The sequence below is a fragment of the Stenotrophomonas sp. 115C5 genome, from assembly GCF_056861055.1.
Window position 1 is genome coordinate 1 of the sequence record NZ_JBSPUQ010000013.1, and the last position, 57,671, is coordinate 57,671.

45 protein-coding genes (1 of these 45 running past the window's edge) are annotated in these 57,671 nt (G+C 66.5%); 8 read left to right on the plus strand and 37 right to left on the minus strand.

Going from position 1 to position 57,671, the window contains the following annotated elements; all coding sequences use genetic code 11:
* Window positions 1-105: 105 nt before the first annotated feature.
* From AC13FN_RS14860 to gap, 3 genes are all read right to left on the minus strand, one after another.
* Entirely contained in the window at window positions 106-1,482 is a 1,377-nt protein-coding gene (locus AC13FN_RS14860; protein ID WP_197646897.1) for a DUF3999 domain-containing protein, read from the minus strand.
* Complete coding sequence (locus AC13FN_RS14865) at window positions 1,479-4,154, minus strand: DUF2339 domain-containing protein (RefSeq protein ID WP_482984706.1); 2,676 nt, start codon at window positions 4,152-4,154, stop codon at window positions 1,479-1,481. The genes AC13FN_RS14860 and AC13FN_RS14865 overlap by 4 nt, the downstream gene beginning before the upstream one ends.
* Before the next feature lie 125 nt (window positions 4,155-4,279).
* Entirely contained in the window at window positions 4,280-5,284 is a 1,005-nt protein-coding gene (gene gap / locus AC13FN_RS14870; RefSeq protein WP_010484083.1) for a type I glyceraldehyde-3-phosphate dehydrogenase, read from the minus strand.
* Window positions 5,285-5,477: 193 nt separating this feature from the next.
* Between gap and AC13FN_RS14875 the strand changes: the two genes are divergently transcribed.
* From AC13FN_RS14875 to AC13FN_RS14885, 3 genes are all read left to right on the plus strand, one after another.
* Entirely contained in the window at window positions 5,478-6,107 is a 630-nt protein-coding gene (locus tag AC13FN_RS14875; RefSeq protein ID WP_125873918.1) for an OmpW/AlkL family protein, read from the plus strand.
* A gap of 420 nt (window positions 6,108-6,527) precedes the next feature.
* Window positions 6,528-7,346, plus strand: coding sequence for a S1/P1 nuclease (locus AC13FN_RS14880; protein ID WP_180836360.1), 819 nt, complete (start codon window positions 6,528-6,530; stop codon window positions 7,344-7,346).
* A gap of 11 nt (window positions 7,347-7,357) precedes the next feature.
* Window positions 7,358-8,158: an MBL fold metallo-hydrolase gene (locus tag AC13FN_RS14885; protein ID WP_049437099.1), complete on the plus strand. Its 801-nt coding sequence runs from the start codon at window positions 7,358-7,360 to the stop codon at window positions 8,156-8,158.
* Between the two features lie 57 nt (window positions 8,159-8,215).
* Here AC13FN_RS14885 and AC13FN_RS14890 read toward each other — a convergent pair whose 3' ends face one another.
* From AC13FN_RS14890 to AC13FN_RS14900, 3 genes are read right to left on the minus strand one after another with little or no spacing between them, the layout of a single operon-like run.
* On the minus strand, window positions 8,216-8,779 hold the full coding sequence (locus AC13FN_RS14890; RefSeq protein WP_010484079.1) for a hypothetical protein: 564 nt from the start codon (window positions 8,777-8,779) through the stop codon (window positions 8,216-8,218).
* Window positions 8,776-9,975 (minus strand): M56 family metallopeptidase, encoded by a 1,200-nt coding sequence (locus tag AC13FN_RS14895; protein ID WP_482984707.1) that lies wholly within the window; start codon window positions 9,973-9,975, stop codon window positions 8,776-8,778. Before AC13FN_RS14895 ends, AC13FN_RS14890 begins: the two co-directional genes overlap by 4 nt.
* Window positions 9,968-10,333 carry a BlaI/MecI/CopY family transcriptional regulator gene (locus AC13FN_RS14900; protein WP_049437105.1) on the minus strand — a complete coding sequence of 122 codons (366 nt, stop codon included), beginning with the start codon at window positions 10,331-10,333 and terminating at the stop codon, window positions 9,968-9,970. Before AC13FN_RS14900 ends, AC13FN_RS14895 begins: the two co-directional genes overlap by 8 nt.
* 118 nt (window positions 10,334-10,451) lie before the next feature.
* On the opposite strand from AC13FN_RS14900, the gene AC13FN_RS14905 reads away from it, so the two are divergent.
* Window positions 10,452-11,009: a flavin reductase family protein gene (locus tag AC13FN_RS14905; protein WP_482984708.1), complete on the plus strand. Its 558-nt coding sequence runs from the start codon at window positions 10,452-10,454 to the stop codon at window positions 11,007-11,009.
* A 34-nt stretch (window positions 11,010-11,043) separates the two neighbouring features.
* Entirely contained in the window at window positions 11,044-12,996 is a 1,953-nt protein-coding gene (locus tag AC13FN_RS14910; RefSeq protein WP_482984709.1) for an acetyl-CoA hydrolase/transferase C-terminal domain-containing protein, read from the plus strand.
* An 86-nt stretch (window positions 12,997-13,082) separates the two neighbouring features.
* Here the strand turns inward: AC13FN_RS14910 and AC13FN_RS14915 are convergent, their stop codons facing one another.
* The 15 genes from AC13FN_RS14915 to AC13FN_RS14985 all read right to left on the minus strand — a co-directional run bounded on the left by AC13FN_RS14915 (window position 13,083) and on the right by AC13FN_RS14985 (window position 29,800).
* On the minus strand, window positions 13,083-13,388 hold the full coding sequence (locus tag AC13FN_RS14915) for a HigA family addiction module antitoxin (RefSeq protein WP_010484074.1): 306 nt from the start codon (window positions 13,386-13,388) through the stop codon (window positions 13,083-13,085).
* A gap of 11 nt (window positions 13,389-13,399) precedes the next feature.
* Window positions 13,400-13,678, minus strand: coding sequence for a type II toxin-antitoxin system RelE/ParE family toxin (locus AC13FN_RS14920; protein ID WP_482984710.1), 279 nt, complete (start codon window positions 13,676-13,678; stop codon window positions 13,400-13,402).
* 271 nt (window positions 13,679-13,949) lie between these two features.
* A complete protein-coding gene (gene tkt, locus AC13FN_RS14925) occupies window positions 13,950-15,947 on the minus strand; it encodes a transketolase (RefSeq protein WP_049437110.1) in 1,998 nt (665 codons plus the stop codon).
* A 215-nt stretch (window positions 15,948-16,162) separates the two neighbouring features.
* On the minus strand, window positions 16,163-17,482 hold the full coding sequence (locus tag AC13FN_RS14930; protein WP_482984711.1) for a dicarboxylate/amino acid:cation symporter: 1,320 nt from the start codon (window positions 17,480-17,482) through the stop codon (window positions 16,163-16,165).
* A 57-nt stretch (window positions 17,483-17,539) separates the two neighbouring features.
* On the minus strand, window positions 17,540-19,255 hold the full coding sequence (locus AC13FN_RS14935; RefSeq protein WP_482984712.1) for a BatD family protein: 1,716 nt from the start codon (window positions 19,253-19,255) through the stop codon (window positions 17,540-17,542).
* Window positions 19,252-21,090, minus strand: a complete 1,839-nt coding sequence (locus AC13FN_RS14940) for a tetratricopeptide repeat protein (RefSeq protein ID WP_478415244.1) — start codon at window positions 21,088-21,090, stop codon at window positions 19,252-19,254. Before AC13FN_RS14940 ends, AC13FN_RS14935 begins: the two co-directional genes overlap by 4 nt.
* Window positions 21,087-22,091: a vWA domain-containing protein gene (locus AC13FN_RS14945; RefSeq protein WP_019338744.1), complete on the minus strand. Its 1,005-nt coding sequence runs from the start codon at window positions 22,089-22,091 to the stop codon at window positions 21,087-21,089. The genes AC13FN_RS14940 and AC13FN_RS14945 overlap by 4 nt, the downstream gene beginning before the upstream one ends.
* Window positions 22,088-22,537, minus strand: a complete 450-nt coding sequence (locus tag AC13FN_RS14950) for a DUF4381 family protein (RefSeq protein ID WP_049481677.1) — start codon at window positions 22,535-22,537, stop codon at window positions 22,088-22,090. Before AC13FN_RS14950 ends, AC13FN_RS14945 begins: the two co-directional genes overlap by 4 nt.
* On the minus strand, window positions 22,534-23,463 hold the full coding sequence (locus tag AC13FN_RS14955) for a DUF58 domain-containing protein (protein WP_049461750.1): 930 nt from the start codon (window positions 23,461-23,463) through the stop codon (window positions 22,534-22,536). Before AC13FN_RS14955 ends, AC13FN_RS14950 begins: the two co-directional genes overlap by 4 nt.
* Window positions 23,464-23,471: 8 nt before the next feature.
* The gene (locus tag AC13FN_RS14960) at window positions 23,472-24,497 is read right to left on the minus strand and encodes an AAA family ATPase (RefSeq protein ID WP_019659996.1); all 1,026 of its coding nucleotides are present in this window, start codon (window positions 24,495-24,497) and stop codon (window positions 23,472-23,474) included.
* Between the two features lie 173 nt (window positions 24,498-24,670).
* Window positions 24,671-26,644 carry a type IV pilus secretin PilQ gene (locus AC13FN_RS14965; protein WP_197579276.1) on the minus strand — a complete coding sequence of 658 codons (1,974 nt, stop codon included), beginning with the start codon at window positions 26,642-26,644 and terminating at the stop codon, window positions 24,671-24,673.
* A gap of 21 nt (window positions 26,645-26,665) precedes the next feature.
* Window positions 26,666-27,172, minus strand: a complete 507-nt coding sequence (locus AC13FN_RS14970) for a pilus assembly protein PilP (protein ID WP_010484064.1) — start codon at window positions 27,170-27,172, stop codon at window positions 26,666-26,668.
* Between the two features lie 26 nt (window positions 27,173-27,198).
* Window positions 27,199-27,855 (minus strand): type IV pilus inner membrane component PilO, encoded by a 657-nt coding sequence (locus AC13FN_RS14975; RefSeq protein WP_010484063.1) that lies wholly within the window; start codon window positions 27,853-27,855, stop codon window positions 27,199-27,201.
* Entirely contained in the window at window positions 27,852-28,742 is an 891-nt protein-coding gene (locus AC13FN_RS14980; protein ID WP_010484062.1) for a PilN domain-containing protein, read from the minus strand. Before AC13FN_RS14980 ends, AC13FN_RS14975 begins: the two co-directional genes overlap by 4 nt.
* The gene (locus AC13FN_RS14985) at window positions 28,742-29,800 is read right to left on the minus strand and encodes a pilus assembly protein PilM (RefSeq protein ID WP_010484061.1); all 1,059 of its coding nucleotides are present in this window, start codon (window positions 29,798-29,800) and stop codon (window positions 28,742-28,744) included. The genes AC13FN_RS14980 and AC13FN_RS14985 overlap by 1 nt, the downstream gene beginning before the upstream one ends.
* Before the next feature lie 219 nt (window positions 29,801-30,019).
* Here AC13FN_RS14985 and AC13FN_RS14990 point away from each other — a divergent pair, with 219 nt between their 5' ends.
* Window positions 30,020-32,443, plus strand: coding sequence for a penicillin-binding protein 1A (locus tag AC13FN_RS14990; protein ID WP_482984713.1), 2,424 nt, complete (start codon window positions 30,020-30,022; stop codon window positions 32,441-32,443).
* A 237-nt stretch (window positions 32,444-32,680) separates the two neighbouring features.
* On the plus strand, window positions 32,681-33,325 hold the full coding sequence (locus AC13FN_RS14995) for a hypothetical protein (RefSeq protein WP_012511978.1): 645 nt from the start codon (window positions 32,681-32,683) through the stop codon (window positions 33,323-33,325).
* Window positions 33,326-33,501: 176 nt separating this feature from the next.
* Here the strand turns inward: AC13FN_RS14995 and AC13FN_RS15000 are convergent, their stop codons facing one another.
* The 16 genes from AC13FN_RS15000 to gmk form a co-directional block, all read right to left on the minus strand.
* Window positions 33,502-34,245: a hypothetical protein gene (locus AC13FN_RS15000; protein WP_482984714.1), complete on the minus strand. Its 744-nt coding sequence runs from the start codon at window positions 34,243-34,245 to the stop codon at window positions 33,502-33,504.
* Window positions 34,246-34,314: 69 nt separating this feature from the next.
* Window positions 34,315-39,639, minus strand: a complete 5,325-nt coding sequence (locus AC13FN_RS15005) for an ESPR-type extended signal peptide-containing protein (RefSeq protein ID WP_482984715.1) — start codon at window positions 39,637-39,639, stop codon at window positions 34,315-34,317.
* A 63-nt stretch (window positions 39,640-39,702) separates the two neighbouring features.
* Window positions 39,703-40,410 carry a pilus assembly protein gene (locus AC13FN_RS15010; RefSeq protein ID WP_482984716.1) on the minus strand — a complete coding sequence of 236 codons (708 nt, stop codon included), beginning with the start codon at window positions 40,408-40,410 and terminating at the stop codon, window positions 39,703-39,705.
* A 17-nt stretch (window positions 40,411-40,427) separates the two neighbouring features.
* Complete coding sequence (locus tag AC13FN_RS15015) at window positions 40,428-41,558, minus strand: CfaE/CblD family pilus tip adhesin (protein WP_482984717.1); 1,131 nt, start codon at window positions 41,556-41,558, stop codon at window positions 40,428-40,430.
* On the minus strand, window positions 41,555-44,278 hold the full coding sequence (locus AC13FN_RS15020; RefSeq protein WP_482984718.1) for a TcfC E-set like domain-containing protein: 2,724 nt from the start codon (window positions 44,276-44,278) through the stop codon (window positions 41,555-41,557). The genes AC13FN_RS15015 and AC13FN_RS15020 overlap by 4 nt, the downstream gene beginning before the upstream one ends.
* A gap of 54 nt (window positions 44,279-44,332) precedes the next feature.
* Complete coding sequence (locus AC13FN_RS15025) at window positions 44,333-44,830, minus strand: CS1 type fimbrial major subunit (protein WP_482984719.1); 498 nt, start codon at window positions 44,828-44,830, stop codon at window positions 44,333-44,335.
* Window positions 44,831-45,170: 340 nt separating this feature from the next.
* Window positions 45,171-45,536, minus strand: a complete 366-nt coding sequence (locus AC13FN_RS15030) for a NirD/YgiW/YdeI family stress tolerance protein (RefSeq protein WP_197646902.1) — start codon at window positions 45,534-45,536, stop codon at window positions 45,171-45,173.
* Between the two features lie 480 nt (window positions 45,537-46,016).
* Window positions 46,017-47,081 (minus strand): hypothetical protein, encoded by a 1,065-nt coding sequence (locus AC13FN_RS15035; protein ID WP_478413788.1) that lies wholly within the window; start codon window positions 47,079-47,081, stop codon window positions 46,017-46,019.
* A 291-nt stretch (window positions 47,082-47,372) separates the two neighbouring features.
* On the minus strand, window positions 47,373-48,650 hold the full coding sequence (locus tag AC13FN_RS15040) for a citrate synthase (protein ID WP_019338763.1): 1,278 nt from the start codon (window positions 48,648-48,650) through the stop codon (window positions 47,373-47,375).
* Between the two features lie 296 nt (window positions 48,651-48,946).
* A complete protein-coding gene (locus AC13FN_RS15045; protein ID WP_010484049.1) occupies window positions 48,947-49,189 on the minus strand; it encodes a type B 50S ribosomal protein L31 in 243 nt (80 codons plus the stop codon).
* An 88-nt stretch (window positions 49,190-49,277) separates the two neighbouring features.
* Complete coding sequence (locus AC13FN_RS15050) at window positions 49,278-50,216, minus strand: nucleoside hydrolase (RefSeq protein ID WP_043400344.1); 939 nt, start codon at window positions 50,214-50,216, stop codon at window positions 49,278-49,280.
* A gap of 329 nt (window positions 50,217-50,545) precedes the next feature.
* Window positions 50,546-52,657 (minus strand): ATP-dependent DNA helicase RecG, encoded by a 2,112-nt coding sequence (gene recG, locus AC13FN_RS15055; RefSeq protein WP_217014137.1) that lies wholly within the window; start codon window positions 52,655-52,657, stop codon window positions 50,546-50,548.
* Between the two features lie 7 nt (window positions 52,658-52,664).
* On the minus strand, window positions 52,665-53,051 hold the full coding sequence (locus AC13FN_RS15060) for a RidA family protein (protein WP_005410875.1): 387 nt from the start codon (window positions 53,049-53,051) through the stop codon (window positions 52,665-52,667).
* A gap of 196 nt (window positions 53,052-53,247) precedes the next feature.
* On the minus strand, window positions 53,248-55,410 hold the full coding sequence (locus AC13FN_RS15065; protein WP_010484045.1) for a RelA/SpoT family protein: 2,163 nt from the start codon (window positions 55,408-55,410) through the stop codon (window positions 53,248-53,250).
* A gap of 105 nt (window positions 55,411-55,515) precedes the next feature.
* Window positions 55,516-55,815, minus strand: a complete 300-nt coding sequence (gene rpoZ, locus AC13FN_RS15070) for a DNA-directed RNA polymerase subunit omega (protein WP_005410877.1) — start codon at window positions 55,813-55,815, stop codon at window positions 55,516-55,518.
* A 110-nt stretch (window positions 55,816-55,925) separates the two neighbouring features.
* Complete coding sequence (gmk, locus tag AC13FN_RS15075; RefSeq protein ID WP_049437157.1) at window positions 55,926-56,591, minus strand: guanylate kinase; 666 nt, start codon at window positions 56,589-56,591, stop codon at window positions 55,926-55,928.
* A 290-nt stretch (window positions 56,592-56,881) separates the two neighbouring features.
* Between gmk and fdnG the strand changes: the two genes are divergently transcribed.
* Window positions 56,882-57,671, plus strand: the 5' portion of a protein-coding gene (gene fdnG, locus AC13FN_RS15080) for a formate dehydrogenase-N subunit alpha (RefSeq protein ID WP_152906277.1). Its footprint extends 2,279 nt past the window's final position; 790 of the gene's 3,069 nt are visible here — the first part of the coding sequence; the start codon lies at window positions 56,882-56,884; the stop codon falls past the right edge of the window.

The window sequence follows — 57,671 nt, forward strand, 5'->3', positions numbered from 1 at the left end:
CTTGCGGCGTCCCCCGCGAACCCACCCCGCCCGGCCAAGCGCGGCTTTTGCTTTTGCTTTGCACGACCACCCCCACCCACGAGGGGCTGCGCCGTTCGCCGGAACCTACGCCGAAGGCGCCGGCTTCTGCCGAAGCAGGCTGACCGCCAGGCCGCCCACTACCAGCACACCCAGACCCAGCAACGCCCACAGCAACCACGACTTCCAATCATGCTGCGGCTTCAGCGCCGCGTCGCCGGCCAGCGGCTCAGGGCTGCCTTCCAGTCGTGCCAGCGTCGGCTGCCACGACGGGTCGTTGCGCAAGCGCAGTTCCTCGATCAGCACGCCAATCGGCGCCTCCGTGCGGCGCGCGCTCGAGCTGCCCACCGCCAATGCGTAGGGCGCCGCGCCCTGGCTCAGGAATACCAGTACTTCGGGCTGGTAACCCAGGCGCAGAGTCGGTGCGGTGGCCGTTTCGGCGGGGTTCGCCACCAGCTTCCAATAGCGATCCCGATGCACGCCGCCCAGCGGCTGCGCGGCCGATTGCTGCCGTTGGCCCTGCGCGCCCTGCTGCAGCTGATAGGCAATCCACGGCGCACTGCGGCGCTGCCATTCCGCGCTCTGGTCATCGCGGCTGAACAATGTCCACTGCACCAGGCTGTTGTCGGTGCTGGCCACGTCGGCACGTGCCGCCGGGAAGCGGCCATCCATCTCGAAGGTGTATTCGCCCTTGCCCTTCGAGGTCGGTTCCAGCGACAACCATTCCCACGGCAGTGTGGCCGGTGCCGGCGGCAGCTCGGCCAGTACGCTGCGCAGCGTCGGCAGACGCGCATCGCCTTGCGCCAGCACGCGCAGATAGCGTGCTTCACCATCCACCTGCAGGCGGCGCTGCAGCAGGCGCTTGCCGGCGCGCTGCAGATCCACCAGCGGAATGTCGCGGCCAATCGCACGCCAGTGCTGCAGGTCGTCGCTGACGTCCAGCTGCACCTGAGCCTGCAACGGCTGGCCACTGTCGGCCCAATCCAGTACCAGGGCCGCCAGCGGCTGCTGGCCCAGCACACTGGCGTCGATCAGCCAGCCACCCTGCCCGCTCGCCGCCGCACCACCACTCACGCGGGCTTCCACGCGACGCACACGGCCATCGGTATCGCGCTCGGTCAGCAACTGCAGGTCGTTGCGCTGTGCTTCGGCCAATGGCGGCAACGCGAACCACGGCAGCTCACGCTGCACCGGCGGCTGCGCCAGCGGCTGATCCGGCGCCAGCAAGGCCGACGGCAACGATTGGCCGGCGGCATTGAACACCTGCACATCGCCCAGGTCCGCACTGCCGGCGCGACGGTAGATCGCCGGTTCCAGCACAACACGGTAGGCACCCGATTGTGCGCTGGACAACGTCAGCGGCCACTGTTCGGCGTACTGGGTACGGTAATCGGCGGCCTGTGCGGTGACGGCGGCCAGCATGCCGAACATCGCCGGCAGCAGCGCCCTGCTCCACGTCTTCATTGTTTTTCCTCCACGGTCGGCGCCGCGCTCGGCGGTGCCGGTGCCAGATACCCCACGACCGTGCACAGCAGGCCGTAGGCGATGAACGATGCGATACCCAGCAGGTTGCCCAGGTGCTGGCGATCGATGAGTACCAGCTTGGCCAGCACCACGCCCATCAGCACCGCACCCACCATCCACAGCACGCGCTGGCCGCGGCGCGAACCCCAGACCCAGGCGATCACGCCGAGCACGCTCCACAGCACGGTCAGGCTGGTCTGCGCCAGGCTGGAACGCATCATCGACGAACTCCACGACAGGCCGCCCCACTGATGCACGCCGTGCAGCACCAGGCTGGTCAGCGCGACGAAGGTGGCCAATGCCAACAGCGGCAGCCGGATCTTCACCAGTGCCTGCGGCGCCTGCCCGCTGTACAGCCAGCGCGCCAGCAGCGCCAGGCTCAACCACTGCCCCAGCTCGGCCGGGTTCAACACCGGCAGCCACAGCAGCGGCGCTGCGTCACCCGGCAGCAACTGGCCGAACAGCCAGCCTGCGGACAGCAGGCCGAACAGCACGCACTGCAACGGCAGGCGCACGCTGTCGAAGGCAGCCCCCAACGGCCAGCGCAGTGCATTCCAGCGCCACAACGACAGCGCCGCCATCAGCAGCCACGGCAGCGTGAACAACAGCAGCGTCCAGCCCTGTGCCAGCCCGGCCTCGCCGCCGCCCCACAGGGCCAGCAACGAAAGCAGCGACGGCCACAGCAGCCACCACAGGAACTGCGCGATGCGTGCCACGGTGTTGCCGCCCTGGCGCAGGCACAGCAACGTACGTACGCCCAGCGCCGCAAACACCGCCCAGGCCAGTGCGCCATAGCCGGCGAACGGCTGCTGGTGCGCATCGCTCTGCATCAGCGCCAGCGGGAAGCCCAGGGCCAGCATCGCCAGTGCGGTTACGCCCAGCGCGCGTGCCGGCTGGCGGCGCTGCATTTCAGCCGCCAGCCAGGCCGTGGCCGCGACCAGCACCAGCAACGCATCGGCCTGCGTGCGGTGCGGGAAGAAGCGGAAGATCTCGTGCACCAGGCCGCCCAGCCACCACAGCAGGCCCCACAGGTAGTAGACCAGTGCGATCTCATGGCGCTCCCTGCGCTGGTAACTCCATGCCGAAGCGAAACCGGCAATGGCCAGCAGCAGTGCACCGATGGCGGTCGGGTTGAGCAGGAAGCGTGCGTCTTCGAGCCAGTGGTCGGCGCCGGCCACAAAGGCGAACGCAGCACCGATCTGCAGCAACGCGCCGGACACCTGCGGCAGCCAGCGTTTCTGGCGCAGGCCCAGCCAGGCCAGGCCCGCACCTTCCAGCGCGAACACCGCGCCGGTGGCACGCGCAGACAATGCCAGCGGCACCGCCAGCGTGGCGAAGCCCACCGCCAGCACCGCATGCGACTGCGCCAGCACGCTGTATGACGCGCGCGCGATCAGTGCCCGCGCCAGTACGGCGTAGATCGCCGCCAGGCCCAGTGCGCACAGCGCCAGCGTCATCGGCTGCTCGTGCAGCATGCCCGCCTGCATCGAGAAGGCGACCAAGGGCGTGCCGAACACCAGGCTGCCGTCGACCAGGTCACGTCGCCCGGCGGGCTGCCGGCGCGCGTACAGCAGCGGGATCAACAGGTAGAAGGCGAAGAACAGCAGCAGGAACGGCTCGGTGCTGCTGAACTTGTCCGGCGCGTACTGCAACACGCCCCAGAACGTGCCGATGCCGAAGGTAAAAGCGAAGCCAAGCAGGTTCAGCGCACGCCACGGACGGAACCAGGCGATGGCGAAGATGCCAGCGTTGAGCACCGCGTAGTAGCTGAACAGACCCACGTGGTTGCCACTGCCGGTGGACAGCCACAGCGGTGCCATGAAGCCGGCGAGAATGCCCAGCACCGCCAACGTGCGCGAGTTCTGCACCACCGCCAGCACGCACAGGCCAGCCACCAGCGCGATCGAACTGGCGAAGGCAAACCCGGGGTTGAGCAGCTCGAACCGTTTGAAGGCGGCGAAGATGGTCAGCAGCAACACGCCAATGGCACCGCCCTGCAGCGCCAGTGCGAACAGGCGCCGACGCTCACGCTGGTGCCAGCCGAACGCCAGCAGGCCCAGCGCACCCACGGTGACACCGGCCAGGCGCAGCTCGATCGGCAGCACCAGCCAGCCCTGGTCGCTGACGTACTTCAACAGCGCGGCAACACCGGCCAGCAGCACCAGCATGCCGATCTTGACCGGCACGTTGCCCTCGGTGAACCAGCGCTTGACCGCTCCGATGCCGCGCTCGATGAAGTTGGGCAGCGCCGGCTCGGAAGGCAACGGCGGCTGCAACGGCGCGTGTGGCACCGGCGGTGGTGCGACCGGGCGCGGCACCTCCGTTGCTGCAGGCACCACTTCGCGCACCGGCGGCGGCGTTGGCTGGGGCGGAGGCGGTGCGGCAGCCGCCACCGGCCGCAGGAACGGCGGATCGGCGCCGGCGGCAGGCATGGGCGCAGCCCGTTCTGGCGCAGACTCGGCTGTAACCGGGCGGGCGGCCGGCGCGGCGGCCAGGGCACCTTCCAGCGCGGCCACACGGCGGCGCAGGCCGGCAATCATCACCAGCGCCACCACCAACAGCAGCGGAATGGCCAGCAGAACCAGTACCACCAGGGCGATCAATGCTTCCATTGCATGCTTCCATTGCAATCCCGCGCCCCAGCGGCAGCGGTCGACCGGCCCATGCTACGACAGGGCTGGCCCCATAAACGACGAACCCCGGCCAGGCCGGGGTCCGCGTGCGATCTTGGCCGGCCTTACTTGGCGGCGACGACCTTGGCCATTTCCAGGCACTTGTTCGAGTAGCCCCACTCGTTGTCGTACCAGGTGACCAGCTTGACGAAGGTGCCGTCCAGGGCGATGCCGGCCTCGGCGTCGAACACCGAGGTGCAGGTCTCGCCGCGGAAATCGGTGGCCACGACCTTGTCTTCGGTGTAGCCGAGGATGCCCTTCAGCGGGCCTTCGCTCTGTGCCTTCACTTCAGCGCAGATCTCGGCGTAGGTGGCTTCCTTTTCCAGCTCGACGGTCAGGTCGACCACCGACACGTCCGAGGTCGGGACGCGGAAGCTCATGCCGGTCAGCTTCTTGTTCAGTTCCGGAATGACCACGCCGACGGCCTTGGCCGCACCGGTGGACGACGGAATGATGTTTTCCAGGATGCCACGGCCACCGCGCCAGTCCTTGTTGGACGGGCCATCGACGGTCTTCTGGGTGGCAGTAGCCGCATGCACGGTGGTCATCAGACCACGCTTGATGCCCCACTTGTCATTGATGACCTTGGCCAGCGGGGCCAGGCAGTTGGTGGTGCACGAAGCATTGGAGACGATCGCCTGGCCGGCGTAGGTCTTGTCGTTCACGCCGTAGACGAACATCGGCGTATCGTCCTTCGACGGGGCCGACATGATGACCTTCCTGGCGCCGGCATCGATGTGCTTCTGCGCGGTTTCCTTGGTCAGGAACAGGCCGGTGGACTCGATCACCACGTCCACGTCCACTTCGTTCCACTTCAGGTTGGCCGGGTCGCGTTCCTGGGTCAGGCGGATCTTCTTGCCGTTGACCAGCAGGTCGTTGCCCTGCACCGCCACGTCGGCCTTGAAACGACCGTGCACGGAGTCGTACTTGAGCATGTACGCCAGATAGTCCGGCTCCAGCAGATCGTTGATGGCCACGATTTCGATGTCGTCGCCGAAGTTCAGCACCGCCGAGCGCAGGACGTTACGCCCGATGCGACCGAAACCGTTGATACCAACCTTGATTGCCATGTTCTCAAGCTCCTGCGGCCGCGACGGGTGCGGCGGGATGGATAGGGCCCACAAGTCTAGCAAACCGGGGCTGGCCACCGCGGGCCAGCCCCGGCGGGCAGCGGGCCGGCAGACAGGATTTGATCCGGATCAAAGCGTTAGCGCGATGTGAGGCCGAAACTGGCCACATCCACCCAGCAACGAGATCACCCCCATGCGCAAGCCCTCCCCCCTGATCGTGGCCAGCCTGGCCGCCGCCCTGTCGCTCGCCGCCGCCCCGGCCATGGCCCAGTCCAAGGGCGACTGGACCCTTTCCGCCGGCGTGCACCAGGTGGCCCCGAAGTCGAACAACGGCTGGCTGGCCAACCACACGCTGAAGGTCGACGTCGACAACGACGTCAAGCCGACCATCACCGGTGAGTACTTCATCGCCGACAACCTGGGCATCGAAGTGCTGGCCGCGCTGCCGTTCAAGCACGACATCAACATCAATGGCCTGGGCCGCGTGGGCAGCACCAAGCAGCTGCCGCCGGTGGTGACCGTGCAGTACCACTTCAACAGCAAGGGCAAGGTGTCGCCGTTCATCGGTGCGGGCGTGAACTACACCACCTTCTTCAGCGAAGACACCACCGGTGCGCTGAAGGACAGCCGCCTGAAGCTGCAGGATTCGTGGGGCCTGGCCGCGCATGCGGGCGTGGACTTCGCGATCGGCGAGAAGGGCGCGCTGCGCGTGGACATGCGCTGGATCGACATCGACAGCAAGGTGAAGTTGAACGGCGAGAAGATCGGCACGGTCAACATCGATCCGCTGGTCTATGGCGCTTCGTACGTCTTCAAGTTCTAAAGCGGTGTGTTGAGCGCGGGGGCTTCGCCCCCGCTCCCCCGCCGCACGCAAAACCCTCGCAGCATGTTGCCCCGGTGATTGCCGGGGCTTTTTTGTGCCTGGGACTGAAGCGGTTCCGGAGCTGGGGCAAGGCGGGGAGCCTGCACATCCGAGGCGTAATGGTTGCCTGCAATTGCAGAAGGCGGATTTTGATCCTGCATTTGTTTTTGATGTTGCCTTTGACGTTTGCATCCGCCTTCGCGGTCATGTTGGATGGGGCTGCAGGGGCAGGCGCTGCGGGACCGTCCGCGGCATGGATGCCGCGGCCGAGCTTACAGGGACGTACTTGCAGCGTGTCCCGCAGCGCCTGCCCCTGCAGCCAGCCCCAAGCAGACAGGAACGCGCCGCTCTTCAATCCACCTACCCCGCTAGAATGTGCGCATGAAAGCCCTGCACTCCCTGTTCCTCGCCGCCGCCCTGGCGCCGGCCCTGCTGTCCGTCTCCGCCCCCGCACATGCCTGGGGCGCGCAAGGCCACCGCCTTGTCGCCGAAGTCGCCGACGCCCGCCTCAACCCCGCCGCCCGCGCCGAAGTGGACCGCCTGCTGGCCACCGAACCGGACGCCACGCTGGCCAGCATCGCGCCGTGGGCCGACCAGCTGCGCGCCAAGGACCCGGGCCTGGGCCGCCGCTCGGCCGGCTGGCACTACGTCAACATCGCCGAAGACAACTGCCATTACGAAGCACCGAAGCACTGCAAAAACGGCAACTGCATCGTCGAGGCCCTGAAGGCACAGAGCGCCATCCTCGGCGATCGCAGCCTGACCGACGGCGAGCGCCTGCAGGCGCTGAAGTTCGTGGTGCATCTGGTCGGCGACATCCACCAGCCGATGCACGCCGGTTACGCCCACGACAAGGGCGGCAACGATTTCCAGCTGCAGTTCGGCAACCGCGGTACCAACCTGCACTCGCTGTGGGACAGCGGCATGCTCAACACCCGCAAGCTGGACGACGCCGGCTACCTGCCGGTGCTGCAGAGCCAGCGCGCACCGAAGCTCGCGCGCCAGTCCAACCCGCAGCGCGACCCGCAGACGTGGGCCGAAGCCAGCTGCCGCATCTCCATGCAAGCTGGCGTTTATCCGGCCACGCGTAAAATCGGTGACGAGTACACCGAGCGCTACCGGCCGCTGGCCGAAGCGCAGCTGCGACTGGCCGGTGAGAACCTGGCGCAGTTGCTGAACCGCGTGCTCGGCACGCGCTGAGGAGAGTTCCGATGTCGGTCCAGGTGCAGTCGTTCTTCCACCGTGACAGCAACACCTTCAGCTACCTGGTCAGCGACCCGGCCAGCGGCGAGGCGGCGCTGATCGACCCGGTCCTGGACTACGACCCGGATACCGACGCCAGCAGTGAAGCGCCGTTGCATGCCGCGTTGCAGGCCATCGAACAACAGGGCCTGCAGCTGCGCTGGCTGCTGGAAACCCATGCCCACGCCGACCATGTGTCGGCCGGGCGCCGGCTCAAGCAGCGCTTCCCGCAGGCCACGCTGGCCATCGGTGAAGGCATCCGCGCGGTGCAGGCCACGTTCGCACCGCGCTATGGCCTGCAGCTTCCCGCGGCCGATGAGATCTTCGACCACCTGTTCAGCGATGGCGAGACCTTCGCTTTGGGTGAACTGCGCTGCCAGGTGATCGCCGTGCCCGGCCACACCAGCGACAGCATCGCCTATCTGATCGACAATGCGCTGTTCACCGGCGACTCGCTGTTCATGCCTGACGGCGGCACTGCCCGCTGCGACTTCCCGGGCGGCGATGCGGCGCAGTTGTACCGCTCGATCCAGCGCCTGCTGGCCCTGCCCGATGCGACGCGCGTGTTTGTCTGCCACGACTACGGCCCCGGTGGCCGCGGGTTCGCCAACGAAACCACCATCGGCGAACAGCGCGCGCACAACATCCACGTGCACGACGGCGTGGCCGAGGCAGAGTTCGTCAGCGTGCGCCAGGCCCGCGATGCGACGCTGGAAGAACCGAAGCTGATGCAGCCCGCAGTGAAGGCCAACATCCAGGGCGGGGCCTGATCCACGCCGCTGCGCCCGCCGGGCATGGCCCGGCGCTACCCCGGTCATCGCGAGCGATCATTTTCCCTGCGTGCGCACCACGTGCTGGCCCTTCACGATCTCGAAGGTAAAGGCATATTGCAGGGTGACGGCCACCGGCTCGACACGCTCGGCGCCCCGGCAGTCACCGCGATTGGCAGGCACCTTGCCGGCCGCGAAGTGGCAGACCGCTGCGGACGAGTACTTCCACATCGCCACGGCTTCCTGCGCTGCCTGCAGCAGGGGCGCATTCTCGCCCGCAGCACCTGCCGCGCACTCCGGGCGATCGGTCAATGGCAGGCTGCGCTCGACGTCGCCGTTGGCATCAACCACCACCTGCAGGCAGATGGTGGTCGGCGCCAGTTCCGCACGCGGGTCGCGATCACCGACCTCCGGGTCCGGTGCCGCGTACAGTTGCGGCATCCGGTAGCCCTCGGTCGCACCCAGCGAATACACCTGCAGCTGCCCACTGCCGCCGCCCGCCTGCGGCTGCAGGCGCTGGTGACCGACATTCTCGCTGCGGGTATCGACGGTGGTCAGGCGATCCTGGGTTGCACACCCCACCAGCAGCGCCGCCATCATCAACAGCGGCGCGGACTTCACTTCGCGTCCTCGGTGTCATCCATGGCGTAGGTGATCGGAATGCGTACGGCACCGGCCACCGGCTTGCCGTTCTTCACCGCGGGACGATAGGTCCAGCTGCGCGCGGCGGCGATGGAGACGGCGTCGAACACCCCCGGATTGGTCGCACTGAGTACCCGCACATCGGTCGGATGGCCCTGTGCATCCACTTCCACGCGCAGGTTCACCACGCCTACCTGACGCTGCTCGATCGCAGATTTCGGATAGGACGGTGGCGGCATCTTGTCGACCTGGATCTCCCGATCCATGACGGGTGCTGCCGGGCCAGCCTCCACAGCCCCCTGGCTGGCCCATGCCACCGCTCCCATCCCCACGCACAACCCGACCACCAGCACCTGCCCGGACACCCACGGCAATGCCTTCCGCTTGGACTGCTTCAACATGGCGATACGCTCCTTCAACACGGGTTGGCTGCGCCAATGGCAGACCGCGGGCGCAACCGGGTGGACCAGCTGCGCCTTCAGCAGCGTGCTGGCATACAGGCCGCGCAGCGAAGGCTGCGGACCGATGGTGCGGGCATCGCAGGCCAATTCCTGATCGCGCAGGAAGCGGCGTGCGGCCCATGGCAGCAGCGGGTGGAACCAGAACACCGCGCGCGCCAGCAGCAACGCGCCGTTGGCCCAGTGATCGCCATGGCGGCGATGGCTGCGCTCGTGCTGCAGGATCAGCCCCTGTTCCTGTGCGCTGAACTGCTGGTCGAATGCCGGGCCGACCACGATGCGCGGCCGCCACAGGCCAACCAGCGCCGGCAGGCCGGGGTCGCCGCTGGCCTGCCAGCTGCCATCGGCACGCCGCTTCAGTGGGCCCATCCGTCGTTCGAAACGACGCTGTGCGCGCAGGTCGCGCAGCAGGCACAGGCCCGTGCCCAGTGCCCACAGCACCAGCAACAGACCGGCCCATGGCAACGACGGCCCGTTCAGGGCATCGATGGCACCGGGCATCACTTTCAGCGGCAGCGTGGGTACCTGCTGCAACAACGCAACCTGCGGCAACGGCAGCATCAGTGCCACCAGCAGCATCGGCAGCAGCCACCAACTGCGGTAGGCCAGCCCCGCGCCTCCCATCCGCAGCAGCAGCGGTCGCATTACCGCCAGCAGGACCGCGCCCACCGCCAGCCACAGGCTGGCCTGCCACAATCCGTCGAGCAGCTCAGTCATGGTCCAGCTCCCGGATCAGCTTCTTCAGTTCGGCGATGTCCTGCGCGCTCAACTGGCCGCGCTCGCTGAAGTGCGCGACCAGCGGCGCCACGCGCCCCTCGAAAACACGCCCGATGAAGTCCTGGCTCTGCGCCTCTACCCATGCCTGGCGCTGCAGCAGCGGCCGGTACAGGTAGCGCCGGCCATCGCGCTCGGCAGCGATCGCGCCCTTGGTCAGCAGGCGGTTGAGCAGGGTCTTGATGGTCGGCTCGGCCCAGTCGCGGTGGGCCAGCGCGGCCACCACGTCATCGGCGCTACGCGGTGCCTGCTGCCACAGCACCTCCATCACAACGGCTTCGGCTTCGCTGATCGGGGTCATGGTTTACATCCGTAATCGACAGCCCGATTACGCGCGTAATCGAATCGCCTGTCAAGCCCCTCTACTCCAGGTTCATCGCACGTGCGCCAGCATCGGTTCCTCCCGCCCCAGGCCCTGGATGAAAGCGCTGCCCAAGAAGGATTTCCCGGTCGAGCAGGCCCGCCGCTTGCTCGAACCCGGCCCGATCGTGCTGGTCAGTACCGCGTGGCAGGGCCAGCGCAACCTGATGACGATGGGCTGGCACATGGTGATGGGCTTTTCGCCGTCGCTGGTCGCCACCTACCTGTGGAATGAAAACCACAGCCATGCACTGGCCGTCAGTAGTGGCGAGTGCGTGATCAACGTGCCCGGCGTGGAGCTGCTCGATACCGTGGTCGACATCGGCAACTGCAGCGGCCGCGAGGTCGACAAGTTCGTGCGTTTCGGGCTGGATGCAGTACCTGCGCGCGAGGTCGGCGCGCCGCTGGTCGGGCAATGCCATTCCTGCTTCGAATGCCGTCTCTACGACGACAGCCAGGTGCAATCGAGCAACCTGTTCATCTGGGAAATCGTGCGTGCACACGTGGCGCCACGGCCGAAGCTGCCGCGCACGGTGCACTACCGGGGCGATGGGCAGTTCATGGTGTCCGGCGCCGAAGTCTCGCGTCGACGGCGGTTCAAGCCCGACATGCTGTAATGCCAGCACTCCCCCACACGCAGGACCGCCGCGCATGACCGAACACCTCACCGACCTGGACGCCGCCGTCGACTGGTTGTTTGCGCGCGTGGACGGGCCGCTGCGGATCGGAGCACCGCTGGCACTGGGCAAGCCACACCGGTTGCTCAATGCCCTGTACGCACGCGTCGAGCACGACCCTTCGCGGCCGCTGCAGCTGTATACCGCGCTGTCGCTCAACCCGCCGAAGGCGCGCGGCAACGGTCTGGAAGCGCGCTTCATGGCACCGTTCGCGCAGCGCCATTTCGGCGACGATTTCCCGCGCCTGGCCTATGCCGATGCGATCGCGCGCGACGCGTTGCCGGCACATGTGCAGGTGGAAGAGTTCTACATGCAGTCCGGCGCCCTGCTCGGTTCGCGGCAGGCGCAGTCCAGCTACACCAGCCTGAACTACACCCACGCCGCCGATGCGGTGGCGCAGCGCACGCCGCAGGTAATCGTGCAGAAGGTGGCGATGCGGCCGGATGACCGCCGGCTGTCGTTGTCGTGCAACAACGACATCACCCAGGACACGCTGGATGCGATGACCGCGCGCGGCCTGCCGCGCCCATTGATGATCGCCGAGATCGATCCGCAGCTGCCCTATCTGGGCGGCTCGGCGACGGTCGATGTGTCGTTCTTCGATCTGGTGATCACCCCGCCGCCGCCGTACCCGGCGCTGTTCGGGCTGCCGCGGCAGCCGGTCGGCGATGCCGACTACGCCATCGGCCTGTACGCCAGCACGCTGGTGCGCGACGGCGGCACCCTGCAGATCGGCATCGGCACGCTGGCCGACGCGCTCAGCCATGCACTGGTGCTGCGCCACACCGACAACGCGCGCTACCGCCGCGTGCTGCATGCGCTGGATCCGCAGCTGGCCAGCCACCCGCTGGTGCAGGAGATCGGCGGGCTCGATCCGTTCGAAGTGGGCCTGTACGGCTGCAGCGAGATGCTCAACGAGGGCTTCCGGCGGCTGGTGCAGACCGGGGTGATCAAGCGCAAGGTGCATGACGACCTGGCGCTGATGCAGCGCATCGAAAATGGCAGCACGCTGTCCATCGACCACGCCACCCTGGCCGCCGAAGGCGAGTACCTGCACGGTGCGTTCTACCTGGGCTCGCCAGAGTTCTACGAGTGGCTGCGCACGCTGCCGGAAGACGAATGCCGTGCAATCGGCATGCGCCGCATCAGCGAGATCAACCAGCTGTACGGCGGCAACGAGACGCTGGAGCGCCTGCAGCGCCGCCATGCGCGCTTCTTCAACTCCTGCATGATGGCCACCGCGCTGGGCGCGGCGGTGTCGGATGCGCTGGACGATGGACGCGTGGTGTCTGGCGTGGGCGGCCAGTACAACTTCGTGGCGATGGCACATGCCCTGCCGGAAGCGCGCAGCGTGCTGATGTTCCGCGCCGCGCGCGATGACAAGGGCCAGCGCGAATCGAACGTGCGCTGGAACTACGGGCACACCACCATCCCGCGCCACCTGCGCGACATCTACCTCAACGAGTACGGCATCGCCGACCTGCGCGGACTGACCGACGAGGACTGCGTGCATGCGATGACCGCGATCACCGAAGCCCCGTTTCAGGGCGATCTGCTGCAGCAGGCACATGCCGCGCGCAAGCTGCTGGCGGCGTCCCCGCCCGACCCGCAGCGCCTGCAGCGCAATACGCCGCAGGCATTGGCGGCAGCGCTGGCACCGTTCCGCGCCGATGGCAGCCTGCCGGACTATCCGTTGGGCAGCGACTTCAACGAGATCGAGCAGGTACTGGTGAAAGCGCTGGGTTGGCTGAAGGCCAACACGCAGACCCGCGGCGACAAGCTGCGTACCGTCTGGGCAGCGTTGCGGCAACCGGCCGGCGACGGCGATGCGGTGTACCTGCAGCGCATGGGCCTGCAGGCTCCGACGGATTTCGCAGAGCGCCTGGACGCGCGACTGCTGCGCCTGGCGCTGGCACGCACTGCCTGAGAAAAGGGGACGGAGGGGATCAAGTCGTTCATGCACAGACGACTTGATCCCCTCCGTCCCCTTCTTTATTCATGCATGGCGCGGATCTACTGTCCGATCCTCACTGCATCCTCAAGATACAGGCGGGCAATGGGCGGATGCTCTCGATGCTCGACCTGCCACAGGTCATAGGCCGCCTGCATCGCCAGCCACATACGAGCACTGCCGAGGCCCGCAAGTTCAAGACGGTACGCGAGTTCAGCAGAGATGCCGGCGTGCCCGTTGATGATGGTCGACAGCTGTCCACGGGAATAACCAAGGTGCTGCGCCAGCGCACTGATGGACATGCTGATCGCCGGCAGGATGTCTTCGCGCAGCGATTCTCCTGGATGCGGCGGATCATGCAACGGCATCGAGCAGACTCCTAGTGGTAATCAAGGTAATCGACCAGTTCGACGTCGAGCCCACGAAAGCGGAACACCAATCGCCAACTCGCCGAGACATTCACAGCCCAGTAGCCGCTATAGCTTCCGTGCAGGGGATGCAGGCGATTTCCGGGCAGCCCCATGTCTCCAGGCAGCCGGGCTTGATCCAACTGCAGAAGCAAACGCCGCAACCGAACCACATGGTCGGCACGGACTCCGGAAATGTCGCCCCGCTCATAGAGCGCCTTCAGGCCCTTATGCCTGAAGCTGACGATCATGCAGCACCAGTGTAAGGCCACACCTTACACTCCGCAAATCCAGTATAGGTTTCTGCGCCGCGCTTGTTGACCATTTTTACTATTGAGGTTGTCTCGGCAGACTCTCCTTTTCGCAAGGAACGCAGGCCAGATGAAGAGGCCAACGCGACAGCGGCGCCGTCGGGCGGAACACGCCGTCCCCTTTTCTCGTCCACGCATGGCGTGGATCTACCCAGGAAAACGAGAAAGGCCGGCGTGCGCCGGCCTTTCCTTCATCACGCTGCGATGCTGCTTACAGCGCCTTGGCCGCTTCCACCACGTGGGCGGTGGTGATGCCGAAGTGCTTGTACAGCTGGTCGGCCGGGGCCGAGGCACCGAAGGTGTCGATACCGATCACCGCACCGTCCAGGCCAACGAACTGGCGCCAGAAGCCGGTCACGCCGGCTTCCACGGCCACGCGCTTGCGCACGGCGTTCGGCAGCACCGATTCACGGTAGGCCGCATCCTGGCGCAGGAACACGTCGGTGGACGGCATCGAGACCACGCGGGTCTTGAGGCCGGCCGCATCCAGCTGGGCCTTGGCTTCAGTGGCCAGCGAAACTTCCGAACCGGTGGCGATCAGGATCACGTCCGGAGTGCCGGCGGCATCGGCCAGCACGTAGCCACCGCGCTCGATCTGGGCGATCTGCTCGGCGTTGCGCGGCTGGTGCGGCAGGTTCTGGCGGCTGAACACCAGGCAGCTCGGGCCGTCCTGGCGGGTGATTGCGGCCTTCCAGCTCACCGCCGACTCGACCGCATCGCACGGGCGCCACACGTCGTTGTTCGGGATGTAGCGCAGCGAGGCCAGATGCTCCACCGGCTGGTGGGTCGGGCCATCTTCGCCCAGGCCGATCGAATCGTGGGTGTAGACGTGGATGGCGTGGGCCGGGATCAGCGCGCTCATGCGCACGCCGTTGCGGGCGTAGTCGCTGAACACCAGGAAGGTGGCATCGAACGGAATGAAACCACCGTGCAGGGCCAGGCCGTTGGCGATGGCGGTCATGCCGAACTCGCGCACGCCGTAGTACACGTAGTTGGCGTTGGCGTCGTCGCTGGCGACCGACGTGCTGCCCTTCCACAGGGTCAGGTTGGAGTGCGCCAGGTCGGCCGAGCCGCCGACGATTTCCGGCAGCAGCGGGGCGTAGGCTTCGATGGCCAGCTGCGAGGCCTTGCGCGAGGCAATCGTCGGGCCTTCAGCCGCCACCTGGGCGATGTAGGCATCGGCCTTGGCAACGAAGTCGGCCGGCAGCTCGCCATGCGAACGGCGGGTCAGTTCGGCGGCTTCGCCCGGGTACTGGCTGGCGTACTTGTCGAACAGCTGTTCCCACTCGGCCTGGCGCAGGGTGCCGGCGCCATTGGCACGCCAGCCGTCGTAGATCGCCTGCGGGATCTCGAACGGACCGTATTCCCAGCCCAGCTGCTTGCGGGTGGCTTCCAGCTCGTCCTTGCCCAGCGGTGCGCCGTGGCTGGATTCCTTGCCTGCCTTGTTCGGCGAACCAAAACCAATGGTGGTGCGGCAGCAGATCAGGGTCGGCTTGTCGCTCTGCGACAGCGCGGCCTCGATGCCGGCCTTGATGCTTTCCGGGTCGTGGCCATCGACGTCACGGACCACGTTCCAGCCATAGGCTTCGAAACGCTCCGGGGTGTTGTCGGTGAACCAGCCCTCGACGTTGCCGTCGATGGAGATGTGGTTGTTGTCCCAGAAGCAGACCAGCTTGTGCAGGCCCCAGGTACCGGCCAGCGACGCCGCTTCATGCGACACGCCTTCCATCAGGCAGCCATCGCCCATGAACACCCAGGTGCGGTGGTCGACCACTTCCAGCTCCGGGCGGTTGAAGCGCTGTGCCAGCAGCTTCTCGGCCAGAGCGAAGCCCACGGCATTGGCGAAACCCTGGCCCAGCGGGCCGGTGGTGGTTTCCACGCCCGGGGTCTCGTGGCGTTCCGGGTGACCGGCGGTGTGGCTGCCCAGCTGGCGGAACAGCTTCAGCTGCTCGATCGGCAGGTCGTAACCGCTCAGGTGCAGCAGCGCGTACTGCAGCATCGAACCGTGGCCGTTGGACAGCACGAAACGGTCGCGGTTGAACCAGTGCGGATTGCTCGGGTTATGGCGGAGGTAGTCGTTCCAGAGGACTTCGGCGATGTCGGCCATGCCCATGGGCATGCCGGGGTGGCCGGACTTTGCGGTTTCAACCGCATCGGCGGCAAGGAAGCGGATGGCGTTGGCCAACTGGCGACGGGTAGGCTGCGTCATGGTTCTGTCGGAATCGGGAGGCGGCCGCGGACGTGCGGGCGGCCTATTGTCCCATAGTCGCCGGGCGGGGGGTCGGTTCACCTTGCCCGGTCGTGCCGGCCGCTGGCCGGCAGCGTCGTGATCTCTGCCGGATTCCGCATGTGAAAAGGGGCCGGATCCCTTTCCTTGCGGAAAGGGATCCGCCCCCGATCAGGTCACCGGCAGTGGCTCCGGACTCAGTCCTGCTGCGGGCCCAGCACCGGGCCATCGTGGGACTCGCCCTTGGCCACCAGGGTGGTCAGGGCCAGGTCGCCGGTCACGTTCAGGGCGGTACGGCACATGTCCAGGAAGTGATTCACGCCCAGGATCAGGCCGATGCCCAGCGGGTTCACGCCCACCATCGCACAGATCATCGCCACCACCGGCAGCGAGCCCGACGGCACGCCGGCCGTGCCGATGCCACCGAGGATGCAGACCGCCATCACCATGATCTGCTGGCCGATGCTCAGGTCCACGCCAAAGAACTGGGCCAGGAAGATCACCGTCACGCCCTCGAACAGCGCAGTGCCGTTCTGGTTGGCGGTGGCGCCCACGGTCAGCACGAAGCGCGACACGCGCTGCGGCAGGCCCATCTGGTCGGCCACGCGCAGCGCGGTCGGCAGGGTGGCGTTGCTGGAGGCGGTGGAGAACGCCATCACCGTCGCTTCCTGGGTATCGCGGAAGAACGACAGCGGCGAGCGGCCGGACAGCCACACGGCGGTGCCGTAGGTCACGATCATGTGCAGGCCCAGCGCCAGCACCACCACGCCCACGTAGGCGCCCAGGCGGATGATCAGCTCGAAGCCGAACAGCGCGGCCAGGTTGAACATGAAGCAGGCCACCGCATACGGGGCCAGGCGGATGACCAGGTTGATCAGGGTCATCGAGATTTCGAACACGCCTTCGATGGCGCGGCGCAGCGGTGCGACCTTCTCGTTGTCAGTCAGCACCATGCCGATGCCGAACATCAGCGCGAAGAACATCAGCGACAGGATCGCGCCGTTGTCAGACGCCGCCTGCAGCACGTTGCTCGGCACGATCGACAGCAGCATGTCCATGCCCTTCGGCGTGCCGTGGATGCCCGCAACGATTTCCTTGCTGCGCTCTGCGTTCTCCGACAGCATCATCGCGGCGACCTGCGGGTCGACGCCGGCGCCCGGCTTGAGCAGGTTGACCAGCACCAGGCCGATGCTCACGGCAATGCCGGACAGCAGCACGGTATACGCCAGGGTCTTCCAGCCGATGCGGCCGAGGGCGCGGATGTCGCCCATCTCCGACACGCCCATGATCAGCGCCGAGAAGATCAGCGGCACGATCAGCATGAAGATCAGGTTGAGGAACAGGCCCGACGCCGGGGTGGTGATGTAGTCCATTACCCACTTGGCACCGGCCTGCAGACCATCGACGCTGCCACCCAGGGCGTGCACGATCAGTCCCAGGATCAGGCCGATCGCAAAGCCGATGCCCATCTTCCAATGCAGGGGCAACTTCTTCTTGTCGGCAGCAGCTGCTGTCATGCGCGGGTTTCCTCGAAAAATGAATGCACTCTAACAAAGCGCGCAAGCGGCGCCGGTTCAGGTTCGCCGCGGTGGATACAGCGGCGCCAGGCCAGTGTCAGCGGTGATCGCCGCCGCCGACCAGTGCGGTCCGTCACGGAAGACCTCGCGCAGGCGCGTGCGCAGCGGCGCCAGATCACCCTGCCCGCCCCAGCGGGCCTGCTGCAGGTCCTGCAGCACCTGGCGCTGGGCCGGGTCATCCAACCGCGCGATGACCTGCTCGATGCGTTCAACGCTGGCCATCGCGCACAGCTGAGCTTCTACCTGATCGAAGCCTTCACCATCCAGCGCGCGGCGCAGTTCGGCCAGGCCGGCACGTCCAGTCGCCACAGCCGGCACAGCCCCCCTGCCCGCCTCAGGCGACGCCACGCGCGGGCGACGGCCACGCTGCCAGCCCCACAACAGGGTCAGCAGCCACAGCAGCGCCAGACCGATGGCGGCGCCCATCCACGGCCACGGACGCTCGGCCAGGCCGCTGGCGCGCGGATCGGTGGCCGCGATACGACTGTCCTGGCCATCGCCCCCCGGCAGCGCAGCATCGGTGTCGATCGGCGGCAGCGGCGCAGGTGAAGCACTGCCACCGCCATTACCGGCTGCGACGGCGAGTGTCAGGTCCGGCAGCTTCGCTTCCTGTGGCTTGCCATTGCGCACGTCCCACCACGGCAGGCGCGGCCCCGGCACCACCAGCGAACCCGGCTGGCGCGGCACGATCGAGTAACGGCGGGTGATCTTCAGCCGCGGCGTGCTGCCGTTGAAGGTCTCTTCGTACTGCGCCGGTTCGGCGAACACCTGCGCGGCGCTGCCAACGTCGGGCACCGGCAGGTCGGTGAACTGCGCGCGGGTGGCACCGTCGGCAATCGCCTCGACCACCACGTTGGCCGCCTCACCGGTACGTGCGCTGGTCGGTGCACTGGTGTAGCGCAGCTGCAGGCCCTGCAGCGGCAGCCACGGCTGCGGCGCCTGTGCCGGCTGTGCCTGTACCTGCAACGTGCGGTCGGCGCCGGTGGCATTCATCCGCCCGTCGCCGCCGCCAAAGAAGTCGTCGAAGAAGCCACCGGCACTGCGCCCACTGAAACGCGCACCGGCCAGCCGAAGTGCACCGCTGCGCTCAGGAATCAGCAGGAAGCGCCGTTCGACCACGTTGTAGCGGCGGCCGTTGACCTGCCGCACATCGGTGCGGTCATCGCCCACCCGCTGCAACGACGCACCTGCCGGGGTATCCAGCACCAGTTCGCCGGAGGCCAGCTGCGAGGCGAAATACAACCGCACCACCACGCCTACGCTCTGCTGCACATACGGCGTCTGGTCATCGACAACGGTTTCGATGAAGGCCACCGCGTTGCTGTCGGGGCCGGCCACGGCAGCGGCATCCACCTGCAGGGTCAGCGGCGCGGTACGCACGCTGCCCACCTGCAGGCCCGGCACCACCAGTGCACCGCTACGCCGCGGCGTGAGTGCCACGCCATACAGATTGCGCTGCTGCATGCTGCCATTGCTCCACTCCACCTGGCGGCTGCTGGTCTGGCCGCTGAGATCGAAGTCGGTACGCAACGGCGTGAAGTCTGGTGCGCCCTGATCGCTCTCGACATTGAGGGTGACCGTCTCACCCATCGCAATGCGGTCGCGGTCCAGCCACGCGCGCGGCTGCGCCCAGGCCAGCATCGGCAGCCACAGCAGCAGTGCCGCCAGTACCTGCAGTGGCCAGCGCCCGTGCATGTTGATCGCCCGCGTCATCGCCCTTCCCTCTTCCTGCGTTCGTTTTCCAGCTGGAACTTGGCCCGCAGCAGTGCGCCCGGATCATCCGGCACGCGCCGCATCCATGCCTCCACCGCCTGTTGCTCCTCGCGTTGGCGCGGGGTGCTGCCGTCACTACCCGGCACGGGCTTGCCATCCTGTTCGCCCTTGCCTTCACGTGCCTGCTGCATTGCCTGCTGCATGCGCTGGCGCTGCTGCTCATCCGCCTGGGCCTGCGCCTTGGCATCCTCCACCTGTGGTGGCGCCTGCTGTCCATCGCGGCCACGCTCGCCGGGCTGCGGGCTCGACGGGTTCTTGTCGTCACCGGGCTTGGGCTGCCCGTGCTGGCCCGGTTGCGGCTGGCCCTGGCCGGGATTCTGCTGGCCCTGCTGCGGCTGCTGGCCTTGGGGATTCTGCTGCCCCTGGCCGTTCTGCGGTGGCTTCTGCTGCCCGTTCTGCGGTGGTTTCTGCTGATCCTGGCCTTTGCCACCCGACTGCTTGCGCTTGCGCGCGGCATCGACCACGGCACGGTTGGCGACCGCGTCGGCCATGCCGGGATGCAGTGCCAGCGCGCGGTCGTAGGCGGCAATGGCTTCGTCGTAGTTGCCTTGGCGGGCCAGTGCATTGGCCAGGTTGTACCAGCCCGCATCGCTGTCGATGCCCTCGAACTGCTTGCGGGCACTGGCGAAATCGCCATTGCGGTACGCCTGCGCACCTTCGGCCAGACGCTGGTGCTGCACCTGGTCGGCGCGCTTCCACAGTGTGCCCTGCGCTGGCGGTGAAGCCGGCACGGCGGGTGCCTGCGCCTGCACATCACTCATCCACGGCAGCAGGCCCACCGCCAGCACCGCCGCCAGCAGCGCGCGGCGGCGGAAGGCCAGCAGCGCCAGCAGCATCACCGGTGGCAGCAGCCAGAACCCTTCATCACGCCAGTGCTTGCCCTCGCCGGGCCGCTGCGCCGCAGTACCTTCGCGTGCATCCAGTACACCCAGTGCGCGCAGATCACTGTCATCGGCGGCGATGCGTGCATAACGGCCACCACCGGCGGTAGCCACCGCACGCAGGCTGCCTTCATCCAGCGCAGCCTGGCGGATCTGCCCACTGCCATCCCGGTACGCCGCACCGGCAGCTGTGCCCAGGCCCAGTACCGACACCTGCAGGCCGAGGCTGCGCGCCTGCGCGGCGGCCAGTGCCGCTTCATCATCCGCCTGATCGCTCACCAGCAGGATCTGCCCCCGCAATGCCCCGATCTGGCGCATCAACCGCGTCGCCCAGTCGATACCGCGGTCGGCACGCTGGCCGTCACGTGGCATCACATCGGGCGACAACGCGTCCAGATACAGCGCAACGTTGCTGCCGTCGTCGGTCAGCGGCGCCACGGTGTAGGCATCCTCGGCGTAGACCACCAGGCCCACCTGTCCGCCCTGGCGGGCACGCAGCAGCTCACCCACTTTCGCCCGCGCCTGCAGCAGGCGCGACGGCGGCAGATCGGTGGCATTGATCCGGCTGGACAGATCCAGCACGACCAGCAGCGGTGCGCTGGCCTGGAACATCGGCTGTGCCTGCTGGCGCCAGCTCGGCCCGGCCATGGCCAGCGAGGCCAGCGTCCAGCCCAGCAGCACGGCCCAGGGCAGGCGTGCACGGCGGCGCGTGCCCGCAGCCAGCAGATGCGGCAACAGGTGGGCATCGACCGCTGTCCGCCACACATCGCTGCGCCGCTGCCGGTACAACGCCAGCGCGAGGATCAGCGGCAATGCCAGCAAGGCCCACAGCCATTCCGGGCGCAGGAAATGCAGCGCATTCCAGTCGGGAAGATGGGATGCCAACGCGATCATCGGCGGCGCTCCGGCCACACCCATGCCAACGCACCCAGCAACAACGCCAGGCCCAACGGCCAGGCATAGCGCTCCTCGCGCGGCCGCAGGCTTGGCCCCTTCGCCGCGATCGGCTCCAGCCGGTCCAGTTCGGCGTAGATGCCGGCCAGCTGCGCGGTATCGCGGGCGCGGAAGAACTGGCCGCCGGTCATACTCGCGATCTTCTTCAAGGTGGCCTCATCGACCGGATCCTGGTCGGCGGAAATGGGAATGCCGAACAGGCGCATGCTGCCATCGCCACCAAACGCGACGGTGTGGATGCGTACACCTTCGGCACGGGCCACTTCCGCCGCACGCAGCGGTTCAAGCACGCCGGCGTTGCTGACGCCATCGGTCAGCAGGATCAGCACGCGCTGTCCCTCGGGTTGGCTGCGCAGGCGTTTCACTGCCAGGCCGATGGCATCACCGATGGCCGTCTCGCGCCCGGCCAGGCCGACCACGCTGTCGCGCAGCTGGTCGCGCACGCTGGCCAGATCGGCAGTAAGCGGCGTAAGCGTGTAGGCGCGGTCGCCGAAGATCAGCAGGCCGATGCGATCACCGGCACGACGATCAAGGAAATCGGCGAGCACGGCCTTGGCCGCGGTCAGGCGATCCACCGCCTGCCCGCCCAGCACCATGTCGCCCTCGCCCATGCTGCCGGACACGTCCATTGCCAGCATCATCTGCCGGCCCTGCTGCGGCGGGGTGATGGCCTCGCCCAACTGCTGCGGGCGCGTGAGCGCGATGCACAGCGCGCACCAGCCCAGCCACAACAGCAGCGTGCGCAGCCACGACACATCGACGCGGCCGCCACCGGCCAGCGCTTCCAGTTCCGTCGCTGCATAGGGCACGCGCAGTGCAGCGCCGGGGTCGGCACGACGCTTCCACCAGCGCATCAGCAACGGCAACGGCAGCGCCAGCAGGGCCAGCGGCCACGCCAGCTGCAGGTCCGGCCATGGCCAGTAACTTGCCAGCAGGTTCATCGGCGGCGCTCCAGCAGCATGGCCAGGTAGCGCTCGCGCGCCCAGCTGCGCAGCGCCGCCACATCGTTGGCGTCCACTCGTGGGCGATAGGCACCTTCCGCCAGCAGGCTGCGATGTGCCGCGGGCAGCGTGCCTTCCGGATCCACGCGCTGCCACCAGGCGTCATCGCGCAGGGATTCACTGCCGGGCTGTGTCTGGCGTGCGGCGCGACGCAGCAGCCCTGCGATCGCCGCCAGTTCGGCAGCCGCATCGGCGGTGGTTGCCAGCTCCTGATCAAACACCTGCAACCAGCGTTGGCGGCGTCGGCGGCGCTGCCACCACAGGAAGGCCATCGCCACCAGCAACAGCAGCACCACGCCGCCGATCATCAGATAGCCCGGTGCCGGTGGCCACCATGATGGCGCCGGCGGCAGCTGCACATCGCGCAGCGGCAGGTTCGCGCTCATGCCGGCACCTCGGTGGGGGATGGTGCCAGCCAGGCATCGCTGGGCGCATCGGTGGACAGCACCTGCACATCGACGCGACGCGCTCCCAGCTGGCGCCGCAGTTCCTGCAGCGGTTCGACGAAGTGGGCCTGCCAATGAGCCTGCACCTCGCTGCGCCGCAGGTCGAGGCCGATGCGCTGTTGCAGGGTCTGGAACTGCAGCGCGGCCGACGGAGGCTGCAGTTCCAATGGATCGACCAGCAGCACCAGGCTGAGGTCATGGTGCTGGGCCAGCGCACTCCAGCGCGCAGGCGGAATACGGATGGCCTGCTGCGGATCGGCCAGCACCAGCACACGTGCACCCGGGCGCAGGACGCGACCGGCATGGTCCAGCGCGCGTTCCAGGCCAAGGTCATCGGCCGGGGGCTGCGCATACCAGCGGGTGAGCGCATCCAGCACGCGCAGCACGCCGCGCGGGCCTCCTGCCGGTGCGATCGGTGGTTCACGGTCGCTGCCACGCAGGGCACCGATGCGATCGCCACGACGTTGCGCCGACCACGCGGCGACGGCGCCTGCACGTGCGGCCTGCACCGATTTGAAGCGCACGCGGGTGCCGAAGTACAGGGCCGGCGAGGTATCGGCCACGATCAGGCTGACCCGCTCGCGTTCGGCCTGGAACAGTTTGGTGTGGGCACGACCGGTCCGTGCGGTCACCCGCCAGTCGATATGCCGCGCATCATCACCGGCCACGTACTCGCGTGACTCGGCATATTCCATGCCACGCCCACGCAGCGGTGACGGCGCCTGCCCGGCATTGCCGGCACGGCCACGGCGTGGCGGCGGCGGACGCTGTGCAAGCCGGCGCAAGGCCACCAGTTCGGACAGCTGCGGGCGCAGCCCGTCACCGTCGCTGACGGAAGAGGCGTGGTGCAGGGATGGATCGGTCATGCGCAGGCTCAGGGTGCCGGCACCCGGGCCAGCAGCTCCTGCACCAGGCGTTCGCCATCCCAGCCTTCGGCAGTAGCTTCGTAGCTGGGCAGCACGCGATGGCGCAGCACGTCGGCGGCAACCGCACGCACATCATCAGGGGTGACGAAATCGCGACCGGCCAGCCAGGCGCGCGCACGCGCGCAGCGTTCCAGTGCGATGGAACCGCGCGGGCTGGCGCCCCAGGCAATGCGGCGGCCAAGGCCAGCGTCATAGCGCGCCGGATCACGCGAAGCCAGCACCAGCTCGATCAGGTAGCGTTCCAGCGCCGGCGCCATGTGCAGGTCCAGCACTTCGCGGCGGGCATCGAACACATCCTGCATCGGCAGCTTCTCCGGCGCCGGTGCGGCTTCGCCCAACGCGCCGCGGGCACGCTCGCGGGCCAGGCGCAGGATCTCCGATTCGGCGGCCTGGTCCGGGTAGCCGATGCGCACATGCATCAGGAAGCGGTCCAGCTGTGCTTCCGGCAGCGGGAAGGTACCTTCCTGTTCGATCGGGTTCTGCGTGGCCATCACCAGGAACAGCGGCGGCAGCGCGTAGGTGTGGCGGCCAACGGTAACCTGGCGCTCGCCCATCGCTTCCAGCAATGCGGACTGCACCTTGGCTGGCGCGCGGTTGATTTCATCGGCCAGCAGGATCGGGTGGAAGATCGGTCCGGGTACGAATTCGAAGCGGCCTTCCTGCGGGCGCCAGATCTCGGTGCCGGTCAGGTCGGCCGGCAGCAGGTCCGGGGTGAACTGCACGCGGGCGAAGTCAGCCTCCAGGCGCGAGGCCAGCGCGCGGATCGCCGTGGTCTTGGCCAGGCCCGGAGCGCCTTCCACCAGCAGGTGGCCATCGGCCAGCAGCGCGATCAGCAGGCGTTCGACCAGTGCCGCCTGGCCGACGATCTCTGCCGACAGGGCATCGCGCAGCTGGGTGAAGGCGCCATGCAGGCGGGAGGTGGCCGGCGCGGGCGGCGGCGAGACGGTTTCGGGCATCGGCGGTGGCAGGTTCATGGGGGCCTTTGACCGGCGCGGGACGGCACGGGTTCCCGACATCATCGCAGGGTGCCCTGCGATTGGCATCAAGAACGGCTGAACGGCCCATCCACGCATGGCGTGGATCTACGGGTGGAAACGAAGAAGGGCCGCGCATGGCGGCCCTTCTTCGTTTCGCGGGTGGCGCGGGCTCAGTTCTGCTTGGCCACGCGCAACACCTTCGGCGTCACGAACACCAGCAGCTCGGCCTTGTCCTTGTTGCGGCCACGCTTCTTGAACAGGTTGCCCAGGAACGGCACGTCGCCCAGGAACGGCACCTTGCTGATGCTGCTGCGGTCGGTGAACTCGTACACACCACCGATGACCACGGTCTGCCCATCCTCGACCAGTACCGCGGTGTTGACCTCGCGGCGGTTGATCGACGGCACCGTGCCGTAGCCCTGCAGCTCGATCAGGCGGTCGACTTCATCCTTCTTCACCTGCATGTTGAGGAACACGCGGTTGTCGTTGGTGATGGTCGGGGTCACCCGCAGTTCCAGCACCACTTCCTTGAACTGCACGTTCGGGGTGGAACCGGCGCCACCGGCAGCACCGGTGCCGCTGATGGTGACGTAGCCGATTTCCTTGCCCTGCTTGATCATCGCCTCGCGCTGGTTGGTGGTGACCACGCGCGGGTTGGAGATCACCTCACCTCGCGACTCTTCCTGCATGGCCGACAGCTCCACGTCCAGCAGGTAGCCAGCGTTGAGGATCGACAGCGCCAACGAACCCGGGTTGCTGGCCGTAGCCACCGGCAGGTTCCAGTTCAGGCCGCGCTTGATGGTCGGGCCGCTGGGAATCGGCGCCGGGCCGACGCTGCCACCCGCCTGCCACTCACGGACCGCCTTGGCGTTGGCCAGTGCCGTATCGACCTGCGACTTGCGGGTTTCCTCGTTGGCAGCAAGGCTGCCGCTGAAGTACACGTTGTCGCGGCTGCCGCTGATGCCGAACTTCGCACCCAGCTCGCGGGCGAAGGTATCGGTGGCGATGACAATGCGGCTTTCGATCAGCACCTGGTCAACCGGACGGTCGATCACACCGATCAGCTCACGCATGCGCGCGATCTTCTTCGGAATGTCGCTGATCATCAGCGTGTTGGTGCGCTCGTCGGCCACGATACGGCCGCGCGAGGACAGGAAACCACTGTCTTCCTGCGACGAACCGCCACCACCGCCATTGCCACCACCACTGCCGCCACCAATGCCCTTGGCCTCGGTCAGCGCTTTGAAGATCTGCGTGGCGCTGTGGTAGTTGATCTGGACGTAATCGGTGACCAGGTCTTCGCGGTTCTCGATGGCGATGCGCGCGTCTTCCTTCTCCTGCTCGAACTTGGCCAGCTCAGCCTGCGGAGCGACCCAGATCACGCTGCCATCGCGACGCTTGTCCAGGCCCTTGGCACGCAGCACGATGTCCAGCGCCTGGTCCCACGGCACATTGACCAGGCGCAGGGTCACATTGCCCTGTACCGAATCGGACGCCACCACGTTGAGATTGGATTCTTCGGCGATCAACTGCAGCACGGTGCGCACCGGCACGTCCTGGAAGTTGAAGGTCACCGGCTTGCCGGTGAAGCCACGCTGCCCCACCGCCTTGGCGGCCTGGGTGACGCTGCCGGCGGTGACCGCGCCCACCGCGGCGGGCGCCTGCCGCGGGCTGATCTCCACCACGTACTCGTTGCCGCTCTGGTAGGCCAGCGATTCCACTGCACCACCGGTGCTCAGCACCAGCTGGGTACCGGCACCGGACGGCTTGGCGTCGATGCGCTGCACCGGCGTGGCGAAGTCGGTGACGTTCATCGGCTTCTGCAGGTTGGCCGGCAGTCGGGCGTTACCGACATCGACCACCACGCTGTTGCCCTGCGTACGCAGGTCCGGGACCGCGCCCTGGCCGTCGAACTGGACGATCAGGCGCCCGGCGCCATCATCGCCGCGCTTGAAATCGATCTTGGCCACCGACAGGCCCGCCGGCGCTGCCGCCGGTGCCACGGTGGCGCCCACCGGCTTCTCGGCCGGTGCGGCGGCCAGCGCCGGAGCGCAGGCCAGCATCAGCGCGACTCCCAACGCGCTGACACGGTTCAAGGTAGAGCGCCGGATGGGACGCAGCCCCTTGGCTTGGTGAAAGGTCATCGTGCTATCCCCAGTAAACGATCATTGATCTTCAAGCGAGAGCGTTGCCGGCCGTTCCAGCCAGCCGCCCGCGCCATCCGGCACCAGTTCGATCAGCTCCACGTGGTCCTCGAAGACCGCCGTGACCCGCCCGTCGCTCTGCCCAAGGTACCCACCCGGGCGTACCCGGTAGGTCACCTTGTCCGGCCCCATCACCAGCGCCACGGTAGCGGCGCCGGTGCCGATGGTACCGACCATGTCCAGTGCATCCAGCGGGAAGCCTTCCAGCGGCTCCTTGCGCCGGTTCGGATCCGGACGCAATCCGCCATTCCCCTGCTGCGGATTGGTCCAGGCATCGGTGAACGGGTCGCGCAGACCCTGTGCGGAGTATTCGAAGGTTTCGAACTGCTGCATCACCGGCAGCGGCTCCAGCGGCTGCGCCGGTCGGGCACGCTCGCCTTCCACCCACTTTTCAAGGTTCGGCGCATCACCCGGCGTGCTGGTCACATCGCGGCCGCACGCGGCCAGCATCAGCACGACCGCAGCCATCCCACAACGCGCAAAGAGGGAACGGATCACTTTTTCTCCTCCTTGCCGGCGTCAGCCGCCTGCTGTGCCTGCACCTCGGTCTCATCCAGATAGCGATAGGTCTTGACCGTGCCGGACAGTTCCAGCGCACCGCTGCGGGCGTTGCCGGTGGCCTTGTCCTTGGGCTTGAGGTTGATGTCGTGCATGGTCAGGATGACCACGCGCGGCAGCGACGCCACGCCACTGACGAAAGCACCGAACTGGTGGTAACTGCCCACCATGCGCAGCTTGATCGGCTTTTCGGCGTAGAACTCCTTGACCTGCTCCTGCTCCGGCTCGAACAGCTCGTTGGTCAGGCCGCTGGACAACGCCGTCTGCGAGATGTCGATGATCAGGTCAGGCATTTCGGTCTTGCTGGGCAGCTGCCGCAACATCTGCTGCAGCACCTGTTCCATCTGTGCCAGCTGCTGCTTCAGCGGTGCCAGGTTCACCGCGCGCTCCTGCTGCTTGGTGAACTCGGCACGCAGGTCGACTTCCTTCGATTCCAGGCCGGCCAGTTCCTCGCGCTTGCCACTGATCAGCAGCATCCACGCAACGAACATGATCACCAGCGCCAACAGCGAGCAGAAGACGATCTTGGCCTTCTGCGGCCAGTTGCCGATGTCGTTGAAATCCAGGTTCTTCAGATCGATTTTCTGGCTCATGCGCGATCCCCCTGCAGCGGGGCGTTGAAGGCCTGCGGCGGCTGCGCCAGGCGGCTGCCCTCGGGCTTCGGCGCAGGCTTGGCAGCCGGGGCTGCCGGCTGGTTCGGCGCGGCCGGGGTGGCAGCAGGTGCGTTGACCGGAGCGGCGGCGGGGGCGGGTGCAGCCGGAGCAGCAGCGGGCTGGCCTGCGGCCGGTGCAGCAGGCGCCGCTGCATCCGGGCCGGCGGCAAGCGGGGCTACTGCAGGCGGAGCCGGCGTTGCCACCGAACCGTCTGCGTTGAGGCCTGGCGTACCGGCCACTTCCTCACTCTGTGCCGGCAGCTTCACCTTGACCACGAACACATAGGGCAGCGCCTTGATGTCGGCCAGCGGGCCAACCTTGCCGTCCTTGTCCTTCTCGGGATCACGCGCTTCGATGATCGACAGTTCCGGGTTGGTCATCCAACCGGAGGTCTCCAGGTTGCGCATGTACGCCGAAACACGGGCGTTGGACTGGGTGCGGCCTTCCAGGGTCAGCACGTCGCCTTCCTGCTTCAGCGCGGTCAGCACCAGGCCATCGGGAATCGTGCGCACCAGCGCATCGAACAGGTGCACCATCTGCGAGCGCTTGGCCTGCAGTTCCTCAATGACCTTCTTGCGGGCCAGCAGGCGTTCCTTCTGCGCGTCGAGGCGGTCGATCTCCTTGTTCTGTTCCTTGACCTTTTCGATCTCGGCTTCCAGATAGGCGTTGCGGTCCATCTGGCCGCTCACCTGGCGGTCGTAATAGAACCAGATCACCAGCGACAGCAGCAGGCCACCGACAGCGGCCATGCCCAGCATTGCGTAGAACTCGCGCTGGCGTTGCTTGCGCCGCTCGGCGCGCCAGGGCAATAGATTGATGCGTGCCATCAGTCGAAGCTCCTCAGCGCCAGACCGGTGGCGATCATCAGCGCGGGGGCATCCTGGGCCAGCGCATGCGCGTTCACCTTCGGCCCCAGGGTCATCTGCGCCAGCGGGTTGGCGACCACGGTCGGCACGCCCAGCTGTTCCTCGACCATTTCCGGCAGGCCACCGAGCACGGCGCAGCCGCCGGCCAGCACGATGTGGTCAACGCGGTTGAACTCGCTGCCTGCGTAGAAGAACTGCAGCAGGCGGCTGATCTGCTGGACCGTGGCTTCCTTGAACGGCTCCAGCACTTCCATCTCGTAGCTTTCCGGCAGCCCGCCCTGGCGCTTGGCCAGGCCGGCCTCCTCGTAGCTCAGGCCGTAACGGCGCATGATCTCGTCGGTCAGCTGCTTGCCACCGAACACCTGTTCGCGGCTGTACAGGCTGCGGCCGCCGCGCAGGACGTTGAGGGTGGTCATGGTGGCGCCGATGTCGACCAGCGCGACCACGCCCTCGATGGACACCGGCAACTCGCTGGCCACCAGGGCATAGGCGTTCTCGACCGCGAAGGCCTCCACGTCCATCACCTTGGCCTGCAGGCCACCCAGTTCCAGGGCCGACTGGCGCAGTTCCACGTTCTCCGAACGCGACGCGGCCAGCAGCACCTGGACCATCTCCGGGTTGTTCGGGATCGCCCCGATCACCTCGAAGTCCAGGTTCACTTCCTCTATCGGGTACGGAATGTAGTTGACCGCTTCCAGCTCGATCTGGGCTTCCATGTCGTTTTCGTCGAGCTCGGCCGGCATCGGGATCACCTTGGTGATCACCGCCGAACCGGCGACGGCGGCAGCGGCCAGCTTGGCCTTGCTCCCCGAGCGGTTCATCGCACGGCGGATGGCCTCACCCACGGCCTCCACTTCCACGATGTTCTTCTCGACCACCGCGTTCGGCGGAAGAGGTTCCACGGCGTAATGTTCCACACGAAAACGGTTGCCACTGCGGGACAGCTGCAAAAGCTTTACCGCAGTCGAACTGATGTCGACGCCTACAAGCGGCGACTGACTTTTTGGGATGAGCCCCACGGTTTCTCCCCTGCCGACGGGCACTTGGACGCAAGACCTGCGCCCGAGCATTAATAACGTATTCTTAGCAAATGGCAACGGCCCTGCTGTGAAGTCCCTCACGGATTCACCATGCAGCCCCTGACTGTTCCCCTTGCGCTCCCCGGCGACGACCCCAGCCGCCACCTTGCGTAATCTATACTCTGCGACCACGAAATTCGCAATCGGAATCTGAACCCGATGACTCGACTCCGCCGCTGGCTGCGCTGGATCTTCCTGATTGTCCTGGTCCTGGCGCTGATCGGCGCGGCCGCCGTAGGCGGTCTGTACTACGCCGTGTCCTCCAAGCTTCCCGACGTGCAGACCCTGCGCGACGTGGAAATGCAGGAGCCGATGTACGTCTACGCTGCCGACGGCAAGCTGATGGCGGTGTTCGGCGAGACCCGGCGTACCCCGATCACCATGAAGGACGTGCCCGAGCGCCTGAAGCAGGCCTTCCTGGCCACCGAGGACGCCCGCTTCTACGAGCACGGCGGCGTGGACTACATGGGCATCGGCCGTGCGGTGTGGCTGCTGGCCACCACCAACGACAAGCGCGTGCCGGGTGGCTCCACCATCACCCAGCAGGTGGCCCGCCAGTTCTTCCTCAGCTCCGAGTACAGCTACACCCGCAAGCTGGCCGAGATCCTGCTGGCGCGGAAGATCGAGTCCGAGCTGAGCAAGGACGAGATCTTCGAGCTGTACCTGAACAAGAGTTTCTTCGGCAACCGCGCCTACGGCGTGGCCGCCGCCGCCGAGTTCTATTACGGCAAGAAGCTGAACGAGCTGGACCTGGACGAGATGGCCTCGCTGGCCGGCATCCCCAAGTTCCCGTCCTCGGGCAACCCGATCTCCAACCCGGAACGCGCCCGCCAGCGTCGTGACAACTATGTGCTGCAGCGCATGGCCGACCTGAAGTTCGTCAGCCAGGCCGAGGCCGACGCGGCCAAGGCCGTGCCGATGCACGCCACCGCGCATGAGCCGCCGGTGCAGGTCGATGCCCCGTACGTGGCCGAGCTGGTGCGCCAGGAAATGATCGCCCGCTTCGGCGGTGACGTGGTCAACAAGGGCTACCACGTCACCACCACCATCGACGCCACCCTGCAGACCGCCGCCAACCAGTCGGTGCGCGACGGCCTGCTGCTGTACGACCACCGCCACGGCTGGCACGGCGTGGAGAAGCAGGTGCAGGTGGGTGCCGGCGAAGATGCCGCCGCCCTGGCTGAGCACCTGCGCGGCCTGTTCGGGCAGGCTGGCCTGCTGCCGGCCATCGTCGCCAGCACCGGTGCCGATGGCAGCGCCACCGTGGTGCTGGCCAACCGCAGCGAGATCGTGCTGCCGGCCGGTGCCGCCAAGTGGACCAACAAGACCCCGGGCAAGCTGGTGCAGCGCGGCGACATCGTGCGCGTGCGTGCTGGCGCCAAGGAAGGTGAGTGGCTGCTGGACCAGCTCCCGCGCGGCCAGTCCGCGCTGGTCTCGCTGGATGCCCACAGCGGCGCCCTGAAGGCGCTGGTCGGTGGCTTCAGCTTCTCCGGCAACAAGTTCAACCGCGCCACCCAGGCCCGCCGCCAGCCGGGTTCGAGCTTCAAGCCGTTCGTCTACGCGGCCGCCTTCGACAAGGGCTACAACCCGGCCTCGATCGTGCTCGACGCCCCGGTCGTGTTCCGCGACCGCCGCGGCAAGACCTGGGCGCCGCAGAACGACGGCGGCGGCTTCCGCGGCCCGATGCGCCTGCGTGAAGCACTGGTGCAGTCGCGCAACCTGGTCTCGGTGCGCCTGCTCGATGGCATGGGCGTGGACTACGCGCGCAAGTACATCAGCGAATTTGGTTTCGCCGAATCGGAACTGCCGCCGAACCTGTCGATGTCGCTGGGTACGGCGTCGCTCACCCCGCTGTCGGTGGCCCGTGGCTACGCTGTGTTCGCCAACGGCGGCTCGCGCGTGGACACCTGGCTGATTGATCAGGTCAATGACCGCGACGGCAACCTGGTGTTCAAGGAAAATCCTGCCCTGGCCTGCCGCGACTGCGCCGGCAGCAGCGACCAGCCGGTCAACCAGGTGGTGGACGGCTTCAACTTCGGCGCCCCGGCCCCGAAGGTGGACCCGGCCGCTGCGGCCAAGGCCGAAGCCAAGGCCGAGACCCCGGCCGCGCCGGTCAACCCCGATGCCCGCACCGCCCCGCGCGCGATCGACGCCCGCACCGCCTACCAGCTGGTGTCGATGATGCGCGACGTGGTCCAGCGCGGTACCGGTGCCCAGGCCAAGGTGCTCGGCCGCGAGGACGTGGGCGGCAAGACCGGCTCCACCAACGACCACCGCGATGCCTGGTTCTCCGGCTTCGGCGGCCCGTACGTGACCACCGTGTGGGTGGGCCGCGACGACTTCCGCTCGCTGGGCTACCGCGAATACGGTGGCAAGGCCGCCCTGCCGATCTGGATCGACTACATGCGCACCGCGCTGAAGGACACCCCGATCGCGCAGAACGAGCCGCCCAGCGGCATGGTCCAGGCCAACCTCAACGGCGCGACCGAGTGGGTGAAGGTGGAAGACATGGACCGCCTGACCGACTACGACCTGAACCTCAATACGCCGCAGGCCGACGCCGCCGCGTTCGATATCTTCTAAGAGGCAGGTGGGGGTGGGTGCCAACCTTGGTTGGCACTGCCCTTTGTAGAGCCGAGCCCATGCTCGGCTCCGGTGGCCCGCGGTAGAGCAGCCGAGCATGGGCTCGGCTCTACAGGATCAACGGCACCCGTTTGCCGTGGTAGCTGCCAACCGTTGGTTGGCATCGCCGCGCCATACCCACGCAGATGTCACATCCCTGCGCTACTCTGTACCCAGGTCGCAACAGGGAGTCATCGCATGCACCGCGCCCGTCAGCATGCTGCCAGCCAGACCCGCGAGCGGCGCCACCGCCTCGCCCACGAAGCCGCCCGCCTGATGGCCGAAGGCGGCATCCGCGACTACCACCAGGCCAAGCTGAAGGCCGCCAGCCGGCTCGGCATCCACGACGATGCCTCCCTGCCCCGCAATACCGAGATCGAAGACGCCCTGCGCGAGTACCAGCGGCTGTTCTCCGGGCCCCAGCACGGCAACGAACTGCAACGCCGCCGCGAGGCCGCGATGCGTGCGCTGGAGTTCCTGCACGGCTTCGCCCCTCGCCTGGCCGGGCCGGTGCTGGATGGCACCGCCGACGCCAACAGCCCCGTGCAGCTGCACCTGCACAGCGACGACCCGGAGGCCGTGCATCGCTTCCTGGACGAGCACGGCATCCCCGCCGAATCACGGACGCGCCGCCTGCGCATGGACCGCGAACGCTGCCTGGATGTGCCGGTGTGGGTGTTCAGTGCCGAGGAACTGACCTTCGACCTGGCCGTACTGCCGTACGATGCCCTGCGCCAAGCACCGCTGTCACCCGTGGATGAGAAGCCGATGCGGCGCGCGTCTGTCGCGCAGTTGCGGCAGGTGCTGGCCGAGGCGGAGATCACCGCGTACATCGGCGGATGACGGTGGCGCCGGCCCATGGCCGGCGAGCGTAGCGGTACCTGCCAGTGGTGGGTGCGGACCGTTGGTCCGCACCGTGCTTCAGGCAACCGATTGCCGACCGAAGAGCAGTCGAGCGCGGCTCGGCTCTACAAAAGCTGCGCTACCTGCTCTGGCAGATGGCGCCCATCATGCTCCCGCTACCAGACGAAACGGGTATCGCGCAGCGGGTCGCTGAGCAACTGCGGCAACCAGGGCGCGGGGGCTCGCTGCGGATACTCCCGCATCATCTGCGCATGCATGGCCTGCAGGTCCCGCAGCAAGCCGGCCTGAAAGTAGACGTCGTTGAACGTATCCGACCACCCACTCTTCACCCGCTCACGCTCGCCGCCCTTCAAGAGCGGCATCTGGTCCAGCGGCACGTCCAGGATCGTCGCCAGTGAGGCGTTGATCTGCGCATTCTCCACAGCGGCCTTGCGCACGGGATCCAACCGATCCCGAATCTGCCGGCAGTCGTAGGGAAAGCACCCGCCTGTGACGTTGATGTAGTCAGCGATGTCCGCCAGCATGTCGGCCTTCAGCCGCCACACCACTTCGCTGTCCATCACCTGCCGTACCCGCATCGTGCGCAGCGTACTCGCCCGCACGTCCTCCGGCGTGGTGAACTCGGCCCCCCGCGTGCCGCCAGCGTGGCGCACCAGCACGATGCGATGGATCGCCTCGTGGGTGACGCCCTCGATGCGCAGCGCCGCTGTATCCGGATGTATGCGCGGCGGCGGCACGCCCAGCATCTGCCACATGTACCACAGGACCAGCAGTAGACCGACGATGCACAGACCGCTCATCAGCGTCCACAGATCCAGGTTCCGTGTGTAGTAGCGATAGCGCGCCCGCCAGATATAGAACGTGCGATAGCTCATGAAGCCGCTTACCCATCTGTACATTGCCATCTCCTTGGCCAGGACCCCGGCGCGACGGGGTGGATTACGCGCGTCACGCCGGGGCTCCATCGCTTACCAGCCGATGCCCACACCCACGCCCATGCTGCGTTCACCGCTATTGGTGAACGCACCATTGAGGCTGAAGGTGGCTGAGCCCTTTTCGTTGAGCACGCGCTGGTAGCCCACCGCCATGGCGGACTCACCCTCGGCATAGCCCACGCCCGCGCCGAGGCGGTTGTAGGTGGCCAAGCCAGCGGTGTTCATGGCCATGGCCGTCTGCGCACTGCTCATCGCGGCCATTCGGTTGAAGCGCTTGTCCATCTTGTCCAGGCGGCGTTCGAAGTTGCTGATGGCGCCATCGGTGTACTCGTTGGCGCGGGCCAGCATCTTCTCCAGTTCAGCGGTATCGACCTGTGGCGTGGGCGACGGCGTGTCGTCCTTCTTCGACTTCGGCTGTGGCGCGGGCGACGTGCCCTCGCCTGCCGAAGCCACCTGCGGCGAATCGCTGGCTTCCGGCGTTGGCGTGACCTGTTCGGTGGGCGCGGCCGAAGCCGTAGCCAACGCACGCGACTGCGGCTGGCCATCCACGCGCTGCTCCAGGCCATCCATGCGGCCATTGAGCTGCTGCTGCACGGCGTGCAGCTGGCCACCGTTGACGGCCTCGCGGCTGCCGGCCGCGATCAGGCCGTTGGCCACGTTGGAGATGACCATGCCGTTGGCGCCGGCCAGAGTGAGCTGAGCGGTGCCGTCGCTACGGGTGGAGGGGGCTTCCTGGAAGACCGAACGGAGCTGGGTTTCGACGCGGTCCATGCGGGAGCCGGTGGTGACTACGGCGGAGTCGAGGGTGCTGAGAGCGTCGCTGACGGTGCTCTGGTGCTGGCCCTGGACGTTGAAGCCGGAGGTGGTGACGTTGCCGTTGGCGTCGATGTTGCCGCCGAGAGCGGACAGCGCGCCGCGGAGCTGGCCGATGGTGGCTGCGTCGTTGGCGTTGCGGCCATTGGCTACGTTGACGAGGCGGCGCTGGTATCGGCTGTTTCCGAAGGACGCCGTGTCAGCTTCCGTGGCGATCGCACCCATGCCAATAGCGACAGACCTGACCGCACCGACTTCTGTTCTGCTAACTAAGCCTAGCGCCACGCTATCAGCCCCTGCTGCACGTGACCCAGCACCGAGAGCGAATGCACCTTCTGCCCCCTCCTCAACCAAGGCACCTCTACCCAGCGCAACCGAATTCTTGCCCCAAGCAATCGCATAAGCGCCAAGGGCTGTTCCACCCTCGTTTCCATCCTGCGGTGTCGCCTGCGCGGATTCACCAATCGCAACACCAAACGATCCAGCCTTGGCGTCCTCACTCAGATCATCCCGACCGATCTTAAAGAATCGATGAGTCGATTCCACGCTCGCGATTCGTTCATTGGTCGCATAAAGCTGACCACCGTTAACTGCATCAGTACTGAAGGCAGATGAGATGTCACCCGAATCAATCCCAGTCAATCGCGATCCAGCGAAATCGATCGGTCCACCGCGCAGATCAAGTACTTCCTGGAGGGCATACTTCACACCCCCGTCTGACATGTTCTTCATACGCTCGATTTCATCTCCATTCCTGGCGATTTCCTGCTTGGCTGCGTACAGCTGGCTACCCGTAACTGCATCACGGCTGCCTGCAGCAATGCGTCCATCGGCCAGATTCGACAGAACCATGCCCTGCGCACCTGCCAAGTTCAGCTGGCCAACTCCATCCGCCCTGGTCGAGGGCGACTGTTGGAACGTCGCACGCAGCTGACCTTCGAGACTATCTACGCGACTGTCTGACCTGACCACTGCACCATCAAGCGTAGCCAAGGCATCTCCGACATTGTTCTGCACTCCGCCTTGCACACCATAGACAGGAGCAACAATATCGCCTCCTGGGCCGACGCCAGCGCCGCCTCCAAGCGCAGCTAGGGCGTCACTCAACTGACCAATTGTCGATGCGTCGCTCTCACCCATACCTCGGGCAACATTTACAAGCCGGCGCTTCAATGCGCCCTCTCCAAAGGAGACCGTTAACACGTCATTCGCGACAGAGCCAGCACCAATCGCGACACTATTGAATGCACCTTCCGCAACCGAACTTCCGGCCCCGATTGCAACACCCTTTGCCGACTCAACCGATGCCCTTACTCCCAGGGCGAAACCATCTTCAGCCTTAGCCGCGACACTGGCAGCCCTCCCGAGCGCGACGGAGTTCTTACCCTCTGCTACGGCGAAACTACCGAGTGCCACTGCCCCCTCGCCTTCGGCCCTTGTCGAATCACCGACTGCTACTGCAACCAAGCCTGTGACCGCCTCAACGCCCGGTCCACCACTGCCGACTGAAACAAGCTCTCCAGCTTCAGCGAGCTCCTCCAACCTTGCGTTGGTCGCAAACAACTGCCCTCCATTCACGGCATCCGTACTAGCCGCAGAACTGATATCTCCGGCCGCCACACCCGATACGCGCGCACCTTCCATGTCCACCAAGCGACGATCAGCACTGAACTTAACCACGCCATCCAGATCCGGATCGAAGTTATCGAAGTCCGTACGCAGCGCGTCCAGCTCGACCCGGTTGTCAGCGATACGCCCGTCCTGATCCGTCAGCTGCTGCGCGTGCCCAGCCAAAGCCTGCCGCTGCGTCTCCACCAAGGCATTGGTTGCAAACAGCTGCTGCCCGGTCACCGCATCCGTGCTGCCCGTACTCAGCGTGCCGTTGGCGATGTTGTAGATGCGCCGCTTGCCACCGCTCTTGTTTGCCACATCCACAATCGTGCCGGTGTTCTCTGCACCCAGGCGGACGTTGCCACTGGCAGACACCTGACCCACCAGTCCGCCCAAGGCATCAGCCTTCTGCACAGCGCCATCGGCCACGCCACGGGCAGCGTCGGCCGCCGTCTTCGCCGCGGTTGCCGCCGTGCGCACGCTGGTCACTTCGCTATTGGTGGCATTGAGCTGCTGCCCGGTCACGGCATCCGTGCTGGACGTACTGAGCACGCCATTGGCCAGATTCTGCAGCTTGCGCTTGGCGCCACTCTTGTTGGCCACGTCGACGACGGTACCGGTGTTGTCTGCGCCCAGGCGCACGTTGCCACTTGCCGACACCTGCCCCACCAGGCCATCCAGTACCGCCACGCGCGCCTGCGCACCGTCCGCGGTCGCCTTCACAGCAGCCACGCTGGTGTTGGTGGCATGCAGCTGCCTGCCGGTCACCGCTTCACTGCTGGACGTACTCAAGGCGGCATCCGCCACGTTGACCACTTTGCGCTTCAACGAGCCATTGCCCACCGAGACCTGATTGGTCCCAGTCGTTGCTGAGCCATTACCCAGCGCAACCGCGCCCGCATGTGCAGCGTTGGCGCGATCACCAAGCGCCAACGCGCTCTGCGCCGTGGCACTCGCCTGATTACCCAGTGCGGAGGCATACAGGCTGCTGGCAACGGCGCCGCGCCCAACGGCCGTGGCCTGGTTGGCCGACGCGTTGCTCTGGAAGCCTAGTGCCGTTGCGTGCGTGCCTTTGCCGGATGCCTCATGACCGACGGCAATACCACGATCACCCGTTGCCACAGCGTCCAGTCCAAGTGCCACCGCACCGTTGCCACTGCGGGTTCCAGCACCGATGGACACACCCGCGTTGCCACTGATCTTGTTACCCGCGTCATCCACCGTCGCGCGAGCGTCTGCGCCCATGGCGACGCTCTTGCCATTGTAGGCTTTGGCGTTGTTGCCCAGCGCCGTACTGATGCCGTAGCTGGCCTGCTCCGCGACGGCTCCTGCGCCCAGTGCCACCGCACTGGCATTCAGCCGCGCAGCCGTTGCATCGGCTGCTGCCTGCGCCTTGCTGACATTGGCATTGGTGGCGTTGAGCTGCTTGCCAGTCACTGCCTCGGTACTGGTAGAGCTCAGTGTCCCATCCTTCAGGCCCGTAATACTGCGAACAGTATTGGACTTGTTGCGGACATCCAGAACAGTGCCCGTATTCTCACCGCCCAGCCGTACATTACCGGTCGCGGAAACCTGGCTGACGAGCCCGCTTACGGTATTGGCTTTAGCCAGTGCCGTGTTGGCGTTGGTGTTAGCCGTGTTGGCCGCGGACTGCGCTGCCGTGGCAGTTGTCTTCGCCGCGTCAGCCGTAGTCTGGGCCTTGGTTACGTTGGTATTGGTGGCGGAGAGCTGCTTACCTGTCACAGCCTCTGTGCTGGTTGTCGTCAACGAGGCATCAGCCAGACCGGTGATGCGGCGGCTTGCATTGGATCTGTTGCGCACGTCGAGCACGGTGCCGGCGTTGTCCGCCCCAAGGCGGACATTGCCATTGCTCGAAACCTGGCTGATCAAGCCACCAAGCGCGTTGACTCTGCTCAGTGCATTGTTTGCATTGGTATTGGCGCTGTTGGCAGTCGATTGCGCAGCGGTAGCCTTGGTGCCTGCCGAATCCGCGGCGGTCTGCGCACGACTCACGGTGGTATTGGTGTCATTGAGCTGTTTGCCGGTAACAGCGTCCGTACTAGTCGCCGACAACCTGGCATCCTGTACGTTGACGATGCGGCGCTTGGTAGATCCGTTACCGACTGAAACGGTGTTCGCCTCTGAAGCAACAGCGCCACGGCCCAAGGCGACAGTTCCACTGGCGGTCGTCTTGGCTTCGTACCCCAAGGCGACTCCGTCATATTCCGCCCGCGAACGCCCTCCCAGGGCTGTAGCGCCCGTCCAACCTGAAGAGCCCGCGTAAGCGTCCCCACCAACCGCAATTCTCGACACACCAGCAGACGCGTCATTGGTCTGCGCGCCACTTCCCACCGCGATCGAGTTCTCACCATAAGCCCAGGCATTATGGCCCAGCGCCGTCGTCCCGACACCATTAGCCCGTGAGTAAGTTCCGATCGACGTTGCGTAGCCGCCATTCCGGGTGTCCGCCGCGAATCCGATCGCGACAGAATGCGTCCCTGCCGTGATCGTGCCATTGCCGACGGCCACGCTGTAGGCACCATTGGCCTTCGTGCGGATGCCAACCGCAATGCTGTTGTCTGCGGTGGATTCTGCCTGCGGCCCAACGGCCATGCTCTCCGCCCCTGACGTCACATTCCAGTCGCCCGCCGTCGTGTACGCCACTGCATCTCTCCGCAGTACCCGCAGCGCGTTCGTTTCAGCAGAGCTGGGCACACTGGCTGCCATGATCCAAGCCGTAAATGTCTGTCGCTCCCACCACTCCAGTTCGTTGTCGCTCAGCTCAGCTGCGCCTGCATTTGTCGTAGCCAGAAGCAGGGCAGCGAGTCCCGTGGCCATTCGCTGCGAGCGCTTTCCGCGGATACCCGCAAGCTCGCTGGCGACAACCCAGCATTGACGGGTTCGATTCCACACACGTCTGTAGATACGGTTCATTGCTTACTCCTTAACAGCCAGTTCAAGTGAAAGCCCGCCAACCCTGCTGGCGGGGCTGGGGAATCAACCGGCGCTGGGCGCCAGGGTCTGTACGTGCTCGCGATAGCCATCGCGGGTCAGTCGGTAGCGCATCTGCAGCGTGTGCCCCGGCTGCACGGGGAAAGGCAGTTCCAGCGCACTGCCCGGATACAGGCTTCGCGACACGTCGTGCGCGGTGCAGCGCGCGCCATCGCAGTCGGCGATGCTGGTGATGCCCACGCGCACCGTGCCGGTGTTGCGCAGGCGATTGCCTTCCACCTGTAGCGCCATGGCAGGCTGCGCGGGCAGCACATTGACCAGCGCGCCCCAGACCAGGCTGACGCCGACGTTGGCCTGTGCACGCTCACCCTCGCCTGCGCGCTCGATCCCTTCAGGGCCACGCACGCCTTCGAAGTACACGCGGTAGGCGGTTTCCTTCTCGACCGGCTGCAGCGGAATCACCCGGATCAGGCGATTGCCACCACCGGCCAGCGCGAACTTGCCAGGGGTGATGGCGATGGCCGCTTCCCCGGGCTCGACCTCGACCTCGTGTTCTTCTGCACCGGCTGGATTGACGATGCGCTTGATCGAGGCCTGCACGTACTGCGGCTGGGTGGACTGCGAATAGATACGGATCTGTGCGCCCTTCTTCACGTCCACCGACGTACGCATGGGGTGCACGGTGAGGTTGGCGTGGGCAGGCATCGCCATCAGCAACGACAGGGGAAGCAGGCAGCGAATGAGAGGCTTCATCGGGGGCTCCATGGGAATCAGGGCGTGACAGTGGGAACGCGCAGTTCCACCTTGAGATCGCCGTCGTAGTAGCCGGGGCGTTTGCTGCTGACCGGCACGCGGGGGGTATCCAGCGTCAAAGGAGTGGGCACGCAGAACACCGGCTGCGTCATGCCGGGCAACAGCACCAGGCGCAGCTTTGCGGTATCGATGCCATGCAGCAGCTGCTCCACGCCGTTGCGCAGGGGTATGGCGCTTCCGTTGTGATCGAGGGTGACGGTGTAGTCCACGCGTTGCGTGGCGTCACTGCCGCCATCGGTGTGCCAGACCGAGTAACCGGAGGGGCCCGGGGGGCGTGGCCCGCTGTCGCGCACCGTGACGCCCAGGTACTGGCTCTGCGAGCCCAGTCCGTCGTACAAGCACATATCCAGTTGAGTTCGGCCGCCGACGGTCTGTGCAAGCGGGTCGTACTGCAGGTTCAGGCCGACGTGTGGCGTGACCTGGTCGAAGAGCGGGAAGTAGATGGAGACCGCGTTGTAGTCGGTGATGGCAAGTTCGAAATCGAACTTGTACGTTGCGATGCCCGAATGAGAGGGCGTGTGCAGCGAGAGAGTCAGTTGGGCCTTCCATTTTCCTGCAACCAATCTCTCAAGCTGCTGCCTCTGTATCTCCATCGATACAGCAGTGCCTACAGGCTTTCCGAAGCATGGCGTGAAAGTCGAAGACCATATGTAGCGAGTCGAGCTGTCCCAATAGTCCAGGCTGCAGTCAACTGTGGCGTCACCTCGACGCAGATCGGCTGTTACTTCAAGCTCCTCGGTCATTCCACTTCGCTGTTCGGTGAAACGAAGAGGGATAACGCTCTTGAGGTTTGTCGCATTCTCCAGCGTGTCATTGACCGGGCATCTTCCGGTCGCGGCGTCACTGCTCGAGTTGCACGTCAGATAGAGACTCCCGTAGTCAAGCGTCCCAGGCAGCTCATAGCCCAACACAGTCCTCGGCGCCCACAACTCGATATCCCCCGGTTGCGCAGAGCGATCCCAGCTCATCACGATGTCGCGATGCTCACTCGTCGGATGCGTTTCCGGCGGCCGCTGCGCCATCGCCCGCGGCGCCAGCACCACCAGCGCGCACAACACCACCATCACCCACCACACCCGCCGGTTCACTGCTCACCTCCCGCTGCCGCGGTCTGCGGCGTGGCGGCAATCAATGCCTGCTCCTGCAGCAGTCGCGTCACCCGTGCCTGATGGCGGATATCGGGCGGCAGCTGCGCCACGGCCAGCGGTTCGCACTGCACGGCGCCCACCAGCATCACCACGCTGCGGCGCTCGCGCACCTGCAGCGGGCAGTGCAGCAGGCGGTCGTCCTGCAGCAGGTACAGGGTCTTTTCGCGTCGTGGGAAGTCGGCCACGAAGCCTCCGTTGCTGCCGGTGCCGGGCACCGGCGCGTTGAGAATGCGGGCGCCGCGCAGCGGTGCACCGGCGATGTCGTGGGCGTTGCCGATGAAGGTGTAGGTCACTTCAATCGGCACCGGCATGCGCACCAGCCGCCCGGGCGAGAGAAACAGCGGGCGCGCGCCCCCCACGCCGCTCACACGCACGGCGGCGATGCTGTCCGGTGCGCTGGCGTCCTGCACTTCGGCGCGGTGCGATTGGTACGCGGAAATCGGCAGCAGGCGACGTTCGCCCAGCTTCAGCCGCTGCCGGCGCAGTCCACCCACCTGCAGTTCGGCGGCAACGCCGGTCAGGTCCAGGTCGTCGCTGCCATCCACCTGCACCGCCAGCCCGGCATCGGCACCCACGCCTGCGCCCCAGTACAGGCCACGCGTACCGATGGCCAGCCCGGAACTGTGCGTGGCGCTGTACGCCACCTCATTGCCACCCTGGTGCTGATAGCGCGATACCGTGGCACCGGTCTGGCCGATGCGGTTCTGCAGCTGCCCGCTGAGCGTGGCGCTGTAGCGTTCGTTGTTGTTGCCGCGCAGTTCGCCAGACACTTCGCGGTACTGGTCTTCGTATTCCTGGCGCAGGGTCTGACCGGCGCTGTAATTGACGTCGGGCCGCGCGTGCTGCGGCTGGCGCACATCTAGGCCGTAACGCCGCTGCGAACTGCCGTGGTCGCCGCGCTGCAGGCGGTTGAGGCTGAAGTTGAAATAGATGCCGCGGTCACGGCCATCGCGCAGGCCGCCACCACTGGTCTGCTGCCACACGCCGATGCGGCTGGAGACACTGAACTCGCCCCAGCGCTGGCTGCGGCTGTAGCTGGCCTGCCAGGTGCGGCTGAGCTGTGGCACGCGCGTGGGCTGTGGAATCCACGGCGGCAACAGCGGGTCGAGCCCGGCCAGCGGGTCATCCCCCAGCCCCGGCTGCAGCGTGCCTGCGCGCCAGGTCTGGCGGCGGGTGTAGGCCAGATAGGCATTGCCGCCGGCCACCGGCAGCGCCATCGAGGCGCTTAGCGAATCAGCACAACCGAGCCGGTCGCGCGCGTCGTCCTCGAACTGGCAGGCGCGGCCGCGCATGCGCTGGTGGTACACATTCCACGAGGCGCGGCGACGGTAGGACAGCTGGTGCTGCTGGCCACGGCTGCCATCGCTGCCGTGCATGCCACTGAAGGTGCCGCGGATCTCCTGGGTGGCGAACACATGGCGCAGGTCCAGCCGCAGTTCGCCATAGCTGAAGCCACCGAGGTCGGCGACACCGGCCGTCACTGCCACGTTGCGCGACACCGGCACGCGCAGGCCGGCCATCGCTGCCAGCTCGTCGTTGAAACGGTCGCTGCGGCGCTCGTTACGGCGGCCGCCCTGCATGAACCACTGCACGCTGCTGTCGGTCCAGTCGCCGCCCTTGTCGAACGGCGCATCCTCGCTGCGCACCAGCACGCCGTCTTCGTAGATGCGCAGGGTGACGGTGTAGTTGCCCAGCGGAAACCGGCGCGTATCGAGCTGGTTGATACCGGCCTGCAGGTAGAAGGTCTGCAGCAGGCGCTCACCATCGAACGCATCCACGCGTGCATCGCGCGCCAGCAACACGGTGAGCGGCGTGGCCTGCACGGCGGCCGCCGAATCCACGTAGGCCTGCGTGGTGCCCAGGCGCAGGCCCTGGAAGCGGTCCATCGGCAGCATGCTGAAGCTGAAGGTGCCGCCCTGCGGGCTGCTCAGGTTGCGGCGATCCATGCGCCCGGCCTGCAGGTAGTGCTGCTGTCCCAGGTCATGGCGGTAATAGGCGTTGTCCAGCTGGAAGTCGCGGTTGGCGCGGCCGCCGCGGTAGTGCTGCTGGCTGAAGGTCCAGTCGGCGGACAGGTGCCCGCGCTGGAACATGCCCAGCGCACCCATGCCCTGCGCGGCCAGCGACTGGTAACCGCGGCCGCCACTGACATTGAGCGTGTGCTGGTGCAGGAAGGCATTTTCGGCATTGGCGCTGACCTGGTGGTAGCGCTCGGCGGCCGGTTCGCCGGGAATCCATTGGCGGGCGACGAACAGGCGCACGGCGCCCTCGCCTTCGTCATACAGCGCGCGCACGGCGGTGGGCTCCTCGGGGGGATCGATGTAACCGCAACCGGCGCTGGCGCCGCCGTAACGGCAGGCCAGATGGCTGTTGCGCGGCAGCGGCTGCGACAGCGCCGGCAACAACGCGGCCTGTGCCTCGGCGGGCAGCTGCAATGCCTGCAGCACCTCGGCCGGGGCCTCCAGCTGCACGTGTTCCAGGGTCACGCGCACCGGCACCAGCCCGGTCGAACGACCGAACAGGCGGACCTCGAGTTGTTCGGTCTGGCCTTCGACCAGATCCTCGAAACCGGCGGGAACGCCGCGCGCCGCGACCAAGGGCGTGGCCAACGACAGGGCGAGCGCGACCGCCAGCCGGGTGACGGCGGGTGCGGGTACTTTCATGGGGGTGTTACCGGAAGCGGCCGGCCCGGCAAGCGGGCCGGCGCGGGAGCAGACTTAGGGCTTCTGCACCAAGGCGATGGTGACGATGCCTTCGTAGGTACCGCCCTTGGCGATCGGCGCCTGGACGGTCTGCGCGATACGCAGCGGCATCGGAATCGATGCGCCCGGCAGCGCACCATCGAACAGGTCGGACGCGGAGAAGTCCTGCGCGGCCACGGTCAGCGCCTTGCCGTTGAGGCTGACGGTCAGCGGCACCGGGGCGCCACTGCCATCGGTGTTGAGCAGCTGCGGCGTGCTGCCGACGCGCACTTCGATGTCCTTGTCTTCATCGTTGGAGTAGACGCGCACCTGCTGCGACCACGGCACCAGGCCACTGACCGGGTTGTGGACCATGTTGACGACCGAATCCAGCGCGGTGCCATCGGCCTTCAGCAGGGCCAGGGTCGGGTCGACATTGGCCCAGACCTTGATGTCGGCGTCGAAGGCGTTGGCGGACAGCGAAACAGTGGCCAGCGCTGCAGCGAGCGTGGCCTTCTTCAGAATGGCGTGCATGTGTGTCTCTCTCGGACAGGGGGAATATGAAAGCCCCCCTCCCCAAGGAGAAAGGGAGGGAGGCGCCGCCCGTGGAGGTGGTCACGGGCGACGAGAGAATGGTAGGTAGGCCTACCGCACGCAGGCCATGCAACAATTCCTAAATAACTGAACGTTAAGAAGAATTCTTGAGGGCTTTCAATGTTTGAGGATTATGCAAATTTCCTCACGACTTGAATGCAAGAAACCTCATTGCGTTGCATTTGTAGCGTCGAGTGATACTCGACTATCGCTTGAGGCGCACCGTGTGCGCATGAGTCGAGCATGGCTCGACGCTACGTGTAGAAATCGCGAACGCCCTTCAACGCGCGGGCACCACGGTGACGTGCTCCACATCAATGTCGGTGGGCTTGAAGCGGTGCGTATCCACCTCACCGTGCAGCTCCACCACGGTGGTCGCGCTGACGGCCTGGTGGCTGGGCAGATCCTTGTCGTCGATTTCCACATCGATCTCGCCGGTGGCGTCCTTGAAGCGGTAGCGCTCGTGGCCGATCCTGGCCACCAGCGTGCCCCGCAGCACCACCGGCTGGTCGTCACGCTGGGCGCGCGCCTCGGCAACCGTGGTGACGGCATGGGTGGCGCCCGGGCCGGTGTACTGGGCAAAGGCCCCAGCGCTGAGCAGGCTCAACGTGGTGGCGATGAGCGCAAGGGTGAGTCGTCGGTTCATGGTGTTCTCCATGCAGGGATAAGTGCCCTCAGCTTCCTTCGCCTCGACTGTGACGCCCATGCAATAACTCCGAAAAGATGTGAAAACGACATCCCATGTCAGAAACCATTCATCGTGGACCCGACGCGTCTTTCAGGATCAATTCCGAGCGCATTTTCTGCGGCCTTCCGGCGTGCGCTGGGGTGTTCGCCCAACCGGTACGCGGAGGCGTAGTTCAGCTGCCAAGCCATGCTTTTGTAGAGTCGAGCCATGCTCGACTGCTGTTCGCACGGCGCGCATGACTCGAGCATCGCTCGACGCTGCAAACACATGCACACGCACAGCGGGATGGCATCAGGCCGCCTTACGGCGGCCTGACGGATCCCACTCAACGATGCAATCTCAGAAGAAGATTGCGTACAGGATCAGCAGCGGAATCGGCACGCCCAACAGCCAGAGCAGAATCATTTTCATGGCAGGTCTCCTTGCATGGAATGCGGGTTACAGGTCGCGGCGGCGGCCGCCCCAGGTCGCGCTGAGGCTGGCGAAGAACGCGCCGATCAGCAGGGTGATGAACAGCCACAGCGCGGCATACGCTGCGGCCTTGCGGGCATCGTCGGCCGCCTGCTTGGCGGTGGTCTTGGCTTTCTCCAGCGCGGCACGCATGCGCGTCTGCACATCGGTCACACGGGCCTGCGCTTCGGCCTGGCTCATGCCGGTTTCGCGCGCGATGAGCTGCGACAGGTACTGAGTGTCGGCCGGGTCGAGGCCATCGCCCTGCAGGCTGTTGACGATGATGCGGTTCACTTCGGCGCGCAGTTCGCGACGGTCGCCGGCCGGTGCACGGCCCGGCATCGGGCGCGGCGGCGCCATGCCGGCCTCGCGCGGGCCCGCATTCGGTGCCGGCGGCGGAGCCGCGTTCGGATCCGACGGCGCGCCCGGCGGTGGCGGTGCCGTGGGATCGGCAGCACCGGCGTTGGTGGCATTGCGGAACAGGGAATCCACCCAATAGTTGAGGTCGCCTTCCGGTGCGGCCGCGACGGCGCTACCGGTACCTGCGGCCGCAACGCCGGCCGTGGATGCGGCAGCGCCTGCAGTGGCACCCGCCACCTTCGCGCCCGTGCCGAGCACGCCGCCGATGGCCGAGGTCAGCAGGCCCGCAGTCAGCAGCGTGGCCACGGCCCACGACACGAAGCCGTGCGCGGTATCGCGGAAATAGGTTTCATCGCCATGGATCTGCGTCCACTTGGTGCGCAGGCGGCCGGCCAGATAGCCGCCCAGACCCGATGCGGCCAGTGCGGTGAAGGTGAGCCAGGCGATGCTGGACCAGCCGAAGGTTTCCTTGCTGACGCCTTCGAACGACCACGGCGACACCGAGGAGAGGCCAAGGCCGACACCGAGGATGAGCAGGATGAGGGAGAGTGCGGCGGCAGCGGCGGCACCTGCGAAGATCGCGCCCCAGGAAACGGCGCTTTCGCTGGGAGGGGCGACGATGGGGGCGGTGACGACAGTGGCGACGTCGGGACCAAGCGGGCCGCGCTCGGGTGGGTCGAATCGGGTACTCATCGGGATGGACGCTCCATTTCAAGTGCTGCGGATGCAGCTGGCGTCCTGAGGCTGCGCGAGCGGTCGTGAAGCTGGCGAGACCCTTGAATCACGCGGTCTTGGCGCGATGAAGAGCGTGCCAACCAAGGTTGGCACCTACCGAAGGCGGATGCGGTGGTAGATCCACGCCATGCGTGGATGATTTTTCGCGGGCGCCGAAATCGTGCGGACCAACGGTCCGCACCTACCAGGTCCGCGCAAAAAAAACGCCCCGCGGATGCGGGGCGTTCTCAGCACAACCTACGCGGGCGATCAGCCCTGGTAGTCGCGCACGTCGCTGCCGGTGTAGACCTGGCGCGGACGGCCGATCTTCATTTCCGGATCAACCTGCTGTTCCAGCCAATGCGACACCCAGCCGGAGGTACGGCCCAGGGCGAACATGACGGTGAACATCTCGGTCGGGATCTGCAGCGCCTTGTAGATGATGCCGCTGTAGAAATCGACGTTCGGGTACAGCTTGCGGGCGACGAAGTACTCGTCCTGCAGCGCGGCCTGTTCCAGCTTCACGGCCACGTCCAGCAGCGGATCCTGCACGCCCAGCTGCTTGAGCACCTTGCTGGTCATCTCGCCGATGACCTTGGCGCGCGGGTCGAAGTTCTTGTAGACGCGGTGGCCGAAGCCCATCAGGCGGAAGCCGGAGGTCTTGTCCTTGGCCTTGACCACGGCGGACTCGACGTTGTCGGCAGTGCCGATCTCTTCCAGCATCTTCAGCACGGCTTCGTTGGCACCGCCGTGGGCCGGACCCCACAGCGCGGTGACGCCAGCGGCGACCGACGCGTACGGGTTGGCACCGGTCGAACCGACCAGGCGCACGGTCGAGGTCGAGGCGTTCTGCTCGTGGTCGGCGTGCAGGATGAACAGCAGGTCCAGCGCCTTGACCACGTCCGGGTTCAGATCGTACTGGCCGTCAGCCGACTCGAAGGTCTGCTTCAGGAAGCGGCTGACATAGTCCAGCGAGGTGTCCGGCTTGTTGGCCGGCAGGCCCTTGCCGTGGCGGTAGATCAGCGCCGACAGGGTCGGCACCTTGGCGATCAGGCGCACGGCGGCCTGGCGGCGCTGTTCGGCGTCGGACAGGTCCAGCGAGGCGTGGTAGATGCCCGACAGCTGCGCGATCGCAGCGGTCAGGATCGCCATCGGATGGGCATCCTTGGCGAAGCTGCCGATCAGGGTGTTGATCGAATCGTCGACGTTGGCTTCGGCAGCCAGCTCATCGGTGAAGGCCTTCAGCTGCTCGGCGCTCGGGCGCTCGCCGTTGATCAGCAGGTAGGCCACTTCGACGTAGCTCGACTTTTCCGACAGCTGTTCGATCGGGTAGCCGCGGTACAGCAGCACGCCCTTGTCGCCATCGATGTAGGTGATGGCGGACTTGCAGCTGGCCGTCGCGGTGAAGCCGGAATCGTAGGTGAAATACCCCGTTTCCTTGGTCAGCTTCGCGATGTCGACGCAGTCGTTGCCAAGGGTGGGTTTGATGACGGGCAGAACGACCGACTTATCGCCGGCGTTGAGCGTGACCTGATCAAGATCGGACACTGTGTGCGCTCCTTCATGGGAAGGCGCCTGCCCAAGCGCATTGGTCAGGCACGTGAATGACGTCCTCGGCCTGTGCCGGGGATCAGGTCATTATCGCACAGCAGCATTTGCCCGGCGCTAGACAGAAGTCGTATACGACAGGCGACCAGACGCCGGCCGTTGAGCGGCCCGGATCGGCAAAAGTGTTGTCACACGAACGCAGTGTTCCGTCCATCCAAACGCCCGTTGGGTTGGCGTTGGGGAAAAACAAACGGCCGCGCAGAGCGCGGCCGTCGGTTCGAAGCTGGATCGACAGATCAGCGCGCGTAGCGCTTCTGGAACTTGTCGATACGGCCCGAGGTGTCGATGACCTTGTGCTTGCCCGTGTAGAACGGGTGCGAAGCCGAGGAAATTTCAACCTTCACCAGCGGGTAGTCGTTGCCGTCTTCCCACTTGATGGTTTCCTTCGTCGCCATGGTCGAGCGGGTCAGGATCTTGAAATCGGAGGTGACGTCATGGAAGACGACGTCGCGGTAGTTCGGATGGATATCGGCCTTCATGGGCTCACACCGTAAATGGGCTGGTGGTCAAGAGCGGCATTATAAGCACCGGTTGCCGCTCGGGGCAACCGGTGCGGGTCAATCGGCTTCAGTCCGCGCCCAGGGCCTGGCGCACCAGGGCCTCGAAACGCTGCTGGTCGTAGGCCATCAGCAGATCGCAGTTGTCCGGCTGGCCGGTCTGGCGGTTCCAGTCGACGATGGTGGCACCGCGGCTGAACGTACCGTTCAGTTCCACGTTCAGCGGACGCGATTCCACCTGCAGCTGCCCTTCCGGGTTCAGCGCCCAGGCCATGGCCACCGCATCGGCGGTGTACCAGCGGCCGCCCTTGCTGTCTTCGGACAGGCCACGGGTCTTGCGCGAGATCAGCTCGTAGAAGCGGGCACGATCGGAATCGGCCTGCAGCCACTTCTCGGCATCCTGCAGCGGCAGGCCATGGGCGACGGTAGCCTCCCAGTCCGACACCAGCAGGTGCTTGAACGAGGTGAACACCACGTGCGCCGCTTCCGGGTCGAAGGCGATGTTGAATTCGGCCGCCGGAGTGATGTTGCCGTGGCACGTGACCGCGCCGCCCATCACCACGATGCGCTTGATGCGCTGTGGCAGGGTCGGGTCCAGCTTCAGTGCCAGGGCCAGGTTGGTCAGCGGGCCGAGCATCACCAGCATCAGTTCGCCGGCGTGCTCGTGCGACAGGCGCAGGATGGCCAGCGCGGCGTGCTCGGCTTCGGCCTGGCGGCTCGGCGGCGGCAGGTCCACGTCGCCGTAGCCGTCACGGCCATGCACGTGGGCAGCGTCGACGGAGGGATGCAGCAGCGGATCCGGGCTGCCGGCAAACACCGGCACGTCGGCGCGGCCGACGATGTCGCAGAGCTTGAGGGCGTTGCGGACGGTGTATTCGAGGCCGACATTGCCGGCGGCGATGGTCAGGGCGACCACGTCGTGCCGTTCATCGGCGAAGGCCATCAGCAGGGCCAGGGCGTCGTCCACACCGGGGTCGGTGTCGATCAACAGCGGGATCTTGTGGGTCATCGTTGCCGTCTTCAGATCGGCAACGAAGTGTGGACCGGGTTGATGACCGTTGCAAGTACGGGGTGTTGGGGTTCGGCAGGGCTGCGCCCTGCACCCGCCGAGGCAACAGCAGAGGCAACATCAACAGCAACGGCAAAAGCTGGTTTCCTGGGGTTGGCGGGGTGGATCCGGTTGCGGGGGACGCCGTAGACCCGTCCATGGGGGCTTGGCCGCGGCATCCATGCCGCGGACACCCCCGCCACCGGACCCACCCCGCCTTCGACAGTTCTCCGCGGCTGTTGGTGGGTGTCGACCTTGGTCGACACATTGCCGGGAATGGGGTCAGATCCTTACGCCGAGGCGTAGCGCACGGCGGTGCCGATCCAGCGTTGCACCACACGATCGGCCAGCGTGGGTTGCTGGTCCAGCAGACGCTCGGCCAGGTCGTGCACGCCGGGCAGCAGGCCTGCATCGCGGGCCAGGTCGGCGATGCGGAAACCGGCCAGGCCGGTCTGGCGCGTGCCTAGCAGTTCGCCGGGGCCGCGCAGTTCCAGATCCTTTTCGGCAATGACGAAGCCATCGTTGGTTTCGCGCATGGTCTGCAGGCGCTCACGCGCCATCTGCGAGAGCGGTGCCTGGTACAGCAGCACGCAGCGCGATACCGCCGAACCACGACCGACGCGGCCGCGCAGCTGGTGCAGCTGGGCCAGGCCGAGGCGCTCGGCGTTCTCGATCACCATCAGCGAGGCGTTCGGCACATCCACGCCCACTTCAATCACCGTGGTCGCCACCAGCAGATCGATGTCGCCGGCCTTGAACGCGACCATCGTCGCCAGCTTCTCGGCGGCTTTCAGGCGGCCATGCACCAGCCCCACGCGTACGCCGGGCAACAGCGCCTGCAGCGATTCGTAGGTGGCCTGCGCGGGCGTGGCATCCAGCTCTTCGCTTTCCTCGATGAGCGTGCACACCCAGTACACCTGCCGCCCTTCCTGGCAGGCCAGGGCGATGCGCTCGATCAGCTCCGGGCGACGATCGTTGTTGAGGGCGACGGTCTGCACCGGCGTGCGGCCCGGCGGCAGTTCGTCGATGGCCGAGACATCCAGGTCGGCGTATTCGGACATCGCCAGCGTGCGCGGAATCGGTGTTGCGGTCATCACCAGCTGGTGCGGCACGCTGTTGCCGCCTGCGCCCTTGTCACGCAGCGCCAGCCGCTGGTGCACGCCGAAGCGATGCTGCTCGTCGACGATGGCCAGGGCGAGATCCTGGAACACCACCGCCTCCTGCATCAGCGCGTGGGTGCCGACCACCACCTGCGCTTCGCCGCTGGCGACCTGCTCCATCACCTTCGCGCGCGCCTTGCCGGTGACCTTGCCGGCCAGCCAGGCAATGCGCACGCCGAGCGGTTCCAGCCAGCCGCGCAGGTTGTTGAGGTGTTGCTCGGCCAGCAGCTCGGTGGGTGCCGCCAATGCGACCTGCTTGCCCTGCTCCACCGCCAGCATCGCCGCCAGTGCGGCGACCACGGTCTTGCCGGAGCCGACATCGCCCTGCACCAGCCGCAGCATCGGGCTGGGCCGTGCGAGGTCTTCGCGGATCTGCTTGAACACGCGCGCCTGTGCGCCGGTCAGCGCGAACGGCAGCTGCTTGAGCAGCGCCTTGGCCAGCTTGCCGGGGCCGGCCAGCGGCGGCGCATGATGCGCCTGCAGCGCGATACGCTGGCGACGCAGGCTGAGGTGGTGGGCCAGCAGCTCTTCCATCGCCAGGCGGCGCTGGGCCGGATGAGTGCCGGCGGCCAGCGCGGCCAGGTCGGCATCGGGCGGCGGCCGGTGCACGGTCAGCAGCGCGCTGCGCAGCGACGGCAGGCCGAGGCCATCGAGCCAGCCGCTGGGCAGCAGTTCCAGCGTGCTTTCCTCGGGCAGGCGGTCCAGCGCCTGGCCGATCAGCTTGCGCATCGTCATCGGGCCGACGCCTTCGACGGTGGGATACACCGGGTCGAGGCGGTCGCCGAGTTCGGGATCGTCGTTGCGGCCCAGCACCTGGTAGCTGGGATGGACGATTTCCAGGCCGAGGTGGCCCGGCTTGGGCGTGCCGAAGCAGCGCAGCCGGTTGCCGACCGCGAACTGGCCGACCTGCTGCTGGCGGAAATGGAAGAAGCGCAGCACCAGGGTGCCCTGCCCTTCGTCTTCCACTGCCACTTTCAGCATCGGCCGGTAGCGCATGCCGCGCTCGACCGCGACCACCCGCCCTTCCACCTGCGCCGGCACGCCGTTACGCAGGTCTTCGATGCGGGTCAGCCGGGTGCGGTCTTCATAGCGCAGTGGCAGATGAAGCCAGAGATCCTGCAGGGTGGCCAGGCCACGCGCCTGCAGTTTGGCGGCCACGGCCGGACCGACGCCCGCGAGCATCGCCAGGGATGCTTCGCCGGACGGTGACAGGACCGGGGTGACCGCCGCCTTGCGTGCCACGTGGCGGTCAGTCGATGACCATCACCGCGTCGACCTCGAAGTTGGCGCCCTTCGGCAGGCCGGAGACTTCGATGGTGGAACGGGCCGGGTACGGGGCCTGGAAGTAGTCCTGCATGACCGCGTTGACCTTGGCGAACTCGCCCAGGTCGGTCAGGTACAGGCCCAGGCGCACGACCTTGTCCAGCGAGCCGCCAGCAGCTTCGGCCACGGCCTTGAGGTTGTCGAAGGCGCGGCGGGCCTGTGCTTCGACGTCACCGGCGCCGACGATGTCGCCGGTGGCCGGGTCGAGCGGGATCTGGCCGGAGAAGTACACGGTGTTGCCGGCGCGCACGGCCTGCGAGTACGGGCCGATGGCGGCGGGAGCCTTTTCGGTGTTGATGATCTGGCGGGACATGGTCGCTCCGGTGGGTTGGGGGAAAACAGAGCGGTGATTGTACCGGGTGGGGGTGCATCCACGCATGGCGTGGATCTACGGCAATCCGGTCATGTGATGCGCCGTCTGTAGAGCCGAGCCCATGCTCGGCTGCCTCGGGCTGGAGCAGCCGAGCATGGGCTCGGCTCTAAAGAAAGCATCCACCCATGGCGTGGCTCTACTGGCGGCGTACCGACTGCACGACCGACAGGCGGCGCAGGCGGCGCATCACTTCGGCCAGGTGGTTGCGGTCGCGTACCTGGATGTTGAACGCCAGCACGGCGGCGTTGAAGTCGCGGTCCAGGTAATCCACGCGCTCGATGTTGGAGTGGCTCTGCGCGATGGCGGCGGCCAGCTGCGCCAGCACGCCGGTGCCGTTCTCCACTTCCACCACCAGCGAGGTGTCGTAGTCGCCGGAAACGGTGGTGTCCCAGCCGATCGGCACCCAGCGCTCGGGCGACTTGCGCAGCTCGGCCAGGTTCGGGCAGTCCATGCGGTGCACCACGATGCCCTTGCCGGCGGTGTGGTAGCCCATGATCTCGTCGCCGGGAATCGGCTGGCAGCAGCCGGCGAAGGTGACCACGCCGCGCTCGCTGCCGTTGATCAGGATCTTTTCCTGCGAGTGGTGGCGCGAATGCGGGCCGCCACGCAGTTCGGCGTAGGCCATCAGCGCCTGCGCGGCCTGGGTCGGCATCCAGTTGCCCAGTGCGACCTCGGCCAGCAGCGCCTCCAGGCGTGGGAAACGATGCTCGGCCAGGAACGCATCCAGGCGCCCCTTCGGCAGCCGTTCCAGCGACGAATCCATCGCTTCCAGCGCGCGGTCGAGCATGCGGTGGCCCAGCTGCACGGCGTCCTCGTGCTCCAGCTGCTTGAGCTGGTGGCGGATGGCGGTGCGCGCCTTGCTGGTGACCACGAATTCCAGCCACTGCGGTTTCGGCGTGGCCGAGCGTGCGGTGATGATCTCCACCGACTGGCCCGACACCAGCTTGGTACGCAGCGGCACCAGTTTCTTGTCCACGCGCGAAGCCACGGCCATGTTGCCGACGTCGGTATGCACGGCGTAGGCGAAATCGAGCGCGGTGGAGTTGCGCGGCAGCGCCAGGATCTTGCCCTTCGGGGTGAACAGGTAGACCTCGTCCGGGAACAGGTCGACCTTGACGTTGTCGAGGAACTCCAGCGAGGAACCAGCAGCACGCTGCGAGTCGATCAGTTCGACGATCCAGGCGTGCGCACGGCTCTGCGCGCTGTTGGGTGAATCGCCGCCGAACTTGTAGGTCCAGTGCGCGGCCACGCCGCGTTCGGCGATCAGGTCCATTTCCTCGGTACGGATCTGCACTTCGATCGGCGAGCCATACGGCCCGAACAGCACCGTGTGCAGCGACTGGTAACCGTTGGCCTTGGGGATGGCGATGAAGTCGCGGAAGCGGCCATCCAGCGGCTTGAAGGTGGCATGCACCGAACCCAGCGCGTGGTAGCAGCTGGGCACGCTGCGCACGACCAGGCGGAAGCCGAACACGTCCATCACCTGGTCGAAGGATTTGTTCTCGTCGCGCATCTTGTTGTAGATGCTCCACGGCGTCTTGATGCGACTGACCAGGCGGTGCTCGATGCCCTCCTTCGCCAGCCGCTGCGACAGCTGTACTTCCACCTGCGCCAGCGCTTCGCGGCGTACCACCGGCTGGCTGCGGATGTGCTTTTCCAGGATCGCGTGGCGCCACGGATACAGCGCCTTGAAGCCCAGGTTCTGCAGCTCGCTCTTGACCAGGCTCATGCCCAGGCGCTGGGCGATGGGCGCGTAGATCTCCAGCGTCTCGCGGGCGATGCGGCCGCGCGCTTCGCGGCTCTGCGCGCCCAGCGTGCGCATGTTGTGCAGGCGGTCAGCCAGCTTGATCATGATCACGCGCAGGTCGCGCGACATCGCCAGCAGCATCTTGCGGAAGCTCTCGGCGGCCGCTTCCTGGCGGTCGCGGAACTTCAGCTTGTCCAGCTTGGTCACGCCGTCGACCAGTTCGGCCACGGCTTCGCCGAACTCGGCGGCCAGCGCCTCACGGGTCAGCGGGGTGTCTTCGATGGTGTCGTGCAGGATCGCGGCGATCAGCGCTTCCACGTCCAGGCCGAGCTCGGCCAGCACCTGGGCCACGGCCACCGGATGGGTGATATAGGGCTCGCCCGACTTGCGCGTCTGCCCAGCGTGCGCGGCGGCTCCGACTTCCCAGGCACGGCGCAGCAGGGGCAGCTGTTCCGGCGGCAGGTAATGGGCGGCGCGTTCAAGCTGGAGGACGTAGTCGGGTACGGCGGCAGCGGGGGCTGCGGCGACCTTGGCAGTGGGGCCTGGGTTCATGCCCGAAGCCTATTCCAGCGCGACGTTTACGGCAAATCCTGAATGCGAAACAGCCCGCACTGGGCGGGCTGTTCGGCGATCCAGCAATGACGTTGATCGATGCGATCAATCGTCGTTCTTGGACATGTCTTCGTCGGCGACCACTTCGGCGGCGGCCCACTCCAGCGCTTCGCGCTCGGCGCGCTCACGCTCGGCCTTCTCGACTTCGTCGATGAGCGCGTTGTCGATCTTGCGGGCGGCGATTTCGCGCAGCGCCAGCACGGTCGGCTTGTCCTCGGTCTCGCTGTTGTCCAGCGTGGCCTGCACGCCGTTGGCGAGCTGGCGGGCACGCTTGGAAGCCATCATGACCAGTTCGAAACGGTTGTTAACGACTTCCAGGCAATCTTCTACGGTGATGCGGGCCATACGGGCTCCCGGCGACCGGTCGGCCGCTCAGTCGAATGAGGGAAAGGGGACGGAGTGTACTGGCAGGGGCTGGACAAAATCAAGCCAACCCTCACCCGATTCTTTTGGAATCAGTCAGTTGCGCCCGAATCAGGGGTCAACAGGGCCTGGATCAGGCCGGCGTGGCGGACCTTCTGGGCCTCCCGGCGCAGGCGGCTGGCGGTGAAGATGGCGCACAGCTCGTCCACGGCGGTGTCGAACACCTCGTTGACGATGACGTAATCGAACTCGTTGAAGTGCAGCATCTCGTCACGGGCCGCGCCCAGGCGCTGGGCGATGACCGCCTCGCTGTCCTGGCCACGCTTGCGCATGCGGTCCTGCAGGGCCTGCTTGGACGGCGGCAAGATGAACACGGTGACCGTACCCGGCACCAGCTGGCGCACCTGCTGCGCGCCCTGCCAGTCGATTTCCAGCAGCACGTCCTGGCCGGCGGCCAGCTGCGGCTCCACCGACTGGCGGGCGGTGCCCTTCCAGTCGCCGTGCACCCAGGCATGCTCGAAGAAGTCGCCGGCGGCGATCATTTCCTCGAACTTCTCCGCAGAGACGAAATGGTAGTGCTGGCCGTTCACTTCACCGGGGCGCATCGCGCGCGAGGTGAAGGAGATCGACAGGGCGATCTGCGGGTCGCGCGCCAGGGTGGCGTTGACGATGCTGCTCTTGCCGGCGCCGGACGGGGCGGCAACGATGTACAGCGTGCCGCGCGCAACGGCGTCCGACGGCTTCGACGGGGCGCTCATGCGGGGGATCCAACGGGTTGATTTCGCAAAATTTTTCCTCGGTGTTCCAGATCCGGCGCGGAGGATCGCGCCAGGATGGCGGGGGCTGCGCGGAACATCCTGGAACCAGGCCCGGCAGACGCTTCCCCGGGGTGCGGGCACGCAACTTTACCAGAGCGGCCCCGTTGCGCGCCCGCCCGGCAGGCGCCGGGCCTTGTGCCACATGGGCGTGCGGGGGCCTGTGCTATAACCGGGCCGTACCCAACGACAGCCCGGAGGCCTGCGCCTCCCCGCCATCCCAGGAGAACGGCATGCCATCGATGAGCCGCCGCCAGTTCCTGAAAGTGACCGGGACAACCCTGGTCGGCTCCAGTCTGGCACTGATGGGCTTCGCGCCCGGCATCGCGCTCGCGGAGGTCAGGCAGTACAAGCTGACCCGCGCGACCGAGACCCGCAACACCTGTACCTACTGTTCGGTGGCCTGCGGCATCCTGATGTACAGCCTCGGCGATGGCGCCAAGAACGCCGAGCCGAGCATCTTCCATATCGAAGGCGACCCGGACCATCCGGTCAACCGCGGCACGCTGTGCCCGAAGGGTGCCGGCCTGGCCGACATCATCCACAGCAAGTCGCGCCTGCTCTACCCCGAGTACCGCGCGCCGGGCTCGAATGAGTGGAAGCGCCTGAGCTGGGACGATGCGCTGGACCGCATCGCGCGGCTGATGAAGGACGACCGCGATGCCAACTTCGTGCAGAAGAACGAAGCCGGGCAGACGGTCAACCGCTGGCTGACCACCGGCATGCTGGCGGCCTCGGCCACCAGCAATGAAACCGCGGTGCTGACCCACAAGGTCGTCCGCTCCCTTGGCATGTTGGCATTCGACAACCAGGCACGTGTCTGACACGGCCCGACGGTGGCAGGTCTTGCCCCGACGCTAGGCCGTGGTGCGATGACGAATCACTGGGTCGACATCAAGAATGCCGACCTGATCCTGATCATGGGTGGCAATGCCGCCGAGGCGCACCCGTGCGGGTTCAAATGGGTGACCGAGGCCAAGGCACACAACAAGGCCCGGCTGATCGTGGTCGATCCGCGCTTCA

Excerpts from the sequence above, each read along its gene's own strand:
- AC13FN_RS14865 (WP_482984706.1), bottom strand. The coding sequence starts at position 4,154 with ATGGAAGCATTGATCGCCCTGGTGGTACTGGTTCTGCTGGCCATTCCG.
- AC13FN_RS14955 (WP_049461750.1), bottom strand. The coding sequence starts at position 23,463 with ATGACCGATCCATCCCTGCACCACGCCTCTTCCGTCAGCGACGGTGAC.
- AC13FN_RS14920 (WP_482984710.1), bottom strand. The coding sequence starts at position 13,678 with ATGATCGTCAGCTTCAGGCATAAGGGCCTGAAGGCGCTCTATGAGCGG.
- AC13FN_RS14965 (WP_197579276.1), bottom strand. The coding sequence starts at position 26,644 with ATGACCTTTCACCAAGCCAAGGGGCTGCGTCCCATCCGGCGCTCTACC.
- AC13FN_RS14980 (WP_010484062.1), bottom strand. The coding sequence starts at position 28,742 with ATGGCACGCATCAATCTATTGCCCTGGCGCGCCGAGCGGCGCAAGCAA.
- AC13FN_RS15050 (WP_043400344.1), bottom strand. The coding sequence starts at position 50,216 with ATGACCCACAAGATCCCGCTGTTGATCGACACCGACCCCGGTGTGGAC.
- AC13FN_RS14990 (WP_482984713.1), top strand. The coding sequence starts at position 30,020 with ATGACTCGACTCCGCCGCTGGCTGCGCTGGATCTTCCTGATTGTCCTG.
- AC13FN_RS14950 (WP_049481677.1), bottom strand. The coding sequence starts at position 22,537 with ATGAGCGCGAACCTGCCGCTGCGCGATGTGCAGCTGCCGCCGGCGCCA.
- AC13FN_RS14860 (WP_197646897.1), bottom strand. The coding sequence starts at position 1,482 with ATGAAGACGTGGAGCAGGGCGCTGCTGCCGGCGATGTTCGGCATGCTG.
- AC13FN_RS14970 (WP_010484064.1), bottom strand. The coding sequence starts at position 27,172 with ATGGCTGCGGTCGTGCTGATGCTGGCCGCGTGCGGCCGCGATGTGACC.
- AC13FN_RS14905 (WP_482984708.1), top strand. The coding sequence starts at position 10,452 with ATGAAAGCGCTGCCCAAGAAGGATTTCCCGGTCGAGCAGGCCCGCCGC.
- AC13FN_RS14975 (WP_010484063.1), bottom strand. The coding sequence starts at position 27,855 with ATGAGCCAGAAAATCGATCTGAAGAACCTGGATTTCAACGACATCGGC.
- AC13FN_RS14895 (WP_482984707.1), bottom strand. The coding sequence starts at position 9,975 with ATGACTGAGCTGCTCGACGGATTGTGGCAGGCCAGCCTGTGGCTGGCG.
- AC13FN_RS15020 (WP_482984718.1), bottom strand. The coding sequence starts at position 44,278 with ATGAAAGTACCCGCACCCGCCGTCACCCGGCTGGCGGTCGCGCTCGCC.
- AC13FN_RS14875 (WP_125873918.1), top strand. The coding sequence starts at position 5,478 with ATGCGCAAGCCCTCCCCCCTGATCGTGGCCAGCCTGGCCGCCGCCCTG.
- AC13FN_RS14945 (WP_019338744.1), bottom strand. The coding sequence starts at position 22,091 with ATGAACCTGCTGGCAAGTTACTGGCCATGGCCGGACCTGCAGCTGGCG.
- AC13FN_RS15010 (WP_482984716.1), bottom strand. The coding sequence starts at position 40,410 with ATGAAGCCTCTCATTCGCTGCCTGCTTCCCCTGTCGTTGCTGATGGCG.
- AC13FN_RS14960 (WP_019659996.1), bottom strand. The coding sequence starts at position 24,497 with ATGAACCTGCCACCGCCGATGCCCGAAACCGTCTCGCCGCCGCCCGCG.
- AC13FN_RS14995 (WP_012511978.1), top strand. The coding sequence starts at position 32,681 with ATGCACCGCGCCCGTCAGCATGCTGCCAGCCAGACCCGCGAGCGGCGC.
- AC13FN_RS15000 (WP_482984714.1), bottom strand. The coding sequence starts at position 34,245 with ATGTACAGATGGGTAAGCGGCTTCATGAGCTATCGCACGTTCTATATC.
- AC13FN_RS15060 (WP_005410875.1), bottom strand. The coding sequence starts at position 53,051 with ATGTCCCGCCAGATCATCAACACCGAAAAGGCTCCCGCCGCCATCGGC.
- AC13FN_RS15005 (WP_482984715.1), bottom strand. The coding sequence starts at position 39,639 with ATGAACCGTATCTACAGACGTGTGTGGAATCGAACCCGTCAATGCTGG.
- AC13FN_RS14940 (WP_478415244.1), bottom strand. The coding sequence starts at position 21,090 with ATGATCGCGTTGGCATCCCATCTTCCCGACTGGAATGCGCTGCATTTC.
- AC13FN_RS14910 (WP_482984709.1), top strand. The coding sequence starts at position 11,044 with ATGACCGAACACCTCACCGACCTGGACGCCGCCGTCGACTGGTTGTTT.
- AC13FN_RS15030 (WP_197646902.1), bottom strand. The coding sequence starts at position 45,536 with ATGAACCGACGACTCACCCTTGCGCTCATCGCCACCACGTTGAGCCTG.
- AC13FN_RS15035 (WP_478413788.1), bottom strand. The coding sequence starts at position 47,081 with ATGAGTACCCGATTCGACCCACCCGAGCGCGGCCCGCTTGGTCCCGAC.
- AC13FN_RS14885 (WP_049437099.1), top strand. The coding sequence starts at position 7,358 with ATGTCGGTCCAGGTGCAGTCGTTCTTCCACCGTGACAGCAACACCTTC.
- tkt (WP_049437110.1), bottom strand. The coding sequence starts at position 15,947 with ATGACGCAGCCTACCCGTCGCCAGTTGGCCAACGCCATCCGCTTCCTT.
- gap (WP_010484083.1), bottom strand. The coding sequence starts at position 5,284 with ATGGCAATCAAGGTTGGTATCAACGGTTTCGGTCGCATCGGGCGTAAC.
- AC13FN_RS14930 (WP_482984711.1), bottom strand. The coding sequence starts at position 17,482 with ATGACAGCAGCTGCTGCCGACAAGAAGAAGTTGCCCCTGCATTGGAAG.
- AC13FN_RS15065 (WP_010484045.1), bottom strand. The coding sequence starts at position 55,410 with ATGAACCCAGGCCCCACTGCCAAGGTCGCCGCAGCCCCCGCTGCCGCC.
- AC13FN_RS14935 (WP_482984712.1), bottom strand. The coding sequence starts at position 19,255 with ATGACGCGGGCGATCAACATGCACGGGCGCTGGCCACTGCAGGTACTG.
- gmk (WP_049437157.1), bottom strand. The coding sequence starts at position 56,591 with ATGAGCGCCCCGTCGAAGCCGTCGGACGCCGTTGCGCGCGGCACGCTG.
- AC13FN_RS15045 (WP_010484049.1), bottom strand. The coding sequence starts at position 49,189 with ATGAAGGCCGATATCCATCCGAACTACCGCGACGTCGTCTTCCATGAC.
- AC13FN_RS15025 (WP_482984719.1), bottom strand. The coding sequence starts at position 44,830 with ATGCACGCCATTCTGAAGAAGGCCACGCTCGCTGCAGCGCTGGCCACT.
- AC13FN_RS14880 (WP_180836360.1), top strand. The coding sequence starts at position 6,528 with ATGAAAGCCCTGCACTCCCTGTTCCTCGCCGCCGCCCTGGCGCCGGCC.
- rpoZ (WP_005410877.1), bottom strand. The coding sequence starts at position 55,815 with ATGGCCCGCATCACCGTAGAAGATTGCCTGGAAGTCGTTAACAACCGT.
- AC13FN_RS14915 (WP_010484074.1), bottom strand. The coding sequence starts at position 13,388 with ATGCCGTTGCATGATCCGCCGCATCCAGGAGAATCGCTGCGCGAAGAC.
- AC13FN_RS14900 (WP_049437105.1), bottom strand. The coding sequence starts at position 10,333 with ATGACCCCGATCAGCGAAGCCGAAGCCGTTGTGATGGAGGTGCTGTGG.